The sequence below is a fragment of the Saccharospirillum alexandrii genome (assembly GCF_004000275.1).
GTDB classification, from domain to species: Bacteria; Pseudomonadota; Gammaproteobacteria; order Pseudomonadales; family Natronospirillaceae; genus Saccharospirillum; species Saccharospirillum alexandrii.
The window spans coordinates 170,912-228,582 of record NZ_RCIP01000005.1; the positions used below are offsets into that span (position 1 = coordinate 170,912).

Consider the following 57,671-nt stretch of genomic DNA (forward strand, 5'->3'; position numbering starts at 1 on the left):
TGCTGATGATAGTCTTTCAGCAGGCGGTGAAACGCAGATATCCCTAAACGTCGTAAACACAAGTGATAACGACTCTTTATACGTTGGTCAAACTGTCAACGTTTCATTCAGTTCTCAATGTGCGTCCCTGTCAACACCAACCGCTTTGTTTAGTCCTGCAGAAACGTCTGGACAGGGAACACTCAGTACAACCTATTCTGCGCAAGGCTGCTTGAGTGATGTAATTACTGCGACGGTGACCTTAGGTGGTCAAACTGAGATTGCTACAGGATCAATAACCATTGCTCCAATTGATGTTGGGGTTATCGAAGGCCAGCAGCCCTCACCAAGCACCATTGCGCTTAAAGGTTATGGTACTGATTCCGTTCCTAGCACCACAAAAGTCACTTTTATAGTTAGAAACAAGCAAGGTGATCCGGTTTCTGGTCAGGAAGTATCATTTAGTATTCCCTATAACCTGGCAGGGATTGAGTTGACCAAAGCGGATGGCATAACCAACGGTGATGGTGCTGTAACGGCCGTAGCTCAGGGCGGGTCGATAAACAGTGTGTTTGTTGTTAGAGCTGAAACTGATGTCTTAGATACCGACGGTTCGGTATTGGAAACCATATTTACTGATTCTAAACCGGTTTCAGTAAACTCTGGTCGCCCAAATGCGGCTGGGTTTGGGATGGCAATTGAAGAAAATAACTTCAATCCCTGGGCATGGAATGTCTTTAACACAACGGTAGGTTTCACGGTTAAAGCCAGCGAATACCATAACGGACCTGTTCCAGATGGAACAGTGGTGTCGTTTGTAGCAAGTGGTGGTCAAATTCAGTTGTCAGGAAGTGATATTGCCAGCTGTGAGATGGCTGCGGGTGACTGTTCGGTACAGTGGGAGAGCGGACCTCCATTCCCTGTTAATGGGGTTGCCGTAGTCATGGCTCACACTATAGGTGAAGAAGCATTCGAAGATGCAAACGGCAACAGTGCTTATGATATAGGCGAAAGTTTTAGTGCTTTACCCGAGCCGTTTTTGGATGCAAACCAGAATGGCGTTTATGACGCAGCTTCATCTCCCAGAGAATACTTTGTCGATTTGAACAGCAATGGAAGCTGGGATGACATTGACCCAGTACCAGCGAATCGTAGGTACCGAGGGGCGAGCTGTTCTGATGCCGCAAGAGCACAGGGCCACTGTGCGCAGATGGCTTACTTGTTCGATACATCGAGAGTGGTTTTGTCGTCAGCTGATATTGAGTTTACTCCAGCTACGGTTCCTACCGTTGATGTATCCAATGGACCCCAGACCGTTAGTATTGAGGTAAGCGACGTAAATGGGAACATTCCGCCCAGCGGTACGTCTGCTTCGGTGAGCTGTGAAGGTGATGTTGTGTCCGGACCATTAAAGCCCCAGGATTCTATACCTAATTTGAGCCTCATTGGAGCAGGTTGGACATGGTCGTTTACACTGGAATCGCCAGATGATCCGGCAGATGGAAACAATGGAGACGGTGAAGCAGATACATGCTTCTTAGATGTAGACCGAGCAGATGGTCTGGTTGAAAGCATCGAGATCCCTGTCATTTATTGATTCATTTGAATGACTGAGTAGTCTGCTGACGTTAATGTTGTAGTAAACGTCAGTAGACTTTACTCGATAGTGAAATCATCAGACTTTAGAAATGATAAATATTTGAAAATATGATGAGCTTGGCTATCAGCCGTTTCAATTGCCATTAACCCAAAGTCTTGCATCGAATTTTCGAACTTTATTCTTCTAGACATCCCGCCCAGCGCTCTTACTAAGTGTTCAGGCTCCTTATACGCTGCGAGCCAATCATCGCGCTGCATAAAGTGCAGGGTTCGTTCCAATCTCTCCGGAAGTGTTAACACATTGAATTGCTGAGCAAGTCGATATCGTTGCTGAGTAAATTCAGTCAGTGGTTCATCATGGTAGTCAGACCAATGCTTCGCCAGATGATGATCAATCAACATATCCACAACGACTGGCGTCGTCTTGCGCAGTTTGGGCCGCAAGGCGACTCTCAAAGGTTCGAGTAGGGGAGTGGTATCGGTCAGCTTGTCGATGGCCTGGTGCCGGTCGAAATGAATCAGAAATTCATCTGAAACGGTGTTTGGGTCAGGTCTCCGGGCGAAGTCGGGCCAGAGTGAGCCGATGAGGGCATCGGGAGTTGGGTCTGAAAACAGCCAGTGGCCCAGAAAGTTCACGCGGGCTCCTTCATCAGTGTCTTGAGAGTATGCCTGCCAGTGTATCACCAAAGATGAACGCCTGAATTCGTCAGTGACGGCCGCTATGCGTATAATGCGCCCACTTTTTCTACAGGATCTCACCCCATGGCTGAACTGACTAACGACCGTTTGCTGCGCGCCCTGATGCGTGAACCCACCGACCGCACGCCGGTCTGGATGATGCGCCAGGCCGGGCGTTATTTGCCGGAGTACCGGGCTTCGCGGGCTGAAGCGGGCGATTTCCTCAGCCTGTGCAAGAACGCCGACTTCGCCTGTGAAGTCACCTTGCAGCCGCTGGAGCGGTACCCGCTGGATGCAGCCATCCTGTTTTCCGACATTCTGACCATTCCCGATGCCATGGGCCTCGGGCTCTATTTCGAAACGGGCGAAGGCCCGCGCTTTGAGCGCACCGTGCGTTCAATGGCGGATGTGGAAGCCTTGCACAAGCCCGATATGGCCAGTGATCTGGGCTATGTGATGAATGCCGTCAGCACCATTCGCGGTGCCCTGAACGGCCGGGTGCCGTTGATCGGTTTCTCCGGCAGCCCCTGGACATTGGCGACTTACATGATCGAAGGCGGCAGCTCCAAGGATTTCCGTCACATCAAAGCCATGCTGTACAACGACCCGGATACCCTGCATGCGCTGCTGACCCGCCTGGCCGATTCCGTCACAGACTACCTGAATGCCCAGATCGAAGCCGGGGCACAGGCCGTTCAAATATTCGATACTTGGGGCGGTGTGCTTGGTCACACGGTCTACCCGACTTTCTCGCTGGACTACATGACACGCATCGTGAAAGGCCTGAAACGGACCCATCAGGGCCGCAGAGTGCCGGTAATCCTCTTTACCAAAGGCGGTGGCCAGTGGCTGGAGTCGATGGCCGCGTCTGGCGCCGATGCGCTGGGTCTGGATTGGACGACGTCACTGGCCGATGCCCGGGCACGCGTCGGCGAGCAGGTTGCGTTGCAAGGCAATATGGACCCCTCAGTGCTCTATGCGTCACCGGACGGCATTCGGACCGAAGTCGAGCGCATTCTGGCGGAGTATGGCAAAGGCTCAGGCCATATTTTTAACCTGGGCCACGGCATTCACCAGTTTGTTGATCCTGAGCATGCCGGTGCCTTTGTTGAGGCGGTGGTGGAATTGAGTCCGAAGTATCATCGGTAACTGGTTTGTAGGCATCAAACCCCAGATTGTAAAGTATTGATGTGAGGGAAAGCTGAGTGCCAGGCGTCGGGTTGGCTTATCCGGGGTTGTCCGCAACAGGGATGTTGCGGTCTAGGCCCCACGGATGGGTTAACGCCGACCCCGGAGAAGCCAACCCGATGACTGGTACGTGTTCCTGGCTATTCAGTAAAACGAGCCTCCGACCCTCGGTTGACTACATCGGCTCCAATGTCATGCGCCACTGGGTTGGCCCGGGCATGAACCGGCTTGGGCGTCCTTCGACCCAGTCGCGATGGCCGCGATCGTAGTACGGTGACATCGGGTGGCCACTCTGGCCGACCGGCATGTGAAAGATCCCGTTTTCCTCCTGGCCCGGCGCGACTACCATGCGCTCCGAGGCCCCATTGCTGGTGCGCTGAACCCGTGGCATGTAGGTATCACCATCCATGGGCTCTTCCGGCATGTCGAGCCAGCGAGCCAGCAGTGGCACCGCACCGCTCAGCGGGTGTCGGATCGACAGGGTATTGGCCTTGCCCCAGGTCTGATCGGCCAACGGTTCGCCATCGGCGGTCATAATCGCCAGGGTTTCATCCACCATCGATAGCATGAAATCATCCCAGTCGTCATAGCCCAGTGGCAGGTGTTGCTCTGGTTGTTGCGTCACCAGCGCCCAGACGGGGTATTCCAGAAAGTTGTCCACCCGCTCCGGCCAGAATACATTACTGGCGCTGTCTAGCTGGCGATAGATTGCCCCCACGGTGTGATCAATCGTGCGCTCTCTGAAGCGCTTCACGGCCAGATACCCAACCGAGGTTTTACTGGCCCGCCCTTCCCATTGAGCCACGTATGCAGCCAATTCAGAGCGTTCGGCCGACCCCGGGCTCTCGTCATTTTCAAGCACAGCCAGCAACAATCTCTGCCAGCGTTGCAGGAAGAGCGCACGGTCATCCAGCGCAATGTCCAGAAAATCCTGCTCGGTGAACTGTTCACGGACAAACAGTCCTTTCTCTATTTGTTGCTGGCGCGCGCCGAGGGCGTAATCACTGCGGCCGACCAGGTCCAGCAACTCATCGGACACAATGCGGGCATTGGCGGTCCAGATTCGACCCTCGTCTGGGTTCACAATCTGCGGGAACTCAGATGGGCTTAAATAGCCGTTCCAGCCCAGCTCGCCCGACGACCAGTCGGCGGGTTCAGTCGGCGAAATGCCCGCCTCGGTAAACCCGAAGCGGCGTGGCAGGCGGCCCATAATGGTCCAGGCCTGGTTGCCGCGCACATCCACCACATTCAGGTTTTGCCCGGGAACTCCCGAGGTTGCCGCGACAATCAGTGCATCGTAAACCGTATCGGCGGTTTCCATCTTGGTTAGGTCCAGATTGGCGCCCTCCGGATCATGGGCCACCCAGCGCATGGCCAGCACGTTACCGAAATGATCGGTGCCGATGACCGGCCCCCAGCGCGTTGACTTAACCGCCACGGTGACTGATTCGCCGCCTTTTACCTGAACGATCTCATTGTCGACGGTAAACGGCTGCCAGCCATCCGGCGTCAGATACTCCGATTCTTCTGCGTTGGTTTGCAGAATAATGGTGTCGTGAAAATCGCCATTGGAATTGGTGAAGCCCCAGGCAACATGCTCGTTGGAACCCACAACCATCGCTGGCGCTCCGGGCAAAGTCGCCCCGGTTATGCGGCGGTCTGCCCCCGCGACGGTCCAGCTGGCCCGGTACCAGATATTGGGCACACTCAGGCCCAGGTGCATGTCGTCTGCCACCATGCCCGCCCCATTACCGGTTAGCTCACCGGATACAGACCAGTTATTGGAACCAAGCTCTACAGTGTCCCGGTATTGCCAGGGCGACATATCATCCAGTAAGGCTAACTCCTGCGGGGCCTGTAACTCAGCCAGCGGTTGCTCCGGGAAAAACGGCGACCACTGATAGGCCTCGCCATGCACCGGCGAATCCCACTCGCCGCCGGCCGGGGTCAGGAACGCAAACCAATCGGTCGGCAACAGGTCTTCCATTACCGCCAGAGAGCGCTCACGCTCATTCCATTGCGGCTGAAGATCCAGGTACATGCTGTACAGCGCCAGCATACTGTCGGCTGGTTGCCACTCGCGCGGCTGGGTTTGCAGCAGGCGGTACTCAAAGGGCGGGCTATCGAGCGCGGCAAGGCCCGCGTTGACCCCGGCGGTGTAGGCATTCAAACGCAATAACTCGGGGCGCTTCAGGGCGGCAACCGCTCGTTCGCCCCGCTTTCGAAACTGATGGACACGTATACTCTGGTCGTAGCTCAGTGCCGCTTCACCGACCAGTTCAGACAACTCGCCGGCTGAATTGCGGCGCAACAGATCCATTTGAAAGAAGCGTTCCTGGGCATGCAGCACACCCAGTGCATAGGCACTGTCAGGCCGGTTCTGAGCGTAAATCGTCGGGATACCCTGGGCATCGCGTTCAATCCGGACCCCGGCATTTAACCCGGGCATCGGATGAGTCCCTTCCAGCGGCGCCAGGCTGCCGTTCAACTGCCACCAGAGCCAGGCGATACCGCCTGCCGCCAGGACCAGCAGCAGTAGCAAGGTCCTGAAAATCCATCGAATAGGGCGCGATACGGCCATGCCTGTTTCCTTTTTATGGTTATTTTCTCTGTAATTATGTTGAGTTATCCACCGTACCAAGCGCTGGTTGCCGGGTTTGCTTATCCGGGGGAGTCCGTAGCATGGACTAAAACGCCTGGAGCGTTTTAGCACGAGCATAGCGAGCCCGAAGGGTGAATTCCATGGATGGGATTCATATCCTACGGTCTAGGCCCCACGGATGGGTTCACGCCGACCCCGGATAAGCAAACCCGGTGGCCGGCGCGGATTCCCGCAGCATAGGATAACGCCGCTCGAAGTCAGCTCAGTTTGCCATAGAAACATCAGAGCCCAAAGGCTCTGGCAACAGGTTTTGCTGGCCAGTTGACAGATCTGCTGTTTCCCCTCAAACCCATGCCTGATTGTCATAAGCGGTTGAAATTGCGACACTTGCGCCAGTTTAAACCGACACCGGTCTGATCCTACTGATCCCGGGGTGCCTCCCAGAACCGCGTACCCTGTTAAGGCGAACCCATCGAATGACTGAACAATCCGGCGAATACATCGAGCATCTGTCGCTCAGCCAGTTTAGCGAAAAGGCGTACCTGGACTACTCCATGTACGTCATTCTGGACCGGGCTTTGCCCCACCTGGGTGATGGCCTCAAGCCAGTGCAGCGTCGCATCATCTATGCGATGAGTGAGCTGGGGCTGAAAAGTACGTCCAAATTCAAGAAGTCCGCCCGAACCGTGGGTGACGTGCTGGGTAAATACCACCCGCACGGTGACAGCGCCTGTTATGAAGCCATGGTGCTGATGGCGCAATCGTTCTCTTACCGCTACCCGCTGGTCGATGGTCAGGGCAACTGGGGTGCGCCGGACGACCCGAAATCCTTCGCCGCCATGCGCTATACCGAATCGAGACTGCATGCCCATGCCGGTCTGCTGCTCGACGAACTCGGTCAGGGTACCGTCGACTGGGTGCCCAACTTCGATGGCACCCTGGAAGAGCCCTCAGTGTTGCCGGCACGCTTGCCGCACATCCTGCTCAATGGCACCACCGGTATTGCGGTTGGTATGGCAACGGATATACCGCCGCACAACATCCGCGAAGTCGCCGCTGCGTGCATTCACCTGCTCGACGCCCCGGATGCCTCGCTGGCTGATGTGATGATGCACATCAAGGGGCCCGATTTCCCCACAGGCGGTGAACTGATTACCCCAACGGCCGACCTGCAAAAAATCTACGAAACCGGCCGGGGCACGGTAAAGGTTCGGGCCCGGTATGGCACCGAAGGTGGCGATATCGTCATCACCGAGCTGCCCTATCAGGTCTCCGGATCCAAAATACTGGAGCAGATCGCTCACCAGATGCAGGTCAAGAAACTGCCAATGGTGGTCGACTTGCGCGATGAATCCGACCACGAAAACCCGACGCGTCTGGTGATTGAACCGCGCAGCAATCGGGTCGATGTCGATGCGGTCATGAACCACCTGTTCGCGACCACCGATCTGGAAAAAACCATTCGCATCAACCTGAACATGATTGGGACCGATGGCCGGCCTCAGGTTAAATCCCTGACGCATATTCTGAGCGAATGGCTGACCTTCAGAACCACAACGGTTCGCCGTCGCCTGCAGCACCGGCTCGACAAAGTCATCGCCCGGCTGCACATCCTCGATGGCTTGTTGATCGCTTATCTGAACATCGATGAAGTCATCCACATCATTCGCACCGAGGACGAGCCCAAGCAAGAACTGATGAGCCGGTTCAAGCTGAGCGACGTCCAGGCCGAAGCCATTCTCGAATTGAAATTGCGTCAGCTGGCCAAGCTGGAAGAGTTCAAAATTCGCGGTGAACAGGATGAACTGGCGGCCGAACGCGACAAGATCGAGAAAACCCTCGGCTCGGCAACGCGCATGCGTACCCTGATCAAGAAAGAGATCATGGCCGATGCCGATACCTTCGGCGATGACCGTCGCACACAACGGGTCCAGCGCGAAGAAGCCCAGGCGTTCAGCGAGACCGAAGTATTGCCTTCTGAACCGGTGACCGTCGTGCTGTCTCAAAAAGGTTGGATCCGGGCGGCCAAGGGGCACGACATCGATGGCGTGAACCTCAGCTACAAGGCGGGCGATGCGTTCGCCTTCAGCGCACCGGGCAAGAGCAATCAGCCCACCGTCTTGCTCGACTCGACCGGCCGGTCCTACACCCTGGCAACACATGCCTTGCCGTCCGCGCGGGGGCAGGGTGAGCCCATTTCCGGTCGTGTCAGTCCGCCACCGGGTGCCGAAATGCGTGGCTTGCTGATCAATGAACCGAACCAGCATTACCTGCTGGCGTCTGATGCCGGCTATGGGTTCATTGGCCGCTTTGAAGACATGGTGAGCAAAAACAAGGCGGGCAAGGCAGTATTAAGTCTGCCGAAAAACGCCCGGGTACTGGCCCCGGCGGTCGTGCATCAGCGCGAGACCGACTACCTTGCAGCCGTTAGCAACGAAGGGCGCCTGCTGGTGTTTCCGGTGCGCGACTTGCCTGAGCTGGCCAAAGGCAAGGGTAACAAAATCATCAACATTCCAGCCGCCCGGGCGGCTGAGCATGAAGAATTCATGATCGGCGCCGTGGTTCTGGGCAGCGACAACACCCTGGTCATTCACTCCGGCAAGCGCAAGCTGAAACTCAAGGGCGCTGACCTTGAGCACTATCTGGGTGAGCGCGGGCGTCGGGGCAACAAATTGCCTCGCGGATTCCAGAGTGTTGCCAGTATTGAGGTTGAATAAAGTGGCGGTCCGTGTCGGTTGGTGTATTTTCGTCTAGTCTTCAAAGCACGATATTCGGAGGCACGCGCATGACCATAGACACTCAAATTGCCAATTACTACGAAAAGCTGGTGATCGATGACTTGAAAGGCCGGTTGGAAGCCGATGGCAAATCGGAAAACGAGCTGGCCGACATCGCCTGTGTGGCATTGAACCAGCTACCGGCACGCTATTATCGGTTTTCTGTGGACATGGCGTTTTATCTGTCGGTGCAGGAGCAGCACGCAATGGAAACCGAGGTTGAAAAGGCCGTGACACACGCACTGGCCTTTGTATCCGGGCATCATCGCGATGACGAGTAAAGCCTCCCCACCACCCATTACCGTTGAGTCGATGCAGGCCAGCATTGTTCATCACCTGCATGTTGCTCAAGGTACCTACGAAGAGAAAGCTAGCCCGCAAAGCTGGTGGAAGGCCACCGCCGGGGCTGTTAATGAAGCTGTCATGGCTGGCCTTACCGATACTCAGCGCACCCACTCCACACTGGACACCCGGGCGGTGAATTACCTGTCGATGGAATTTCTGATGGGGCGGTTGCTGTCCAACAATCTCAATAACCTTCAATTGTTTGACATTGCCGACCAGGCACTGGCCAATCTGGGACAGAAACTGTCGGATATTCTGGAAAAAGAGCCGGATATGGCGCTGGGCAATGGTGGCCTGGGCCGGTTAGCAGCGTGTTTTCTGGATTCACTCGCCACCTTAAATTACCCCGCGGTTGGCTATGGCATCCATTATGAGCATGGCTTGTTCGAGCAAAGTTTCAGCCAGGGCCGACAGGTCGAGCGGCCGGATGACTGGCGCGAGTACGGCAACCCCTGGGAAGTGTGCCGACCGGAATCGGTTCAGGAAATCAAACTCTATGGCTTTGTGGAAACCGTGAGCGAAAGCGGGCGCGCTTACAAAGTCTGGCGACCGGCACGGACCGTCAAAGCCGTACCCTGGGATATCCCCATCGTTGGCTACAGCGGCGCCAATGTGAACATTCTCAGGCTCTGGGAGAGCCGGGCAACCGACTTCTTTGACTGGGATGTGTTCAACGCAGGGGGCTATGTAGACGCTCAGGTAGAGCAGGCCCAGGCAGAAACCATTTCCAAGGTGTTGTATCCCAACGACGAAACCGATGCCGGCAAGGAATTGCGCCTGATCCAGCAGTATTTTTTCAGCGCTGCGTCGTTGGCAGACATCATCCGCCGTTATCAGCGAGCCCACGGAGAAGATTGGTCTCAGTTTGCTGAACGGGTGGCCGTGCAACTGAATGATACCCACCCGGCGGTGGCCATTCCCGAACTGATGCGTGTGCTGATGGATGAAAAGCGGCTGGGATGGGATGCCGCCTGGGCCATCTGTCATCCGGTTTTTTCTTACACCAACCATACGCTCCTGCCGGAAGCCCTGGAGACTTGGAGCTTGCCGCTCTTTGCAAAGGTGTTGCCGCGTCATCTGGAGATTATTTTTGAAATCAACCACCGCTTTCTGAGCCAGGAAGTTGAGCGCCAATGGCCCGGTGATGATGGCATGAAGGCCCGACTGTCGATCATTGAAGAAGGGCATCATCGTAAAGTGCGCATGGCTCACCTGTCGGTGGTGGGTTCACATACCGTAAACGGGGTCGCCGAGGTTCACTCGAACCTGGTGAAGTCAGACCTCTTTCCCGAGTTCGATCAGCTCTGGCCCAATAAATTCACCAATGTGACCAATGGTGTAACGCCCCGGCGCTGGCTGAAAGCCAGCAACCCCAGGTTATCCACCCTGATCGACAAACACATTGAGGCTGACTGGCCACGGCATCTGAGCAAGCTCGAGCAATTGACGGAACTGGCAGACGATCACCAGTTCCAAATCGATTTCATGGCGATCAAGCATCAGAACAAAGTTGACCTGGCGGCCGTCGTAAAGCAGCTAACCGGCATCGATATCGACCCGCACGCTCTCTTTGATGTGCAGATAAAGCGCCTGCATGAGTACAAGCGACAGCATCTGAATCTGTTGCATATCCTGACGCTGTACCGGCGTGTGCTGGAGGACCCGAATGCGATAACGGTACCGCGCGTGTTTCTGTTTGGTGCCAAGGCAGCACCCGCCTATGCGCTGGCCAAAGACATTATTTACGGCATTAATTGCGCGGCAGAACGCATCAATAATGACGATCGCATTCAGGGCAAATTAAAAGTGGTGATGCTGCCCAATTACCGGGTCAGTCTGGCCGAGAAGATCATACCGGCCGCTGATTTGTCAGAGCAGATTTCAACCGCGGGTAAAGAAGCCTCGGGCACCGGCAATATGAAACTGGCACTGAACGGTGCCCTGACCATTGGTACCATGGATGGGGCAAACATCGAGATTGCCGAAGAGGCCGGGCGAGAGAATATATTTATTTTTGGGCTGTCGGTAGACGAGGTTCGTCAACTCGACGAACGGGGTTATAACCCCTTTGATTGGTACCGGCAGGACGATGAACTCAAGGCCGTGCTCGACTGGCTGGATAACGGCTATTTAACCCCGGATGACCCTGGCGCCCTGTCGTCCATCAAACACAGTGTGTTGAAAGGGGGTGATCCCTACAAGGTCCTGGCGGACTATCGCAGTTACTGCGATGCCCAGCAGGAGGTTGAAGCGCGCTATCAGAACAAGCAAGCCTGGGCACGAAGCGCCATCATCAATACCGCGACCATGGGCAAGTTCAATTCAGACCGTTCGATTGAAGATTACGTACACCGCATCTGGCATCTGAAGGCGCACCCGCGCAGCCAGGGCTCTGGCTGAACGGGCGTTGGCTTATTTGATGACGTACTGGCCATAGCGAATGGCCTTGGCCAGTTCGCGTGATGATTCCGACGGTGAGATCGGGTTGACCGTCAGTTCGCCTATCTTTTCGTAAAAATAGCCCTGAACGGTACCGGTGGTCGCCATGCCATGGGCAATGCTGGGTAAGAGGGAATCATTGGCCGCTGCCGCAATGAACTCGCTCATGGACACCCGGGCGCAGTCGTCAAAGGCGCTCATGCTCATATCGGTGCGCGGAGGGATGGAGCCTTTGTTCTGATTGAAGGTACGCTGGAATGAATCGTCCATGATGTTGCGAACCAGGTCATTCTGAGCTGTCTGGTCCGCCTGGCTTGCGCCGCGCAAGTCGAAAATGGCAAAGCTGTCAATATTGAACAGGAATTGATTCTGGGTGCCGGGCACCGGCGCACAAACGTAGTCGGTATTGGCGACTTTGCCTTCCGCAGAGAATTCACCCTTGGCCCAGTCACCCATAAATTGAAAGGCGGCTTCGCCGTTGATGACCAGACTGGTGGCCTGGTTCCACTCGCCCAGATCATCTGAGAGAGGCATGTGCTCAAGCAGCCGGTAGTAGCGATCGAATACCGCATCCATGGTGTCGCTGCGCATGGCGCGAAAATCATGCTCGACCAGCGCCGCCTGGTAAAACTCCGGACCGCCGACGGACAAGGCAACGGCTTCAAACAGGGTGGCGTGCTGCCAGTCCTGATGACCCTGGGCGATGACCCGGTAACCGGCCGCTGCAATCAAATCCGCTGCCCGGTCAAATTCCGCCCAGGTCGTCGGAACTGTCACACCCACTGAATCGAGAATGCGTTTATTGGCCCACAGCCAGTTGGTGCGGTGCACGTTCACCGGCACGGCAACGTAGTCGCCATTATATTGCATGGCAGCTGCCACGACCGGTGGCAGGCGCTGATCCCACTGCTGTTCGTCCGCCAGATCGTTAATGTTGCTCAGAAAGCCAAGCCGGGCCCAGCGTTGAATATCCAGCCCCTTAATTTGGGCTGCTGTGGGAGGATTTCCGCGCAGTACTCTGTCTTGCAGGGTGGCCATGGCATTGCCACCGCCCCCGCCCTGCACCACGAAATCATCCCAGGTGTGGCCGTCTTCCTGCATGGCCTGCTGAAGAACTTGAACAGAACGGGCTTCGCCACCGCTGGTCCAATAGTGCAATACTTCAACAGAACCTGCCTGTGACAAGCCAGGCAGCAGACATAGCATGGCGCTGAACGCCATCGTGCGTGTGGATCGGGTCATTGCGTTCTCCAGCGTGTTCTGTGTTTTTATCGTTGTTGGCGCTATCGGCTAGCGAAGGATACCGTAACAAGACCTAGACATAACGTAACAAACCGTATCAAAAGGTTTGTCATCGTAGATAGGATGTCGATCACAAACCCGCTTGTCACCGATTATTTGTTACACTTTGCGCCTCATTTAACGGCGAAGAGATACATGTCCCAGATTCTGCGTATTGCAACCCGAAAGAGCCCGCTGGCCCTGTGGCAAGCGGAGTACGTTCGTTCTGCCCTGACACAGTTGCACCCGGAACTTCAGGTTGAGCTGGTGCAAATGGCCACCAAAGGCGACAAGATGCTGGATGTTCCGCTGGCCAAAGTGGGCGGAAAAGGCCTGTTTATCAAGGAACTGGAAGTTGCCATTGCTGACGGTGACGCCGACATCGCGGTGCATTCAATGAAGGATGTGCCCATGGAGATGCCCGAGGGCTTTGAACTGGCCGTGATCTGCGAGCGTGAAGACCCAACGGACGCCTTTGTTTCCAATCAGTTTGCTCACGTGAACGACCTGCCGGAAGCGGCCATCGTCGGCACCTCCTCATTGCGTCGGCAAGCGCAATTGCTGGCGGCACGGCCGGATCTGCAGATTCGCTTCCTGCGCGGCAACGTCGGCACCCGCCTGGGCAAACTGGATGCCGGTGAATACGATGCCATCATTCTGGCATCGGCAGGGTTGCGCCGGTTAAAGCTAGAAGACCGTATTCGCCACACGCTCGATACCAATTTGTGCCTGCCCGCGGTCGGGCAGGGTGCTGTCGGCATCGAGATCCGGGCGGGTGACGAAGCAACCCGCAATCTGCTGGCCCCCCTGATGCATCCGCAAACCCACATCCGGGTGACCGCCGAACGCGCCATGAACCGTCGCCTGGAGGGCGGCTGCCAGGTACCCATCGCCGGTTTTTCCCTATTGGAAGGCGATACGCTGAGCATGGAGGCCCGTGTGGGTGAAGTAAATGGCGAACGCTTGCTGAAAGCCCGGGGCGAGGTGCTACTGGGGGGGACTGAGGCCGAGCAACTGGCGCAGGCCTCGGCGCTGGGGCTCGATTTGGCCGAGCAGCTGTTGGACCAGGGGGCCGGCGCCATTCTGGCCAAACTGTCTGACTGATGCGCCTGTTGCTGGCCAAGGCCAGGCCCGACTGGGCTCGCTGGCAGTCACAGCTGGCACCCTATGCCGACTTGATGTTACACGACCCCTGGCGGTTGACGCTGCACCCGGAAACTGCCGAGCGCCGGTCGCTGTGGCTCAATCTCGACGAATATCAGGGGGTCATCTGTGTCAGCCCCACGGCAGCCAGCCAACTGACGGCAGCGCTCGATCGCTATTGGCCGCAACCCCCGCTCGGAGTTGATTGGCTGTGCAATGGCCCGGCCACGGCCAGGGTATTGAGCCAGGGCGGGCTGGTGCCGCAGTTCCCGGCCTCTGGCCACACCGCGGAAGAGGTCCTCTCCTTGCCCTCAACTCAGGCGGTATCCCAGCGCAAGTGGCTCGTGGTGAAGGGAGCGGGTGGGCGTGAACTCTATCCTCAGGTGCTGCAGGAGCGGGGTGCAGAGGTGCAGTCCATAGAGGTCTATGAACGTGCACTGGACCCGGCGGTACTGGAAGACATGACCCGCCTGAGCGGCCAGGCAGATGCCGTTCTGGTCAGCTCCCAGCTGTTGGGCGATGCCCTGTGGGGCGGCCAGAACAGTAACTGGCGCAGTTGGCAGGGCACCTGGTTACTGACCTCCCCGCGCTTGATGGCCTGGGCGCGGGAGCGGGGTATTGCCCACTGCCTGCTGGCACCAGGCGCTTCGCCGGAGGCGGTAGCGCAATGTCTTTCCGGACAGGGCGTGACGGCACGGCCCGGTTCACCTTACACTGATACTCATTAATGGAACCCGGAGCGCGGGCCTTGCCCGCCGCCCTGTGACAGCAAAGGCCGCACTGCCCATGAATAAAGACACCGAGTCTGGCAAGACACCAACACCGGATACCGACAAGCCCGTAGTAGAACAGGCGGAGCCTGCGCAAGGCACGCCGGTTGCAGACGCGAAGACCGACAAGCCGGCATCCGCTGCATCTGAGACCCCAGCCGACCGTCCAGAAGCCGGGGCGTCCAATGCCTCGCCTGAAGCGCCCGCGCCGGAGAAGCCCGAGCCCAGGCCTGCGCCAAAAGCCAAACCTTCTGGCAATGCCGGTGTGCCTCCGCGTCGCCGACGAGGCGCTGCCGGCGGCGGCTCGGGCCGATCGAATCGCTTGCTGGTCTCTCTGCTGGTTCTGGTATTGATGGTCGCTGGCCTGGCGTGGCTGGTGTATTGGGGCTGGCAGCAATACCGGGTACTGCAGCAAGAAACCGACACCGTCGCCAGTTCACTGAGCGAGTTGCGCCAGCAGGTGTCGAGCTTGAGTGTTCGCCTTGAATCTTCGGAAGGTGAGCGTGAACGGCTGGCTCAACAGGTTCAGCAAGAGCAGCAGGCGCTCGAGGCGATGCTGATCGAAACCGCTCAGCGGCTCAGCCGGCGTCAGGATCTGGAGGCCGATCGCTGGCCGCTGGAGGAAGCACTGACTCTGCTGCGCCTGGCCGAACGGCGCCTGCTACTCGATGGTGACGCCACCATCGCCATCAGTTTGCTCAACGCGGCCGACCAAGTGTTGGGCGGGCTAACCGAAGCGGCCGTGTTGCCAGTACGCCGCCAGATTGCGTCAGACCGCCTTGCCTTGCAGTCGGTGGGCAGTGTCGACTTGAGCGGCACCTACTTTCGGCTTGAAGCCGTCAACGAACGCATTGCGAGTCGTCAGTGGTCTCCGGCCGAACGACTTGAACCGCAGGAGCAAAGCAATGAGACACCGCTGAGCTGGCAAACCTTCCGTGACAGCCTGAGCAGCCTGGTCACGGTCAGTCGACTGGACGTGCCCTATCAGGCGCCGCCGTTATTGTCTGAGTTTGCCCAGTGGCAGCAGCATAGCCTGCTGCTGACCGAGCAGGTGCAGTTGGCTCTGCTGGCACGCAATCAGCCGCTCTACAATGAAGCTCTGGCCCAATTGCAAAGCCGCGTCGCGGCCATGTCGGCTGAGCTGGAGCTCGGTGCCATAGAGACGGAACTGGAGGCCCTGCAAGGCCTGACCCTGACGCCAGACTTTCCCGACATCCACGCCAGTGTTGAAGCGCTGGAGCAATACATGACCCGGGTTGAGGAAGAGTCGACCGAATCGGCTGACAATGGGGAGGATGACGCATGAGCCGCCTGCTGCTGAAAGTCCTGTTGTGGCTGGTGCTGATTCTGGCTGCTGGCTTGCTGGCCCACTTTATGGTGCGTCATCCCGGTTATGTGATGATCGCCTGGGGTCAGTGGATGGTCGAGATCACCCTGTGGAGCGCCGTTGGCCTGTTCCTCGTTCTACTGTTGGTCAGCTGGCTGGCCATAAAGTTGCTACGCGGCGTTAACCCGGTGCGACTGGTCCGCCAATACCGCGACCGGCGCGACCGTAAAACCGCCCGGGTCGCAACCGGCCAGGCGGTCAATGCCTGGCTGGAAGGAGACCACCAGGCAGCACTGACGGCATTACACAAAGTGGTCAGCGCCGGTGGCTCGGAGCGTTTGCCCAGAGTTCTGACGCTGATACCAGGGCAAGACAGTGGCGACTGGCCCGCCCGGGTCAGTCAGTTTAAGCAGACCGACCCGGATCTCGCACTGGTGGCTGACGCCCTGACGGCCGAACGCCTGGTGCAGTCGGGTGATTCAGCCGCCTTACTGGCACTGTGGCAGCAACAGCCGGGGCTGCAGCGGGTGCGCTCCTTGCAGCCGGATTACTGGCGCGCGCTGATGGATCAGGGACAGGCCGAGGTTGCACTGCAGGCCGTGAACAAGGCACCCAATCTGAACCCGTCCGATCGCGAGCGGTGGCAACAACAAGTCGCCTTGCAACTGATTGAACAGGGGTGTAAGACCTCCGTGGACGCTCTGGCACCGTTAAAGACACTGCCTAAACCCATACGGCAGAAAGCCGAGATAGTGGCCGCGGAATGCCGCTGCCTGCTGGTGCATGGCCAGGCTGAAAATGCCTTCAAACAGCTGTCCAAAGCGCTGGAAAAGGCGCCCGCCCCAGTGCTGCTGCGCTGCCTGCTGGACACTCGGTTGCCTGAAACCCGGGTGCTGCCGCTGGCCGAGCAACTTGAAAAACGCCACGGTACCAATCCGGCCCTGATGCTGACACTCGGTCAACTGTGCGAAGCACAAGCCTTGTGGGGCAAAGCGGAAGATTATCTGGTCGAAGCCTGGCGGACTGATCCGAATCGCGATTCCGGCCTGGCTCTGGCCCGTTTTTTTGAACATCGCCAGCAAACCGATCGCGCCCTTGCGCAGTATCGCGAGCTGGCCAACCTGGGAGACTAGTACTTGGCCGATACCTTAACTCTGACACCGACGGGCGACCGTCGAACCCAATACGCCGAGCTGTTGCCGCAACTTCAGGGCCTGGTTCAGGGCGAGCCTGATCGCACGGCCAATCTGGCCAATCTGGCTGCCGCCCTGCGCCAAACCTTCGGTTTCTTCTGGGTCGGTTTTTACCTGGTGAAAGACGATCAGCTCGTGCTGGGGCCTTTTCAGGGCGACATCGCCTGCACCCGCATTGAGCACGGACAGGGTGTATGTGGCGCGGCCTGGGCTGAAGCTACCAGCCAGTGGGTGCCGGATGTCGATGCCTTTCCAGGTCACATTGCCTGCAGCAGTCTGTCCCGCTCCGAGGTAGTCGTGCCGATATTGGTGGACGATGATGTCGTGGCGGTACTGGATGTGGACAGCGATCAACTCGATGCCTTTACCGAAGCTGATATTGAAGGTTTGCAGTCGGTTGCCTTGTTATGTGCGCAGTTTTGGACTGAAACCCACTGACGTTAGTTGCCTCTAAAGTCGTCAATGTAACACCTTTGTTACATTGACGAGCCTGCTTGTAGCGGGCTCGTGTTACTTTCCCGCCGACCCCGAACTTTTTTTATCCTGAACATTCGGGCGTTTCTATCGTGTGCCTTTATGGATGTCACCTCTGGTAACAGGGGTAACACGCCTCATGGCCAGGCCGCTGTTAGGTTTTGTTACGCTAGGTTGCTGTTAGAGACGTTACTCGGTCAACCGGGCTGACTAGAGTAAGGCTGTGGCAATCGTAACGTGCAAGCCGATCAACGATCGTTGCCGTGCGAGTTCACAGCTTTGTTCATTGATTCATCATTGAATTCGGGTAACCCCGATGGTTGACAGGGCTCCAGCCGAGACCTGCGCAACGATGGAATCATCAAAACTGAAGACAGTAAGACCAAAACAACAAACAGAAGGACTGAGACCATGATGTTCAAAAAATCTCTGATCGCGATGGCAATGGGCGGCACACTGGCCGTTTCAGCCCAGGCCGGCGAAGTTGAAGTATTGCACTGGTGGACTTCCGGTGGCGAAGCGCGCTCTATCGCGGTTCTGAAAGAAATGGTTGAAGACGCAGGTCACACCTGGACTGACTTCGCGGTTGCCGGTGGTGGTGGTGAAAACGCCTATACCGTACTGCGTTCGCGCGCCGTGTCGGGCAACCCGCCAGCGGCTGCACAGATCAAGGGTCTGGAAATTCAGGAATGGGGCGATCTCGGCTTCCTGGCCAGCCTTGATGACGTTGCAGACGAAAACAACTGGGACTCCGTTCTGCCTTCTGTTGTCGCCGACGTCATGAAGCACGATGGCGATTACGTCGCAGCACCGGTTAACGTTCACCGCGTCAACTGGATGTGGGCCAACCCGGCCGTATTCGCCGATGCCGGCGTTGACATCCCAACTAACCTGGACGAACTGTGGGCCGCGGCCGAAGAGTTGCAGGCCGCCGGTGTAACGCCTATTGCCCACGGCGGTCAGCCATGGCAGGACGCGACAACCTTCGAAAGCATCGTACTGGCTGTTGGCGGCGCTGACTTCTTCAACGACGTCTTCGTTGAAATGGACCAGGCTGCACTCGAATCAGACACCATGGTTGAAGCCTTCGAAGAGTTCCGCAAGGTGAACGACTACATCGACCGTGGCGCGCCGGGCCGTGACTGGAACGTGGCTACCTCCATGGTTATCCGTGGCGAAGCGGCCATGCAGTTTATGGGCGACTGGGCGAAAGGTGAATTCACCGCCGCCAACATGACCCCGGGTGAAGATTACATCTGTGCGCCGTTCCCGGGTACCGCCGATGCCTTTACTTTCAACATCGACTCACTGGCCATGTTCAAGCAGCGCACCGCCGCTAACGCAGAAGCCCAGTTGAAGATGGCTGAATTGGTATTGTCACCGAGCTTTCAGGAAACTTTTAACCTGAACAAGGGTTCCATCCCGGCTCGTACCGACCTCGACATGGGCAAGTTTGACGATTGCGCTCTGGCTTCTATGGAAACCTTCAAGAGCACCGCAGCGTCTGGCGAAGGCCTGGTGCCATCCATGGCCCACGGCATGTCCACGACCTCAACCATTCAGGGCGCTATCTACGACACCGTCACCGAGTTCTTTAACTCTGACATGAGTGCCGAAGACGGAGCGACTCGTCTGGCTCGCGCAGTACGCGCTGCCCAATAATGGCACGGCCTGGTCAGGACGGCGTTCCAGCCGTGCTGACCGACCTTTGGCCCGCGCCTCCGGGTAAGCGGGCCGATTCTGGCAAAACTCGAAATCACAGATACAGTTAATCTGCCTGACCCTCACTTTCTCCGGGAACAATAACGCCACAAGAGGCCCCGGGTTGGTTGGTGGTGCCTGTCTTACAGGGTATCAGGTGGCATTGAAACGCAAACAGGCATCGAGGGAATCTCTTAATGGCCCAGTCTCACTGCTGAGCTATTCAGAGTCTCCTTACTGAACGGACGGAAAACCTATGTCGGTATCACGCAAGAAGGGCATTGACTACTGGTTGCCGAAACTCGTTGTTTCGCCAACTCTGGTTATTGCGCTGGTGTTCTTTTATGGCTTTGTGCTGTGGACCACCTTTATTTCCTTTACCAACTCCAGCTTCCTGCCCAGTTACGACCTGGTGGGGTTTGATCAGTATGTGCGGTTGTTCATGAACCCGCGCTGGTTGAACGCCATGGGTAATCTGGTGGTCTTTGGTGTGTTGTTCATTGGTATCTGCATGGTGGTCGGTCTGGTTATGGCCATCCTGCTGGATCAGAACATTCGGGCTGAAGGCGCGATACGCACCATTTACCTCTACCCCATGGCTTTGTCATTCATCGTCACCGGTACGGTCTGGAAGTGGTTGCTGAACCCCACGGTGGGTATTGAGCGCTTCGTGATCAGTATGGGGTGGGAGAGCTTCGTATTCGACTGGATCATTGATCCGGATATGGCGATCTATACCGTGGTCATTGCCGGTGTCTGGCAAGCCAGCGGGTTTGTGATGGCGATTTTCCTGGCCGGTTTGCGCGGCATCGACACCTCTATTATTAAAGCCGCCCAGCTCGATGGTGCCAATCTGTTCGCGGTGTACACGCGCATCATCATTCCTTCAATGCGACCGGTCTTTTTCTCGGCCTTTATCATGCTGGCGCACATCGCGATCAAGAGCTTCGACCTGGTGATCGCACTGACCGGCGGTGGTCCCGGCAACGCAACCGATGTGCCTGCGATTTTCATGTACCAGTTCTCCTTCCAGCGCGGTCAGCTTGGTATTGGTGCGGCTTCGGCGGTGATCATGCTGATGACGGTGCTGGCCATACTGGTCCCCTATTTGTATTCCGAACTGAGGACTCCGAAAAATGGCTAAGTCAAAGAATCCGAGTTACGCCAACATCAATGGTCGGGCAGTCCTCTATGGCGTGCTGATTATTGTTGCGGCTTATTATCTGCTACCGCTGATCCTGATGATTATGACGTCCTTCCGGTCGATGGATGAGATTCGGCTGGGACAGTTGATTGAGTGGCCCAAGTCATTCTCACTCGATGCCTGGTCCATGGCCTGGAGTGAAGTGCAAATTGGCGCGCGCGAAGAACGCGGGTTGCGGCCTTACTTTATCAATTCAATTCTGATGGTGATTCCATCGGTTGCGATTTCGACCATTCTGGGCGCCTTGAATGGTTATGTGCTGAGCTTCTGGAAATTCCGGGGAAGCGAGCTGTTTTTTGCAGCACTGCTGATCGGCTGTTTCCTGCCTTTTCAGGCGATTCTGTTGCCACAATCGCAGCTACTCGGCTGGCTGGGTTTATCCGGCAGTCTGGTGGGGCTGATTCTGACGCACGTCGTTTACGGGGTAAGCTTTACTACGCTGTTTTTCCGCAACTACTACGTCAATTTGCCGCACGAACTGGTCAAGGCGGCCAAGCTGGACGGTGCCGGATTCTGGGTCATTTTCTTCCGCATCATCCTGCCGTTATCGGCACCGATTCTGGTGGTCACAGTGATCTGGCAGTTTACTCAGATCTGGAACGACTTCCTGTTCGGGGTGGTGTTCTCCGATCCAAGTACCCAACCAGTGACGGTGGGCCTCAACAACATGGTGAACAGCTCCACGGGCGAGAAACAATATAACGTGGATATGGCCGGTGCCATCATCGCGGCACTGCCGACCATTGTGGTCTATGTGGTTGCCGGTAAATATTTTGTACGCGGTCTGACGGCCGGTTCTGTAAAAGGTTAACGGGAGTTCTGAACATGGCTGAGCTGAAAATTGACAACGTCTACAAAAGTTTTGGTGAAGAGCACATCCTTAAAGGCATCAGCCTGGATGTAACGGATGGTGAGTTCATCATTCTGGTCGGGCCATCCGGCTGCGGTAAATCCACCCTGTTGAACTGCATCGCCGGTCTGGAGGATGTCACCACCGGTGACATTCTGCTGGGCGACACCAACGTAACCTACGAAGCCCCGAAAGACCGTGACATTGCCATGGTGTTTCAGAGTTACGCGCTGTATCCGAACATGAACGTGCGCAAGAACATCGCCTTCGGCCTGGAAATTCGTAAGATGCCCAAAGCTGAAATCGCTGAAGAAGTGGCACGGGTTGCCAAGCTGTTGCAGATCGAGCCGCTGCTTGACCGCAAGCCGTCTCAGTTGTCCGGTGGTCAGCGCCAGCGAGTGGCGATGGGCCGGGCACTGGCACGCCGCCCCAAGATCTATCTGTTTGACGAACCACTGTCGAACCTGGATGCCAAATTGCGCGTGGAAATGCGCACCGAAATGAAAAAGCTGCACCAACGCCTGGGCACCACCATTGTGTATGTGACCCACGATCAGATCGAGGCGATGACGCTGGCCGACCGCATTGCGGTTATGAAAGGCGGTATCGTGCAGCAGTTCGGTACGCCGCAGGAAGTGTACGATGACCCGGCCAACATGTTTGTGGCCGGTTTCATGGGCTCACCGTCGATGAACTTCCTGCGCTGTGAAGTGACCAAACAGGAGAAAGACTACGCCGTCCAGATCGAATCTCAGGGTACGATCTTCCAGTTGCCGGTCGACCCGAAGCAGGCCGACCTGAGTAGCTATGTGGGCAAGACTGTGGTGCTGGGCATTCGCCCCGAGCAAATTACCCACGTGATGCCGCATCTGGTGGCCGAACAGTACATCACTCAGGTACCGGTGAAGATCGAAGTCACCGAGCCAACCGGTGCCGACACCCTGATTCTCGCCCGGATTAACGACCAGGAATGTGAGTGCCGGGTACACCCCCAGGAGGCCGGTAAAGTCGGTGAATCGATGGACTTGTTGTTCAATATGAGCAAAGCGGTGTTTTTTGACGAACAGACCGAGGCCCGGCTGTAAATCACGACGATCTATTCATGGTGAGTTCTCTTTGCGCAGCCTCCGGGCTGCGTTTTTTGTGATGCACTTCTCGTTTTCCGCCTTTGCGCCGCCTGCCTTATCGTCTTTCTTCCCGGAAAGAATGAAAACTGTCCTTCCAGTTCGTCAAATCTGCGCATACTGACTAAACTGCCAGTAATCAGATCATAAAAGCCTGTCACCCATGCCTTTGAAGGGAAAAAACGCACATTCCAGGGTCGGAAATGACTCGGCCCGACGCCTTGCAGATCCCTCCACCTGGTTGAAACATGCACCACTGGTGCTGTACGAGGCGGAATCGCGGGGTGAGCAAAAAGACCTCTGGGCGCTGAATTATGTGTGCGAGTCGATCGAACAACTGACGGGTTACCCGCCAGACGACTTTCTGGGAGAGAACCCCAGGCGTTATTTGTATCAGATGATTCACCCCAGCGACCGTCGGCGAGTGGGTGCCGAATACGACCGGTGTCGGGCCATGCTGTCGCCCATCTTCATGACCTATCGGATCAAACACCGGGAGCAGGGTTACATCTGGGTTGAAGAGCGTACCAATTTTATTCGGCAGGATAGTGAACACATTGTCTGCCTGGGGTCTTTGGTGGATACCCACGCCCCGGTACGCATCGAAAAGCAAAACGCTCGGCTCGACAAAGTGCTGGCCCGGCTGAATGCCGACGTTGCCGTTGCTACCGGGCAGGATTTCATAGAGCACTTGTGCCGGCGTCTGGCTCTGTTGCTCGAATGCCGGCAAGTGAGCCTGTTTCAGGTTAACGACGACCAGCATCTGGATTGCCTGGTTTCGATTCTGGACGGTCTGATGCAGCCCAGCTACAGCATGCGTCTAACAGACAGTCTACTAGCCCCGCTCGCCAGCCAGTCACACCTGGTGAAAAGCCTTACCGCGGCAGACCGCCAGCACTGGCCGACTCTCGATACCATGGTTCATCTCGAAGCCTTCCGGCTCGACAACCGGCGCGGACGCTGGGTGGGCATACTGGCCATCGACCATGATGAACCGCTGGTGGTTGATTCAGCGCTGTTCCGGGTGCTCGAACTCTATACCGAGCGGGCGGTGACCGAAATTGAACGTCTCGGGCTCGAGGGGCGGTTGCAGGAAAGTGAAGCGCGTTACCGGGCATTTTTCGAGACCGCCGTTCAGGCGTCAATGGTCGTCGACTTGCAAGGCCGGGTGATCAACATCAACCGGGCGGCCGCGAGTCTGTTCGGGGTGCGCGATGAACCGGATGTGCTGCAGTTGCCTTCCATCCTGCCGGATCACCAGCCCGAGGGCTATGAGAGCTGGCCCGCCTTTCTGGCGTTTATCGAACAGGCCAGCGATGCGAAAGCCCGGCAAAGCCAGTGGCAATTGCAAACCCTCGGCGGGTCAGTTCGTACCATGGTGGTGCATTCTTTCAGAGTCAGCGGCAACCTGACCGAAGGGGTGATGCTCTCCTTCGATGACATCAGCGACCGGTTAAGCGCTGAAGTGTCGCTGCGCGAACAGCACCAGTTAATGAATCGGCGGCAGCAGCGCCTGCGGGGGCTGGTTGATGTTGCCACGCGGCTGGAGCGCCAGAGCAGCGTTCGCGATTTTCTGGTGTCCAGTTGCACGGCTCTGACTCAGAAGGTTGGCCTGTCCCAGGTTGCCTGCTACCAGCCGGACAGCGAATTCTGGTATGCCAGCAGCCTCAAGCCAGAACAACGCACCCACTTCCAGGAGCACAGTGAGCCCCTGCAGCAAGCGCTCGCCACTCGTCACATCAGTTGGGGCTCAGACACCAGCCAGTGGTTTTACGTCCCGCTGGTGGTGGATAACCAGGCCGTCGCGGGTCTGGCCATTCTCGGTGATGACCTGATTCTGAACGACCTCGACTTTCTGTCGATGCTGGCTCAAACCCTGAATCTGTCGTTCGATAACCTGATGCAGCGCAAGAATTTGCGCAGCCAGGCCATGCACGACAGCCTGACCGGGCTGGGAAACCGCTCCCAGCTACACCAGTGGATCAGCCAGACGCTTGGACAACAGCCGGATCAGAGCGCAAGCCTGTTATTGTTCGACCTGAACCGCTTCAAGGAGATTAACGATACCCTGGGCCACCATTTTGGCGACCGCTTGTTGTGTGAAATCGGGCCGCGCATTCAACGCATGTTGGAATGGCGCACCAGCCACAACATCGCCCGGCTCGGTGGCGATGAATTTGCGGTCTTGCTGCCCGATGTCAGCCAGCAGGAAGCCCTGGCCGTCGCCGAACGCATGGCCCTGTGTTTGCGTGAGCCCTACCAGATCGACGCCATGCAACTGCAGGTTGAGGCCAGTATCGGCCTGACGCATTACCCCGATCAGGGTCAGGATGGCCACGAACTGCTGCGTTGTGCCGATGTGGCCATGTACGCGGCCAAAGCCAACAACGAATCGGTGGTGGTGTTCGATGCCCATCTTGATGCCCACACCCCCCAGCGCATCGCAGTATTGTCCGAACTGGAGGTGGCGATTGGCGAGGGCCAATTGTGGGTGGCCTACCAGCCAATCATCAGTGCGGCCACCGGCGGCGTCGCCGGCTTTGAAGGGCTGGTTCGCTGGCAGCATCCGGAGCTGGGTGCTCTGTCACCGGCCGAATTCATACCGCTGGCGGAAATGGGGCAGGGCATTCGGCTGATTACCCGCTTTGTACTGGAACAATGCATGGCGCAAATTGTTCACTGGCGTCGCCACCACCCGGACCGCTATGTGGCCGTAAACCTATCGGCGCGCGTATTGCTCGACCAGGCATTGCCAGGGCAAATCGAGCAGTTGCTGGCAAAGTACAAACTGCCGGGCTCGGCGCTGGTGCTGGAGTTGACCGAAAGCACCCTGCTGTCGGATCCGGTGCGGGCGATCACCATCATCAACCAACTGGCTGGCCTGGGCGTTGGGGTTGAAGTGGATGACTTCGGCACCGGTTATTCTTCGCTGGCGTATTTGAAGTCACTGCCGATTCAGGCACTGAAAATCGACAAGAGCTTCATCGATGATTTGCTGGTGGACTCGCAAGACAGAGTCATCGTTGAGTCGACCATTACCATGGCGCATAACCTGGGTCTGAAAACCGTCGGGGAAGGGGTAGAGAACGAGGCCACCTTTCACGAACTGGTGCGCCTGGGCATTGATTCATTGCAGGGGTACTATTTTGCCAGACCATTGGCCGCGGCTGATATGACCGAATGGCTGGACGACTATCACCGCTCGCTGGAGTGGTGATCGTCGTCCTTCGTTATTATCGGCTGGCCAGCAGAACACCGGCCCGTGCGGCCGCTGCTCGAACCTGATTGGGTGCGGTGCCACCCAGGTGATCGCGAGCTGCAACCGAGCCTTCCAGCGTCAGCACATCGAACACGTCGGCGGTGATGGTGTCGCTGAACGGGGTCAGCTCATCGAGCGTCATTTCACTCAGGTCTTTGCCCTGGGCCAGGCCGTAGGCCACGCTCTTGCCAACCACCTCGTGCGCATCGCGAAACGCCATGCCTTTCTTCACCAGATAATCCGCCAGGTCTGTCGCCGTACTGTACCCACGCAGCGCCGCTGCTTTCATGACCGCGGGCTTGGCCTCAATGTAAGGCACCATGTCGGCGAAGGCACGCAGACTGCCCGCCAGGGTATCGATGGTGTCGAACAGCGGCTCCTTGTCTTCCTGGTTGTCTTTGTTGTAGGCCAGCGGCTGGCTTTTCATCAGCGTCAGCAGACTCATCAGGTGGCCATACACCCGGCCGGTCTTACCACGCACCAGTTCCGGTACATCGGGGTTCTTCTTCTGCGGCATGATGCTGGAACCTGTGCAGAAGCGGTCTGGCAGGTTGATGAAATCGAACTGGGCCGAGGCCCACAACACCAGCTCTTCCGACATGCGCGACAGGTGCATCATCGTCAGCGACGCCCAATGGGTGAATTCGATGGCAAAGTCACGGTCCGAGACCGAATCGAGCGAGTTCTCGGAAGCGCGGTCGAAGCCCAGCAACTCGGCAGTACGCTCACGGTTAATCGGAAAGGTGGTACCCGCCAGCGCTGCGGCACCGAGCGGCAGTATGTTTACCCGTTTGCGGCAATCCTGCAGGCGCTCGAAATCCCGTTGCAGCATTTCATTCCAGGCCAGCAGGTGATGACCAAAGGTGACCGGCTGAGCCGTTTGCAAGTGGGTAAAGCCGGGCATGATGGTATCGGCCTCGTTCGTGGCCAGGGTGACCAGGCCGCGCTGCAACCGGGTCAGTTCGGTGCTCAGGCCGTCGATGGCTTCGCGCAGGTACAGCCGAATATCGGTGGCGACCTGGTCATTCCGGCTGCGACCGGTGTGCAGCTTTTTGCCAACCGGCCCAATCTTGGCGGTCAGGGCCGATTCGACGTTCATGTGCACGTCTTCAAGCGTCACCGACCAGACCTGCTGACCGGATTCGATGTCGGCCTGGACGGCCTTAAGGCCATTCACGATCTGTTCACATTCGTCAGCAGTCAGCACTCCGACTTCAGACAGCATGGTCGCATGGGCAACGGAACCCTGAATGTCATGTCGGTACAGACGCTGATCGAATTGAATGGAGGCGGTAAATTCGGCCACAAACGCATCGGTTGCTTCGGCAAAACGGCCACCCCAGGCGGCATTGGTGCTTTGAGCGTGGTCATCAGACATGATTACAGGGTTCCTTGGGCACAGTGAAGGGGCATTATATCGGCTTGACCGGCGTTGGCTATGGGTATTGGGGTCCGGTCGCTTGATCCCCGGACAAGCACGGGGGACACTGAGCCCTTGTCTCACGCAGATTAACAGGCAGGTCGCGTTCTTGAAGCCAGTGAAAAACCCCTCTCTCAACGCCAATCAGCCCTCTCTGGTGCTGCCCGATTTGTGCACCGCCACCTCGGTTTTTTTTCTGGTGCTGGTATCGGAGTTGCTGGTGCTGGTGTGGGTGCTGCTGCAGTCGGGCATCGACTGGATTCAACTGGGTGCCATGAGCCTGACCGTGCAGTGGATCGTATTGCCTTCGGCGGCCCTGTTGTGCCGGTTGCGCCGCTGGCTGGCCCGCAGCCCGCTGTGGCTGGGCTGGCTGGTCGCGTTCTCGACAGTGTCGGGGGTCGGTTTTGTGGTCAGCGTGGTTGGCAGTGTGGTGGTGTTTGGGGGCTGGGCTGCAATAGACCCGGTGATGGTACTGCGCCACACCGCAGCGACGGCCATTATTGCGGCCTTGTTGCTGCGCTATTTTCAACTGCAACAGGCGGTGGTGGATCGCTCCCGGGCGGAGCTTTCGGCACGCATTGAAGCGTTGCAAAACCGCATTCGGCCGCATTTTTTGTTTAATAGTCTGAACACCATTGCGGAATTGATTGCGACCCGCCCCGAGGCGGCCGAACAAGCGATCGAAGATTTGTCCGGGCTGTTTCGGGCCAGCCTGAAAGAAGCGACCACGTTCTGGAGCCTCAGCGACGAGCTGGCGCTGGTCGATGGTTATCTTTCTCTGGAGCAATGGCGCCTGGGTGACCGCTTGACCGTGGTATGGCAGACGCCGCGGCCGACGGCGCGGTGGTCGGTTCCGGTGCTGATCCTGCAGCCACTGATTGAGAACGCCATTGTGCACGGCATAGCCCCGAGCGTTAACGGTGGGCAGTTACTGATTCGCTGCCGGGAGAAAAACCGCCAACTGATTATTGAGATTGAGAACCCGCTGGTCAGGTCGCCGGCGGCGCCGGAACCCACCGCTGAACAGGGGGCGGAGCGACGCCGAACCCCCCGGGGAAATCAGGTTGCGCTGGAAAACATTCGCCATCGTCTGGCAACCTTATATGGGGATGCCGCCAAACTCTATGCGGCGGCCGATGAGCGAACCTATCGGGTTCGTTTAACCTTGCCCGCCACCTTGCTGGTGCGCGGGAACACGCACCGTAACAACAGGAGCAACCCTTGAAAGTCATGGTCGTAGACGATGAGCCACTGGCCCGGGAGCGCCTGCTCAGACTATTGCAGTCGGAAGACAGCGTGACGCAGTGCGTCACCGCCGCCAATGGTCAGGAGGCCTTGCGCCGGCAAATGGATGACCCGGCCGATCTGGTGCTGCTCGACATTCGCATGCCCGGACTCAGTGGGCTGGAGTTGGCGGCTGAATGGTCGCAGCAGCCGAACCCGCCGGCCATCGTCTTCTGTACCGCTTACGATGATTACGCCCTGGAAGCGTTTCAGGTTCAGGCCGTCTCCTATTTGATGAAGCCGGTAAAGTCGGCCGACCTGCATCAGGTGCTGGCCCAGGCCAGCCAATTGAACCGGGCACAACTGACCGCTCTGAGCGGAGCGGATATCGGCCCGGTGATCGCGTTGCAAACCGGTCGCGGTAAAGAGCGCATCCCGCTGAACGATGTGTTTTGTTTCCGCGCCGACCAGAAATACGTTGTCGCCCAGTGCCGACAAGGCGAGCGGCTATGCGATTACAGCCTGAAACAGCTTGAAGAACGCTTTCCCGAACACCTGGTGCGGGTGCATCGGACCACCCTGGTTCCCAAAAGCCGGCTGGAAAAGCTGTCGCGGGATGCCCAGGGCGGTATTTGGCTGAATGTACGCGGGTTGGACGAACCGGTTACCGTCAGCCGACGTTTTGCTCGTGAATTACGACCGCTGTTCAATGATTCAACGGACTGGTCGGATTCATAGCGGACGAGGCTGACCAAATAGGTAGCGTGTTGTGCGATTTTGTTTGCGAAACACCCAAATAGGTTTTATAAAAGAACGGTGTGTGATTTTGGGAGTCGTTGCCAATAGGCCTCATTCCGTGATGCCTTAACGTCGGCAACGCCTGCCAATCCGTACGAAAAGGGGATCAAGGTGAGTGATAATAACAAGTCGGGCAAGTTGATGCCGGAACAGACAGAGGCTGAACGTCAGTTGGCCGACCGGGAAGCGCTGCGGTCGCAAATGGCCAGTGAAGTGGAAGCCTTTTTGAAAGCAGGCGGTAAGGTCGAGCAAGTCGAGCGCGGGAAGCGAGCCGACCCGCCGCGCAAGCCCGAGAGCCAGTATGGCAGTCGCCCGATTTGACAGGGCTATTCCGGAATCGATAACCGGTTGAGCCTTGCCATCAGCGACCGATTGTATGAACAGACGCTGTGGTTGAGCGCATGTGGCTGTAAATCCTGGTCTGGAAGACTCATGCACCACTACGAGGGTGGACAGCAATGTCTTTTCGGTGCTCCCACGGCGATACGATCGATACCAGTGAACACAGTGTTTCAAAAAAAACATCAATGAAATCGAATTACCAAAACTGCTCCAGACGCCAGGTAATCTTGTAACTTAACAACATTTGGCTGGCTGCGCCTGACAAAACCCTGCCTCGTCCTGACACCCGAAAACCGGGTTGATTGCCCGATTATTGATCATTCTTTCCATCGAATCCTGCATCAATGCTCAATCAATGCGCACAAAGCCCCAGTTCGTGCGCTAGAGCGGCGCAATGGCTGAGGGCGACGACGGGCATATCAAAAACTGACCGGATGGGTTGGATGTCGTTTTCTTTCAGTAGACTACGGCATCGCGTCGCTTGTCAGAAAATTATTGACGAAATATCGTTTCTTGCCAGTGCCGGTGGGCAGTACACTCCCTGCAACTATCAACACATATCAACTATAACGATCCGCTGGACAATCCCCCTATTAAGGAGATAACCGCTAATGGCCGCTTTTTCCCCTCACGCTCACGTGGACTTGAGCACCCCGCTGTTGCTGGAGTTTGCTGTCCGCCGCGAAGAAGGTGAGTTTGCCAATAACGGGGCCTTTGTTGCCCGAACCGGTGAGCGCACCGGCCGCTCTCCGAAAGACCGCTTTATCGTCAAAGAAGCTGGCAGCCAGGATGACATCGAATGGGGGGCGGTCAACCGCGCCTTTGATTCAGCCCGATTTGATGCCCTATGGCAACGCGTCAGCGACCACCTGGCCGATCGTGAGCATTTCGTCGGTCATCTGGAAGTCGGTTCAGCCGCACAACACAGTGTGCCAATCAGAGTAACCACCGAACTGGCCTGGCATCAGGTGTTTGCCCGCAACCTCTTTATTGTGGCTGACGAGTGGAACGCACAGAATAAAGACAGCTGGCAGGTCTTGAACGTCCCCAGTTTTGTCTGCAATCCCGAGCGTGATGGCACGGCCAGCGACTCTGCCTGCATCATCAATTTCGAGCAGCGCAAGGTGCTGATTGCCGGGTTGTATTACGCCGGTGAAATGAAAAAAGCCATGTTCTCGGTGCAAAACTTTTTGTTGCCAGCTCAGGACGTGCTGCCAATGCATTGCTCGGCCAACGTCGGTGACGATGGCAAGACCACTCTGTTCTTTGGTTTGTCCGGCACCGGAAAGACCACGCTCAGCGCCGACCCGGAGCGCTTTCTGATCGGCGACGATGAACACGGCTGGGGCCCGGGAGTGGTGTTCAATATTGAAGGTGGCTGCTATGCCAAGTGCATCGACCTGACCGAGAAAAATGAACCGCTGATCTGGAAAGCGATTCGCTTCGGTACCATTCTGGAAAACGTGGTGCTCGACGATCAGCGCGCGCCGGATTACACCGACGACAGCCTGACCCAGAACTCCCGCGCTGCCTACCCGCTGGAACACATTGAAAAACGCCAGTTGAGCAACCAGGGTGATGAACCCAATGCCGTGGTGTTCCTGACGTGTGATTTGAATGGTGTATTGCCGCCCGTGTCCAAATTGAGCAAGGAAGCGGCTGCCTACCACTTCCTCAGTGGCTACACGGCGCTGGTCGGTTCAACCGAAATGGGGGCAGGCAAGGGCATCAAGACCACCTTCTCCACTTGCTTTGGTGCGCCTTTCTTCCCACGCCCGGCCGGTGTTTACGCCGAGCTGCTGATGAAGCGGGTCGAGTCGGCCGGAACCGATGTCTACCTGGTCAACACAGGCTGGACCGGTGGCGCCTACGGCGAAGGCAAGCGGTTCAGCATTCCGGTCACCCGGGCGGTGATCACGGCGATCACCAATGGGGAACTGGCCAATGTTGAAACCCGACATATCGATGGCCTGAACCTCGATGTTCCTGTGGCTGTCCCCGGTGTGGATGATGAACTGCTGGTTCCGCGAAATACCTGGGCTGACCCGGCCGCATACGATGCCAAGGCCGCTGCGCTGATTGAAGAGTTCAATCAGAACTTTGCAAAGTATGACGTCTCAGACGCCATTAAAGCCGCAGGCCCCCAGGGCTGATTCCCCGCAGTATCCTTTCCCCTGAGACTCCCCGGGCCTGCAGAAGGCCGGGGTGTCTGTCTTTTCAGGCATCGCGCCAAACACCCTGATTGTAATCCGGGTTACATCGATTGTGTCTGAACGGTCTCGGTCGTGCGTATTACAGTAGACATCCACTGGAAAAATCCTGATTGTGGGCCGATACTGTAGGTCGTTGCTGTTTATGTGATATAATAGGATAAATGTCTGGGCGTCGATGCCCGTTCACCGATGATAGTCCCGGTAACCGAGCTGGGCTAAAGAAGAGTTTAGTGCATGGCCGTTCTAGAGCGAAATCTTAGTCTCTCCCAACGCATGACCCAGGAATTGGGCCGGTCGATTGTGTGCGGTGAGTTTAACGCCAATGAAAGCTTGCCCAGCGAAGCGGTGCTGTGTGAAAGCTTTGGTGTCAGCCGCACAGCGGTGCGTGAAGCGGTAAAAATGCTGTCGGCCAAAGGCCTGATCTCCAGCCGCCAGCGTCAGGGTATTCGCATCCTGCCGGAAGAAGAATGGAATATTCTGGATTCCGATCTGTTGCGCTGGTCGCTTGAAAGTAACCCTTCGATGCGTGTGCTGAAAGAATTCCTGCAAATGCGCATCGCCATCGAACCAGCCGCTGCAGCGCTGGCGGCCCAAAACGCTCGTCCGGAGCGGCTCGCGACGATCCGTGAAGCGCTGGAGCGGATGGACCAGGCTAAATCCGGCGGCCCGGAGCAGGCACTCGAAGCCGATATCGATTTTCACATCAGCATTCTCTATGCCAGCGAAAACCGGTTTTTCATTCGCATGCGTGACTTCACCCGCACGGCACTGAACGTCAGCATCCGCCATACCAACGTGATCAAAAGCAACCCGGGCGGCGTGGTGCATGATCACTCACTGGTTTACGACGCCATAGCAGAGGGCGATGCAGAGCTGGCCAAGCAACGCATGTTTCTGCTGATCGACGAAGCCCTCACCTTTATTGAGCAAGAGCTGGAGAAGTCGGTTAACTGATCTCAGTGACAACTGGCTATCTTCAGCTAATTCTTTTGCCGATTTTATTCCGTTAATTTCGCCTCACGCATGGCCAGCGCGCGCCCTTCTCCTGCAGTCGTCTCATTTCCAGGTGTCTTTTACCAAAGCGTCCCGACTGGCGCTCAGACGGGGTTGTTGACAGCAACTATCAGACACTCTATCGTTTCATTATGGTATTATAATACAAATAAAAGTTGAATCCTTCGTTCTGCTGCGACTGACAGAGCCCAGAGAATAAAATAAAAAAAGGTAACCAAGATGAGACTGATCCAGTTTTTGACGTCCGAAAACAAGCCTGCCCTCGGTCGGGTATGTTCCAATTCTGAAGTTCAGGTAGTGGGTGCGGTGTCCACGCTTTATGAATTGGCGCAACGCGCCCTGGCTGAATCCACCCAATTGGTCGAGCTGGTTGAACAACTGGCCACCGACGAACGTGTCGATTATGACCAGTTGGAGAGCGAACAACGGTTGCTTGCGCCCTTCGCCCATCCAGACCCCGCGCATTTGTTTGTCACAGGTACAGGCCTCACCCATCTGGGCAGCGCCGACACCCGCGCCAACATGCACGCCAAAACCAGCGGCAAGGCCGAGTCTGAACTGACGGACAGCATGAAAATGTTTCAGCAAGGCGTTCAGGGCGGCAAGCCGGAAGACGGAAAAGTCGGCGCCCAGCCCGAATGGTTCTACAAGGGTAACGGCAACATCGTTGCAGCACCGGGCAAGGCCCTTCAGTCTCCGGACTTCGGGCTTGATGCCGGCGAGGAACCGGAAATCGCCGGATGCTATATCAACGATGAGAAAGGCCAGCCATGGCGTATTGGCTTTGCCCTTGGCAACGAATTCTCCGATCACAAAACCGAACGCCAAAACTACTTGTTGCTGGCGCACTCCAAACTCAGACCCTGCTCCGTTGGCCCGGAAATTCTGATCGGTGACTTGCCCGCTGAAGTGCGTGGGCAGTCACGCATCGTGCGTAACGGCGAAGTGATTTGGGAAAAGCCTTTCCTCAGTGGCGAAAGTAACATGAGCCACAGCCTTGCCAACCTGGAACACCACCACTTCAAATACAGCCTGTTTCGTCAGCCGGGTGATGCCCATGTGCATTTCTATGGCACGGCCACATTAAGCTTTGCCGATGGCATTGAAACCCGTGAGGGCGACGTATTCGAAATATCGGCTGAAGGGTTTGGCCGGGCGCTGCGCAACCCCATCGCCATTGCCGAGCCGACTGGTGAGCCGGTGAAAGTACTGTAAGGCGGCCATAAAAAAAGCCCCCGATTGCGGGGGCGAAGGTCGAGGTCTGGTGACAGTGGACCGCATCGGCTACCGGGTATGCCCTTGTGGGGTCGGCGTTAATCCATCCATGGAGCCTAGGCCGCAGCATCCTTGCTGCGGACTACCCCACAAGGGCACACCCGGCACCCGCTGCTAGTCTCGTTAGCGAACTCCGAACCTTGAGTCACTTAGCTTGAGGCTTGGGTATACGTGCTTCATCTGGCGTGCATTCCGCTAGGCCTCGATAAGGTGTTGCATACGCCAGTACATGTCCGGCCATGGGTTCGGCTTTTCGCTGTTGTTCTGTCATGTCTTCCGTAGCGGAAGTAACGAACAGAACATCCAGGTTGGGTCCTCCAAAGGCGACACAGGTTGGTTGAGAGACCGGTAAATCGTGCAGGGCGGTTAGCTCACCTTCAGGACTGAACCGGGCTATACCACTGCCGCCAAAGAGCGCGCACATTAAATGGCCGCTGGCATCAATGGCAGCGCCGTCCGGCTTGCCGCGTGGTACCTCGGCGAACAGCTTCGCACCACTGAGGCCGCCGCATTCCGGGGCGAAATCGAAAGTTCGAATCTGGCCGGTCGGGGTATCAGCGTGGTACATGCGTTTGCCATCCGGGCTCCAGCATAGTGCGTTGGGGATGGTCAGATCGTGAAGTACTGAGTGAACACCCGCTTCGTCCAGCCGGTACAGCGTGCCGGTCGGTTTTCGATCGCCGTGATCCTGCATGGTGCCCGACCAGAAACGACCCTGGCGGTCGACACGGCCATCGTTAAACCGGTTCCCCGGTTTTCCGGTTTCCGGTTGGGCGATCCAGCTCAGGTCGCCGGTTTCGGGTTGATACAGCGCAAAGCCAGTCGCAAAGCTGGCCAGCAAGCGAACGGGGTCGGTTGAGAGAATGCCAAAGGATGTCAGCCGGTCCGGCGTTCGCCACTGATCCAGAGTCCGGCTTTGCCAGTCGAAACGATAGAGACGGCTGTTGTGAATGTCGGTCCACCACAGGCTGTTGCTTTGGGCGTGCCATTGCACGCCCTCACCCAGGGTGTTGGCAACATCAATCGAGATCAGAAGCTCAAGCGAGTCTGTCATATCGGTTGCCTCCTAGATCTGGCCGTCCTGCCATTCACCGTTAACCAGGCGTCTCAGCCCCCAGGGGTTGTCGTTACGCAGTGCGGGCGGCAACAAGTCTTGTGGGCTGTTTTGATAGCAAACCGGGCGAACAAAGCGGTCGATGGCGGCGGTACCGACTGACGTAAAACGGCTGTCGGTCGCTGCGGGGAAAGGGCCGCCATGCATCATGGCATCGGTCACTTCCACACCGGTCGGAAAGTTGTTGAACACAACCCGGCCGACTCGCTGCTCCAGCAATCGGACCAGTTCTTTAGCATCGGCCAGTTCCGCTTCGGTGCCGTGCAGCGTTCCGGTCAGCTGTCCGGACAGGCTATTGATGACCTGGCTGAGTTCGTCGGTGTCGCGGCACTCAACCACCAGAGAGCAGGGGCCGAACACTTCTTCCTGCAACGCCGGGTTGGTGATGAAATCCCCGGCATTGACCGCGTACAGATAAGCCTGGCCACAAAACCCGGCGTCAGTTTCCTGGGCTTTACCGGTAGAGACCTGACGGACGCCGGGTTGGTCGGACAAATGAGCAGCACCCGAGGCATACCCTTCGGCGACGGCCTGGTTCAGCATCACACCGGCCGGTTTGTCGGCCAGTGCTGCCCCGGTTGCTTCCATGAAGGTGTTCAGTTCAGGGCCCTTTAGTCCGAGAACCAGGCCAGGGTTTACGCAGAACTGGCCGGTGCCCAGCGTCAGTGAACCGACAAACCCTTCAGCGATCTCTGCGGCCGATGTTTTGAGTACCTCGGGCAAAACCACAAGCGGGTTGATACTGCCCATCTCTCCGAAAAACGGAATCGGGTCCGGGCGGTTGCTGGCCAGTTTATACAGAGCCATGCCACCGCGGGTCGAGCCGGTAAAGCCGACGGCTTTTACTTCGGGTGCGGTCACCAGGTTGACGCCGATTTCATTGCGATTGCCCGCTAGAAAACTGATAACACCGGCTGGCATATCGCATTGCTTCGCAGCACGGGCCAGTGCCTGGGCAACCAATTCACCGCTGCCCGGATGCGAGTTGTGGCTTTTCACGATCACCGGGCAACCCGCCGCCAGTGCCGACGCGGTGTCGCCGCCAGCGGCCGAGAAGGCCAGAGGGAAGTTGGATGAACCGAACACGACAACCGGGCCTATTGGGTGCTTGCAAAACCGAATGTCAGGACGCGGCATGGGCTGGCGGTCGGGCAGGGCGGTGTCGATACGGGCATCGAGGTAATCGCCTTTAACAAGGTGTTTGGCGAACATTCGTAACTGGCCGCAGGTACGGCCGCGCTCACCTTCGGCGCGGGCACGAGGGTAGCCGGTTTCAGCGGATACGCGATCAAGCAGTTCGTCGCCCAGCGCCATGATTTCTTCGGCACAGGTTTCCAGAAAGCGACTGCGCTCCCCGGGGCTGGTTGCTGCAAAAACAGGCGCTGCCGCAGCGGCCGCTGCCGTTGTTGCTCTGAGCTGTTCTTCGCTGGCGAAGCTCAGCTCCGGAGCAAGCTTTTCACCCGTAGCCGGGTTGATGGCATGGTAGCTTCCGCTGGTGCCGGTTTGCCATTGTCCGCCGATCAGTTGTTTGCCTGTAACGCTCATGCGAATCACCTTTTAATTTTGTATTGAATGTCGGGGCGGCTGAGAGAGCCTGTGAACAGCCTCTAAATCCAGCCGCCGTCCACGATGAAGTCCTGTGCTGTGCACATATAGCTGTCGTCCGAAGCCAGAAACAGCGCCATGGCGCAAATGTGCTCCGGCATCAGCGAGCCTTTAATGCATTGGCTCTGGTCAATCACCTTTTTGGTGTCATCATTGACCCAGTTGTTGAGCTGGCGTTCGGTCATTACCCAGCCCGGGGTCAGGGTGTTTACCCGAATCCGGTCTGGCCCCATGTCGCGTGCCAGGCCCCGGGTTAGGCCCAGCACAGCGGCCTTGGAGGTGGTATAGCCGGTCATGTTGCCCTGGCATTCATGCCAGCTCATAGAACCGAAATTGATGATGGAGCCGCCGCCCAATCCTTTCATGTGGTCATACACGGCCTGGGCTGCAAAAAACTGCGGTCGCAAATTGATGTTGATGCGTTCGTTCCAGTAGTCGGGTGTGACCTCGCGAAAGTCGTGCCGGGTATCCTGAGCGGCATTGTTGACCAGCACGCCAATGGGGCCAAACCGTTCGCGCACCTCGCTGATGATCGCCCTCAGGCGCTCGACATCGACCAGGTCGCAGGGGTAGAAGTGGGCGCTTTCGTGGCCAAGCCCACCGTTAACCCGGTCGGCCAGCTCGCGGGATTCCTCCTCCAAAATATCGACAAACACCACGGTCGCTTGCTGGTGGCAAAAGGCTTCAACGAGGCTGGCGCCAATGCCGGAACCACCGCCGGTAATGAAGACCACCTTGCCCGCCAGGCTGGGGTATGTATTGCTCAGGTTCATAGTGTCTCCCGTTAAACCGGATCAGTGTGAGTGGCGCGGTACGGCGGCGCCGCGGCAGCCCACCAGAAAATCGAAGTCGCAGCCTTCGTCGGCTTGCAATACCCGGTCGCGATACAGTTCCTGATAGCCGCCGGTTCGGGCGATCACCTGGTCTGATTTCAGGGCGGCCAGTCGGCTGTTCAGCTCGGCATCGGACACTTCCAGTTCGAGCACGCCGTTTTCGGCATCGAGCCGGATCATGTCGCCATCCTGCACCGCGGCCAATGGACCCATGTCCATGGCTTCGGGTGCAACGTGCAATACCACGGTGCCGAAGGCAGTGCCGCTCATGCGTGCATCGGAAATGCGGACCATGTCGGTGATGCCTTTTTTCAGCAACTTCGGGGGCAGCCCCATATTGCCGACTTCCGCCATGCCCGGGTAGCCTTTTGGCCCGCAGTTTTTCAGCACCATGACGCAGGTTTCATCGATGTCCAGATCCGGGTCGTCGATGCGCGCCTTGTAGTGATCAATGTTCTCAAACACCACAGCCCGGCCGCGATGGTTCATCAAGGTTGGCGTAGCAGCGGAGGGTTTCAAAACAGCGCCACGCGGTGCCAGGTTGCCACGCAATACGCAAATGCCGCCGTTGCTGACCAGAGGTTTATCGAACGGCAAAATCACGTCGTCGTTATGACAGGGTGCTTCGCGGTTGTTCTCCCACAGCGTTTTGCCGTTCACGGTCAGTGCATCCCGGTTCAGCAGATCGCGCTCGCCGAGGCGGCGCAATACCGCAGGCAGGCCTCCGGCGTAATAGAATTCTTCCATCAGATACTGGCCGGAAGGCTGCAGGTTGACCATGGTGGGTACTCCCCGGCCATGATTCCAGTCTTCCAGACTCAGATCCACACCAATGCGACCGGCAATGGCCTTGAGATGAATCACCGCATTGGTGGAGCCGCCGATGGCCGCGTTGGTGCGAATGGCGTTGATGAAGGCATCCCGGGTTAGAACTTTCGACAGCCGCAGGTCTTCATGCACCATTTCCACGGCGCGCATGCCAGACATGTGTGCCAGCACATAGCGGCGCGAATCCACAGCGGGAATGGCCGCATTGTGCGGCAGGCTGGTGCCGAGTGATTCCGCCATGCAGGCCATGGTAGAGGCGGTTCCCATGGTGTTGCAGGTACCGGCCGAGCGGGACATGCCGGCTTCGGCATCGAGAAATTCATGCAGGCTGATCTTGCCTGCCTTGTACTCTTCATGCAGGCGCCAGACCAGGGTGCCGGAGCCCACGTCCTTGCCCTGGTGCTTGCCGTTCAACATCGGGCCGCCGGTGACGACAATGGTCGGCAGGTCGCAACTGGCGGCGCCCATCAACAGCGCCGGGGTGGTTTTGTCACACCCGACCAGCAGTACGACGCCATCGATCGGGTTGCCGCGAATCGCCTCTTCGGTGTCCATGGACGCCAGGTTACGGGTCAGCATGGCGGTAGGGCGCAGATTGGACTCGCCGTTGGAAAACACCGGGAATTCGACCGGAATGCCGCCCGCCTCGCGGATGCCGTTTTTAACGCGCTCGGCGATGGTGCGAAAGTGGGCGTTGCAGGGTGTCAGCTCCGACCAGGTGTTGCAGATGCCGATGACCGGCTTGCCTTCAAAGTGGTGGTCGGGAATGCCCTGGTTTTTCATCCAGCTGCGGTACATGAAGCCGTTCTTGTCGCGTGTTCCGAACCACTCTGCAGAGCGCAGCCGGGTTCCGCCCGTATCGCTGTTTTTCTTGTCATTATCGTTACGACGAGTCATCAGGAAACCTTATTTGTAATACATTAATATAATAGTCCAATTAACCGGGTTCACTGTCAACCCGTGTCACTCGCGAATAGCCCTGAAGGGCCGGCTAGCCAGCCTTGTTCTTGTTGTAAACATCGAAAATAACCGCCGCGAGCAGAACCAGACCTTTAATCACCTGCTGCCAGTCGATACCGACACCCATGATCGACATACCGTTGTTCATCACCCCCATGATCAGAGCGCCGATGACAGCGCCGATGATCTTGCCCGAGCCGCCACGCATCGAAGCGCCACCGATAAACACCGCAGCAATAACGTCGAGCTCGAAAGCCAGCCCTGCCTTGGGAGTGGCCATGTTCAGCCGGGCGGCAAACACCATGCCGGCCAGCGCCGCGAGCATGCCCATATTGGCGAAAGTCAGAAAGGTGAGGCGTTGGGTGTTAATGCCCGAGAGCATGGCCGCTTTTTCGTTACCACCGATGGCGTAAATCCGGCGACCAAAGGTCGTGCGCTGGGTCACAAAGGTATAAACGGAAATCAGCAGCGCCATCAGAATCAACACATTGGGCGCCCCTTTATAGGTAGACAGCAAATAGGTGATGTACAGAATGGCCAGGATAATCAGGGCGTTGCGTGCCACGAAAAACAGCACCGGTTCCAGTGTTGAACCGTAGCTTGCCTGTTTCTGGCGAGTGCGAAGATTGAAGTAGACCAGTAAGGTCGCTGTCGCCGTACCCAGCAGCATTGACGTCACATGGAAGTCACTGGAGGGAAACAGGTCGGGCAGAAAGCCGGTGCTCAGCTTCTGAAACTGATCCGGGAAGGGCCCAACCGATTGCCCGTTCAGCAGCCACAACGTCAGCCCTTTGAATACCAGCATGCCGGCCAGGGTGACGATAAACGCCGGAATGCGGTAATAGGCGACCCAATAACCCTGGGCCGCACCGATCAGGGTGCCGACCATCAGGCAGACGATAAAGGTCACCGGGTAGCTGATGTCGTAATTGACCATCATCACCGCCGCCAGGGCGCCGATAAACCCGAGTACAGACCCTACCGACAGGTCGATATGACCACAGACAATCACCATCAGCATGCCCAGCGCCATGATGATGATGTAGCTGTTCTGCAGAAAGAGATTGGTCAGGTTGATCGGCTTCATCAGAATGCCGTCGGTCAGAAATTGAAACAGCCCCATAATGACGACCAGGGCAATAAGAATGCCGTATTCGCGCAGATGGGTTTTGAAAAAACCGCCCATGGAAGCGGTGCTGTGTTGGGGTTTATCGACGGAGGTAGCTTGTGTCGACATGTTAGTGTCTCCCGGATTGAATGATCATGGTCATGATCGCTTCTTGCGAAGCGTCTGCCTTTGGCATCTCGCCCACCAGCTCACCTTCGTTCATAACGTATATCCGGTCGCTGATGCCGAGCAGTTCCGGCATTTCCGATGAGATGACGATGATGGCTTTTTGTTGCGCAGCCAGTTCGTTGATGATGTTGTAGATTTCGTATTTGGCCCCGACATCAATGCCCCGCGTCGGCTCATCGAGAATCAGCACGTCGGGGTCGGTGAATAACCACTTCGACAGCACCACTTTTTGCTGGTTGCCGCCAGAAAGGTTGACGGTTTTCTGATTCACATCGGGGCTTTTGATGTTGATCTTTCGCCGGTAGTCTTCAGCGACGGCCTGTTCATGGTTGTCGTCCATAATGAAGCCATTGCTAACGCCGCCCAGGTTGGCCATTGAGATGTTGCGCGAGATGGTATCGTCTAGCACCAGGCCATAGGTTTTGCGATCTTCCGTTGCGTATGCCAGGCCGCAGTTAACCGCCTTTTGCACGGTGCCCAGGTCGACTTCTTTCCCGTGCAGGCAGGCTTGTCCGGATATTTTCTGGCCATAGGTTCGGCCGAAAATGCTCATGGCCAATTCGGTGCGGCCAGAGCCCATCAACCCGGCAATGCCGACGATTTCTCCGGCCCGAACCTCAAGGCTGACGTTCCGAATCATCTGCCGGTCGGCATGCTGCGGGTGATAAACGTTCCAGTTGCGAATGGTGAAGATCACCTCGCCGATGTCGGGCGTTCGCGGCGGAAAACGGTCCGACAGATCGCGGCCGACCATATCGGCGACGATGCGGTTTTCACTGATCGGCTCTTGCGAACAATCGAGTCGGCTGACGGCTGCACCATCGCGAATTACCGTGACGGTATCGGCTACTTTTCGAATCTCATTGAGCTTGTGGGAAATCAGAATGGAGGTAATGCCGTTGCGTTTGAACTCGAGCAATAAGTCGAGCAGGGCATCACTTTCTTTTTCGTTCAGACTCGCGGTGGGTTCATCCAGTATCAGCAGTTTTACGTCTTTCGACAGCGCCTTGGCGATCTCCACCAACTGCTGTTTACCCACCCCGATGTTGCCCACCAGCGTGCCGGGTGGTTCGGTGAGGCCCACTTTGGCCAGCAGGCCTTCGGTTTGTGAAAAGGTTCTTGGCCAGTCAATAATACCGTTGGCGGTTTGTTCGTTGCCGAGATAAATGTTCTCGGCAATCGACAGCAGCGGCACCAGGGCCAGCTCCTGGTGAATAATAATGATGCCGAGCGATTCGCTGTCGGAAATGTTTTTAAACTCGCGCTTTTCGCCCTGAAACAGAATGTCGCCGTCGTAAGTACCGTGCGGATACACTCCGCTTACGACTTTCATCAGCGTCGATTTACCGGCGCCGTTCTCGCCAACCAAGGCGTGAATCTCGCCATCCCTGACCTGAATGCTGACGTCGTCCAACGCCTTCACACCCGGAAAGGTCTTGGTGATGTGGCGCATTTCGAGGATGGTATCCACAGAGTGCCCTCGTCGTAACTGCGTTAATCGAAAACAGACGCGCCCGCAGTGACCCGACACGAAAGGCCAGGTCACTGCGGCAAGGCTCACGCCTTGCCAGGGGCGTCGTTGGTCGGGGACGCCCGCTTAGCGAATGTCGTCCATGTCGTAGTAACCGCTGTCGATCAGAACGCTTTCCCAGTTGGAAGCATCCACACTGACGGGTTTCAGCAGGTAGGAAGGCACCACTTTAATGCCGTTGTCGTAGGTTGAAGTGTCGTTGATTTCCGGATCGCTGCCCTCGAACAGGGAGTCGACCATACCAACGGTCACGCGGGCCAGTTCGCGGGTGTCTTTGAACACCGTCATGGTTTGCTCACCAGCAAGAATGGATTTAACCGACGGGACTTCAGCATCCTGTCCGGTAATGACCGGCATGGGCAGATCATCAGAACCGTAACCCACGCCTTTCAGCGAAGAGATGATGCCGATGCTCAGGCCATCGTACGGCGACAGCACCGCATCGACTTCTTCATCGGAGTAGTAGGCACTCAGCAGGTTATCCATACGGGCCTGGGCGACCGAACCATCCCAGCGCAGGGTAGAGACGGTGTCCATACCGGTCTGGCCGCTTTGCACGACGAGTTGGCCGTTATCAATGTAAGGCTGCAGAACCGACATGGCGCCGTTGTAGAAGAAGTAAGCGTTGTTATCGTCTGGTGAACCACCAAACAGTTCGATGTTGAAGGGGCCATCGCCGTTTTCCAGACCCAGGGCTTGTTCGATGTAGCCCGCTTGCAGCACACCGACCTGGAAGTTATCGAAGGTGGCGTAGTAATCGACATGTTCGGAGCCCCGAATCAGACGGTCGTAGGCGACTACTTCAATGCCCATGCTGGCGGCCTGGTCGAGCGCAGACGACAACGTGGTGCCATCAATAGAGGCAATAACCAAAACGTCCACACCTTTGACGATCATGTTTTCGATCTGTGACAGCTGGGTAGGAATATCGTCTTCGGCGTATTGCAGTTCAGTGTCGTAACCGGCTTCTTCAAACTGCGCCACCATGCTTTCACCATCGGAAATCCAGCGAGCCGACGACTTGGTGGGCATGGAGATGCCAACCGTTTCAGCAATGGCGATGCCAGAGAAGGCAATTGAACAGGACATGACTGCGGCCGCGAGCGCGGTGGTAGGGTTTTTCATCGTTGTCTCCCTAGGCAATGGGGATTAAGCCGGTTGAGTACCGGTCTGTTCCTCAGCGCCTGGTTTATTGTTGTTTGAGTAAGCTAATCCGATTGGTATGAGCCGTCTGTTTGCTGAAACCGCTCGCAGACAAGGTGCTTACCAATCACCAGCTAGCTTGATATGTAATATAATATAATAAGATGAAAGGCGCAAACCACAGAGTCAGATCCGTTCGCCCTGAACCGGCACGAGCGTGCCTGGCTGCATCTTGCCTTTCCCGGGCCGCAACGCCACACTCCCGCCATGAACGAATTCGAGCTCATAGAGCATTATTTTCGCGGCTGGCGCGGCGCCCATCCGGACCTGATACTGGGGCAGGGCGATGATTGCCTGATCTGGCACCCGCGCCGACCAACGGTGATGTCGATTGATACCGCCGTCGCCGGCCGGCACTTTCCCGAAACGGCTACCGGCGCCCAGGCCGCCCAGCGAGCCTTTCTGCCCGCGCTCAGCGACCTGGCCGCCATGGGCGCCGAACCGGCGTTCTTTACGCTTGCCCTCACCTTGCCCAGCCCAATTGACCACACCTGGCTCGAAGCATTCGCCGGTCGTTTGCGTGAACTCAGCGAGCACTATGGCCTGGTGCTGGCCGGGGGCGATACCACCTCGGGCCCGGCCCGGGTGATCAGCTTGCAAATGCACGGCCTGGTTGATGCACCGCTGCGGCGCAATGGCGTACAACCGAACGACGACCTCTGGGTATCGGGCTTCCCCGGGCGAGCTGCGGCCGCCTTACCGGCAGTGCTCAACCCGGCCTGGGCTTCGGCGCCCGCCGACTGGCTGGCGGCCTACTGGGCACCCGAACCTCGCCTTGAGCTGGGCCAACGGTTAATCGGCCTGGCCAGCGCAGCCATCGATGTCTCGGATGGCCTGGCCGCCGACTGCGGGCACCTGGCCAAAGCCAGTGGCCTGACCCTGGTGATCGATACCGACACACTGCCGCAAGCCCCCAGTTTCCGGGGCTACCCCGAAGAAGAGGTGTTGTCGTGGATACTGAGCGGGGGCGACGACTACGAACTGGCCTTTACCGCCGCCCCCGGTCAGCGCAACGCCATTGCGGCGCTGGCTGCAACACTCAATGTGCCGCTGACCCGCATCGGCCAGGCACAGACAGGCGACGGCCAGGCGCTGATTCGGCATAATGGCGAGGCTCACGCCCTGAGTGAGACAGGCTTTCAACACTTCTGACCCGACCGCTTTTCAACAGGATGTAACGGATGATTGAACCGAGTGCCCGCCGCTGGCATAACCACTGGACGCATTTTCTAGCCTTCGGCCTGGGCAGTGGCGCCGCGCCCAAAGCGCCCGGCACCTTCGGCACCCTGGCGGCCATTCCCCTGTTCCTGCTGCTCTCCCTGTTGCCGCTCTGGCTCTATCTGGTTGTGGTGGTGGCGTCATTTGTTCTGGGCTGTTACCTCTGCGATCGGGTATCCCGAGACATGGGAGTGCACGACCACGGCGGCATCGTCTGGGATGAGTTCGTCGGCTTCTGGATCACCATGATCGCCGTGCCGGTCAGCCTATGGACGGTCGTGCTGGGGTTCATCCTGTTCCGGATATTCGACATCATCAAACCCTGGCCCATCGGCTGGCTAGACCGGCGCGTTGAAGGCGGGCTGGGCATCATGATAGACGACGTCATTGCAGGTATTTTTGCAGGCGTGATTCTGCATGTACTTGTGTGGGTGGTTTTGTAGCTCAGCCACTAGCTCAAGTCTCGGAATTCGCGGTTGGCTTCGGTGCCAGGAGTCCGCACCGGCTACCAGGTAGGTCCATCGGGGGTCGGCGTTAACCCATCCATGGGGCCTGGACCGCAGGGTATGAATCCCATCCATGGGATTCACCCTTCGGGCTCGCTGCGCACATGCTAAAACGCTCCTGGCGTTTTAGTCCTTGCTGCGGACCACCCTCAATAGGCCTACCTGGCATCCAGTGCTAACCCTGTGCCAACGAACTCCGAAACTTAAGTTATGTTTTGAGAATTGCCACACGAGACCAGCGTTGGATGCCGGTAGTGCCTCGAAGGGGGAGTCCGCAACATGGATGTTGCGGCCTAGGCTCCATGGACGGATTCACGCCGACCCCTTCGAGGTACTACCGGTGTCCGACGCGGACCAAAGCCACCTACTGGATCAAGGCACCCAAGCCAAGCTCGCGGATATGGTCGTTGATCATGTCGCGCAGGTCTTGCTCGGTGCGGTAGTTTTGGGCGCGGTCGAGCAGGCTGACGCAGTCGCTGATGTGCAGATAGCGGATCAGCCACTTGATGCGGGGCAGGTGGAAGGCCGAGAGGCTCAGGGTGCGAACGCCCATCCCCAGCAGAAGTACCACCGCGACTGGGTCGGTCGCCATTTCCCCGCAGATACTCACTGGCAAATTCAGCCGCTTGCACTCTCGCACCAGGCCGCGCAAAGCGCTGATCACCGCCGGGTGCAGGTGGCTGTAGAGTGAGGCTACCTTGGGGTTGTTGCGATCGACCGCCAGCAAATACTGGGTGAGGTCGTTGGAGCCGATCGAGACGAAATCGATGGTGTCGCGCAGGCGTGGCAGCAGCCAGAGCACCGCAGGTACTTCCACCATAATGCCGACCGGCGGTTTGCTGACCGGGTAGCCTTCTTCCTTCAACTGAGCGACGGCCTCATCGACAATGGCGTGGAACCGCTCCAGCTCGTCTTCGCGACTGAGCATTGGAATCATCAGTTGCAGGTTGTCGTTATCGACGTTCGCGATCAGCATGGCGCGAATCTGGTCGAGGAGAATGTTGCGGTAATCGAGCGTGAAGCGCACACCGCGCCAGCCCAAAAAGGGGTTCTGCTCCTTGATCGGGAAATAGGGCAGGGCCTTGTCGCCACCGATGTCGAGGGTACGCATCACCACCGGTTTGGGCGAATAGGCACTGAGTACGCCCCGGTAAATTCGCACCTGCTCTTCCTCGGTCGGGAAGGTATTGTGCGCCATGAACGGAATTTCCGAGCGATACAGGCCGATGCCTTCGGCGCCCCGTTCCAGGCCCGGCGTAATGTCAGCCAGCAGACCGGTGTTGGTGTACAACCGAACCCGCTGCCCGTCTTTGCTTTCTGCCGGCAGGCTCTTCAAATGCGACAAGTCCGCCTGCAGGGCTTTTTCCTGGCGCGCCATGCGTTGGAATTCGTTCAGCAACGCCACCGGCGGGTGGCCGATGACCAGGCCACGATAGCCATCGATGATGATTTCGGTTTTATCGAGGCTGCTCAGGTCTTCATCGCCAATGCCCACTACGGCAGGAATACCCAGCGCATTGGCCAGCACCGCCGTGTGTGACAGTGCCGACCCTTCCAGGCTGACAATGCCTACCAGCTTATCGTGATCGATGCGGGTAAAGTGCGAGATGTTGATCTCGCGGCCCACCAGAATCACCGGGTTTTCCGGCTGCATGCGCTCATTGAGTTCTTCGTGCAAATGCCGGTAAACCCGCACCCCCAGCACCCGCAAATCTTCCGCCCGGGCTTTCAGGTAGGGGTCGTCCATGGCTTCGAATACCGCGATCTGGCTGAGCATGGCCCGTTTTAATGCCGTGCTGGCGCTGACGCCCAGCTGAATTTCATCGGCAATGGCCTGTTTCAGTTCCGGGCTTTGCAGCAACAATTTATAGACGTCGAGCAGCGAATTCAGCGTGTCGTTGCTGTTGCTGCCAAGTTGGTCCAGGCCGGTGTCGAGTTCATCCCGGGTGTCGGCCATGGCTTCGGCGATTCGTTTCTGTTCGTAGTCAATGCTGGTGCCATCGCGCTCGGGAATGTCGTCGAGGCGCACATCGTCTTTCACCAGCCAGGCGGTCGCAATCTGAATGCCGGGGGCGCCTTTAATGCCCTGAAAGCGCAGTACCGGAACGTGGTCGTCCGTCACCAGCGGGCGAGTGGCTTTTTTCAGGTTGCCGGCAAGGCTGCCCGCCATGTGCGCGGCCATGGTGATCAGAAAGGCTTCTTCTTCCTCAGTAAAGCGCCGGGTCTCCTGCACCTGCACCACCAGCACGCCGAGCGTCTGGCCGAGGTGGATGATGGGCACGCCCAGAAAGCCCTGAAAATCTTCTTCACCGGTCTGTTCGAAATAGCGAAAGCGCGGGTGGTGTTCGGCGTTATCGAGGTTCAGCGGGTGCTGGCGCTGGGCAATGGTGCCCACCAGGCCCTGCCCGGGCGCCATGCGCGTGGTGCCGATGGACTCTTCCGACAAACCCAGCGTGGCTGTTAACACCAGTTCACCCTGCTCATCCATCACATAGAGGCTGCACACGTCCACCTTCAGGGCCGTGCGAATGCGATCCACGATCAGGCGCATCAGCGATGCGCTGTCCGGCGCCTGGGCGGCGGAGATCAGGATGCGTTTGGCAGTAATCAGCGGGTTGAGCATGGATGTCCTGTGGCCAAGCGTTCAATCGGAAAGTGAGTCATAGCGCTATTGTCGCTGGTTTTTGGGTTGAGCACCACTGGTCCTTGGTGGCACCCGGGTGTGGCCGACTGATCATTTCATACACTTTGATGAACAGGATCAGTCGCGTCACAACAGGCACAGGAGCTAAGGTTTAATCACCTGATTAATGACGCCCCACGAGGAGTTCAAAAATGCAATCAACCCGCCTGGCTAACTGGCTGGAACGCTACACCGACTGGGTTATGCGCCACCCCTGGCCGGTGCTGGCCAGCCTGTTGCTGTTTATGGTGGCGCTTGGCAGTCAGTTGCCGCATTTGCAAATCGATACCGATCTTGAGCACTTTATCGATGAAAGCAAACCCGCGCGCCAGGCCTATAACGCCGTTAAGGAAACCTACGGCCGCAACGACGTTATCGTGGTCGGTATTGAAGCGGCCGATGTACTCAGTGATGAGAGCCTGGCCCGGCTGGCCGACCTTCACCGGCGCATTGAACAGCAAGTGCCCTGGGTGCGGCGGGTCGACAGCTTGTTGAATGCGCCTTATCAGGAAGGCACGGCCGATAGCCTGACTGTCGATGATCTGGTGCCAGAACCGGTGGGCACATTGAGCCGGGCCACCCTTGAAGACCGCATTGCCGCGACGCCCGCGCTGGAAGGGCTGGTGGTTAACGCCGACCGCACCTTCACCACCCTGGTGATTGAACCCTATACCTACGACTTCGACCCCCAGGCGGTAACCGATGACGCGGCCGCATTCGACGATGCCTTTGGTGACGCCTTTGCGACGCCCCCGACTGCAGAAACACCCGCGCCCGCAGGAGAAGGCGATACCTTTCTGCCCATCGAGAAAATGTTTGAGCTGATTACCGCGCTCGAAGCCGAAATGGCCGCCACCGACGGGCTGGATGCCGTGCTGGCCGGTATGCCGGTGATTAACCAGCAACTCGAAGCCACCATGAAAAGCGAGATGCAGACCTTCATCGGCCTTACCATCGCGCTAATCATTACCGTGCTGATTGCGTTCTTCCGGCGTGTTTCAGCGGTGGTGATTCCGCTGTCAGCGGTGCTGCTGGCCATTCTGGCAACCTTTGCCAGCTTGTCGCTGGCTGGCCAGACGGTGCAGATGCCGCTGATTCTGGTGCCGTCTTTTCTGCTCGCCATTACCGTGGGCGATGCCATTCATGTGCTGACGCATTTTTTCCGGGCCTACAACACCGGGCAAGACCGGCACGCCGCCATGCGCCTGGCGATACGCCGCACGGCCCTGCCCATGCTGCTGACTTCGCTGACCACGGCGGCCGGGCTTGCGACACTGGCCAGTGGTGATCTGATCCCCATCGCCAACCTCGGCCTCTTTGCGGCGCTGGGGGTTATGCTGGCCTTTGCACTGACGGTGTTGCTAATGCCGGCGTTGATGTCGCTCTGGCCATTGTCGGCACCACGAACGGTAAAAGCTTCCGTATCTGAGCAAGCCAACGGACACGGCCCGGTGCGAGCGGTTCTGCGCTGGTTCGCAGGCCTGAGCTTGCGCCGGGGTGCCTGGCTGGCGGGGGTGTGGCTGTTGGCGGTGACAATTGCGTTAACACTGGCGGTGCAACTGCGGTTCTCGTTCGACCCCCTGAACTGGATGCCGGCATCGCTACCGATCCGCGCCGCGACCGACACCATCGATGCGAAGTTGAGCGGCACCATTAATATGGATGTCATCATCGACACTGGCGAAGAAAACGGCCTTAAAAACCCGCAAATGCTGCAGCGGCTCGATGAAGTGCTGGCGCAACTGCAGGCAGGCCAACCCGGCGGCGTCAGCATCGGGCACGTCAATTCCCTGCTCGACATCGTTAAAGGCACCCACCAGGCCCTGAACAGTGGCGATGCCGAGTATTACGCCATTCCCGATTCGGCCAGTTTGCTCGCCGAACAACTGGTGCTGTTCGAGAACAGCGGTGCCGATGAACTGAGCCGCCTGGTCAGCCCCGATTACCGCGAAATGAAGATCACGCTGATCATGCCCTGGGCCGACATTCTGCAATACCAGGGCTTTATTGTCGTAACTGAACAAACCCTCAGTCAGGCGCTGACGCCTTGGGCCGACGTGCGAGTGGCGGGCTTGCTGCCGCTGCTCAGCGATACGCTTGATGAAGTCATCACCACCACCGCCTGGAGTTACGGCCTGGCCGCCATTGCCATCACGCTGATGATGATGGCCCTGCTGCGCTCGGTGGGTTTGGGCGCGGTGGCCATGCTGCCCAACCTGGCGCCCATTCTGGTGGTGATGGGCCTGATGAAAGTGCTCGGCATTCCGTTGGATTTGTTCACCATGCTGGTGGCGACCGTGGCCATTGGCATTACCGTCGATAACACGGTGCACTTTGCCCACCACTTCCGCACCGCCTTTGCTGAAACCGGCGATGCAGAACAAGCCGTCGACATCGCCTTTGACAATGCAGGCCCCGCCTTGCTGACCACGGCCGTGGTATTAACCGTGGGGTTTTACGTGTTTTTGTTCAGCGATGTATCGAGCATTTTCCATTTTGGGTTGCTCAGCGGAACTGCTTTTTTACTCGCCGCGTTATCAAATTTCACGCTGACACCGGTGCTGCTGCGCTGGTATGCCCCTCGCCTGAAACAGGAGACTAACTGATGAGACTCTTTACCCAAGCACACCCGAACCTGATCGCGGGCATCGCGATTCTTATTGCCATGCTGGTGCTTGTCTGCAACACCGCCCAGGCTGAAACCGGCCGCGAGATTATGGAGCAGGTCGACGCCCAACCGTCGCCCGAGTTGATGGCGGCCGATATGGCGATGACCCTCATCGACCGCAACGGCAACCAGCGCGTGCGCCGCCTGCGTTCGCTCAGCCGAACCTTTGACGACAGCGAACGCAGCCTTCTGTTTTTTCTGGAACCTTCCGACGTGCGCGGCACCGGTTTTCTGGTGCACGATTACGACGACCCGCAACGCAACGACGACCAGTGGCTCTTCCTGCCCAGCATGAATAAATCGAAGCGCATTGCCGGCAGCGACCAGAGCAGCAGCTTCATGGGGTCCGATTTATCCTATGCCGATATGTCATCGCGCAATCTCGATGAATGGACCTACGAACTGCTGGATGAAGAGCAGGTAGGGGAGGAACCCGTTTGGCGGGTACGTGCAACTGCCGCCAGCCAGAGTGTGGTCGACCGCACCGGCTATACCGAATCGGTCGTGTATGTTCAGCAAAGCAATCATCAGGTCATCCGCGCCATACACACGCTTGAGCACGCCAATGAACGCAAGCTGATGAACCTGCCCGAGTGGGAACAACGCGATGGCTTCTGGTTGCCGCTGGTGATGCAGGTGGTCAGCCAGGAAGGTGGCCAAACGGTACACCGCACTCAACTGACGTTCAGCAACATCAACCTGAACCCCGAGGTTTCTGCGTCTGAATTCACCGTTCAGCGCCTGGAGCAGGGCCTATGAAACCCAGCGTTTGGCTGCCCGTTCTGGCCGCTCTGTGCGCCCGCGTTGCAGCAGAAGATGACCCCTTCGGCGATGCCTTCGACAGCGGCTTCAGCGAGGTTGAAACCGCCGCTCCGGCCTCAAACAGCGAGCTGTATATCGCCAACCGCCTGATCCACCGGGGCCAGTGGGCCACGGCGCACAACGCCCCGGCACCGGGCGCGACCGATCATCGTGGGCTGGCGAGCCTGGTAACGGCCTGGAACCCCCGGCTGGAATGGCGGCCCTCCGAGCGGTTAAACATGCTGGTGGATGCCGAACTGAGCCAGGATTGGGTGTTCGAACTGAGATCAGATGCAGACTGGAAAACCCCCTACCGCGACCAGCGCGAGACCCAATTTGCACTCAATGAGGCCAGGCTCGCCCACACAACGCCAGGCTGGGTACTCACCAGCGGCCGGCAGGTGCTGACCTGGGGCTTCAACGACGTGTTGTCGATACTGGAGCCGGTGAACCCGCCACAACTTTCACAACCCGGCTTGTACGATGCCGATGAAGCCCGGCTCTCGCGCTGGCTGACCGAGGCCCGCTATTACCTGGGCGACTGGACCCTGCAGGGGGTTATCGCCCACGAAAACCGCACGGCGGAACTGCCGGTGTATGGCAGCGACTATTACCCGGCCACGGCCGAAACCGATGACCAAACCCCAGACCAGGGCTGGGAAGACCCGGGCGCTCACTCAGGTGGCATTCGCCTGAGCGGCTTGTGGCGCAATGCAGATATCGCAGCCTTTATCTGGCACGGTTACAACCCTTCGGGCCATCTGGAATTCAGGCCTGGCGGCATCGAACGCCACTACGAACGCCTGACTACCCTCGGTGCCGGGCTAAGCCTGCCTGTGGGGCCGACCATTCTGAAAGCCGAGCTGGCCGCCGAAGACGGCCTGGCCTGGGCGCCGGTTAGCGGCAACCTGCCGCAAACGCAAGACCCGGTGCGCACCACCGAGCGGTTGGGCTGGGCCCTGGGCGGTGACCTGACGCTGCCCGCGAACAGCCGGCTGGTGCTGGAACTCAGCACAAGGTATCTTCCGGACTATCAGCCCGGTATGGCGGCCACTCTGGATGATGAGTTCAACCACCGCTGGGCCGTTGGCGTTGAACACAGCACCGCGCGGGAGCGGCTGACGCTGACCACGGCCATTCTTGGCTTTGGCCTGACCGACAACAACGGACAAGCCATTCGACTAGGCGCCGACTGGACCATCAACGACCAGTGGCGCTCCGAACTGGGCTGGGTAAGCTATCGCAGCGGCGACGCACCCGCTCTACAAGCCGCCGAAGGCAACGACCGACTGTTCTGGCAAGTGGAGTGGCTGTTTTAGTTCAAAGTGTAGTGTTTGCTACTAACTAAGTATCAGGTGCCGGGTGTGGCTATCCGGGGAAGTCCGCAGCATGGATGCTGCGGTCTAGGCCCCATGGACGGGTTCACGCCGACCCCGGATAGCCACACCCGGTGGCTGATACGAACTCCTGGCGAAACAATATGACTAGCCCCCGTATTTCGAGGTGCAAGCCCGTGACCAGTCAGTTGCCAAAAAATGGAAACGTTATGCAGGAACCACAACTCAGCCCGGAATCAGACACCGCTCACCACCGGCTACTGGAAGCCGGCAGGCACCTGTTTTTGCATCAGGATTATCAGCGGGTATCGATTCGGCGCATCGCCGAGCGGGCAGGCGTTAACTCAGCGATGATTGCCTATTATTTTGGTGATAAAAGCGGACTGTACCGCGCGGTATTGCTCAGCTACCTGAACCCGGTAAAAGCGCATGTACTGGAGAACATAAAACGTTTTCCCGAGATGTCGTTTGGGGATTTGTTTCGCTATTTTTACCGTTATGCACCCCGCGAGCTGATTCACATGGTGGTGAAACATGCCCTGTTCGCCCCAGACGAACAACGCCAATGGCTGATCGATACCATATTGCGACCCCTGGTACGCCAGGTGGAGCAACAATTTGACGAGGCCTTACCTAAAGGCCGTATACACCGGCCCGAGCAGGCCAGACTAGTGCTGCAAAGCCTGCTGATTGCCCCGTTGTTGCTGCAGCCGGTGCTCGAATCGGTCAGCCGTAAACCGATGGACGATGCCTATTTCGATGAACTGGGCGACTTCATCGGCACCTTGCTCGACCGGGCGTTCCGACCAACCGAGCAGGACGAGTGATCGATCAGTGCAGCGCCCCTTCACTACCACCAGCCAGGAAACCGCCTTACACTGAGGAAAATACAACCGGAGTTTCCTGTCATGCCAGACATCACCGTATCCCTCACCCGAACCGGCACCACCGCCAGCGAAGCCCACATTCGCGATCACCATATTGTTATGGACCGCCCCACCGAAAAAGGCGGTGAAAACGCCGGCCCCATGGGCGGCGAAGCCCTGCTGGCGGCGCTCGGCGGGTGTTTCATGTCTAACCTGGTGGCCGCTGCCCAGGCGCGGGACGTTGAGCTCGGCGACATTGACGTCAGCATCACCGGCACCCTGGCCGGCACGCCCCCGGTGTATGAAAGCATCGTGATGACGGTAACCGGCGCAGCCGGCGTCGAAAGCCTGCCCAAGCTGGTGACCATGGCCGAGCGCGGCTGCATTGTGGCGAATACTCTGAAAGCAGGGCTGACCCTTACGGTAGAGACCCGCCAAAGCTAAACCTTCGAACGGGTTTCTGGCGCGAAATGACTCGCCAGGCGTCAGAAGCCCGTTGTAACGGCCCCTCAGCGACACCAAAGCACACCATATTTGAGACCTCAAACAACGTTTGGTCTGTTATAAAAAGGGATAATGATCCGTTAACAGACTAAAGGGAGCTGGTGTGTGTCCAGTCAAACCAGGAAGAGCATAAGCCCGTTGCGGGCCTTTTTTTTGATCACACTAATCAGTGGTGTATTGGCGGGCTGTAATAGCAATAGCGAGAATTTCAGCGATTCTGACGACTCGAACGCCGACTCCCAAACCACTGACCCGAATTCAACCACCGACGGTGACACCACCGATGACCCGTCGGACGACGCACCCGAAACCTCAGACGCTCTCCCGCCGCAGCTAGCCGACCAGACGCTGGTGCTTCAATACCAAACCAGTATAGCGGGCAGCATCGCCTTCAGCGGAAGCGACGACCCAGACAGCGACCCGCAACTGAGCATCATCACCGACCCGGCCCGGGGCACACTTGAGTTGGTGGACCCAGCCACCGGTCAATTCGAATACGAGCCGGTTGATTCCGACGCCTGGGCAGGCGACAGCTTCACCGTGCAGGTAGACGACGTGGGGCTTCAATCTCAGGTGCGCACCATAACGCTCGAATTTACCGATGATACCGTGCCAACTCTGACCCTCATGCCTGGGAATGCCGCCGAGAATGTCAGCGAAGAAACCCGCTTAAGCGCCCTTTCGGATGTTCCGATCGACCCGGCTACCCTCAGTTACACAGACAACGGCATCTGCGACGGCAGCGTACAAATCAGCAGCGATAACTTCGCCAGCTGCCACGGCATAGCCAGCCACAGCATTGAAGAGGGGAATCGCCTCGAATTCATACTGGCTACATCGCTGGAACCCGATACCGAATACAGTTGGCGTATAACAGACGCAGTTGCTTCCGTTTTCGGCATCCCAATAGAAGAAGACGCCTCAACCTTCAAGACCGTTCCACAGGCGTTGTTCATCTCTGAAGTGGGTGCTTCCCCCAATGTGAACATCATGCGCTGGTTCGAACTCTATAACGCCGGTTCTACTCCCTTGAACCTGGCCGATTATGAACTGCGCAGCCCAGGTGTCGATGTTGTGAACGGTTGGGCCACTGAGGCGAGCCGTACCTTTGCGTTCCCCAATGTGCAAATTGCACCGGGCCAGTACCTGGTGGTGCGGGCGCAAAGCAGTTATTCGAATTCAGAGGCAGAAGACACCGCCCAGGTTATCCACCTCGACGACGAACAATGGCGCCCCCATTGGTACGGCAACGGGTTTCTGGAAATTAACCGCCTGAGCGATGGCGCAACCATCGACTACGTCAGCTTCGGGTCTGCCCCCACCCCCAGCGAGGCAGACGCCTGGACGGGCAGTTCCGTGGCAGCCCTACCCACCGCAAACGACAGCTTTGGCCAAAGCATCGGCCGCGATGCCTTCCTGACCGACACCGACTCGGCCGCTGACTGGTCGCCCTACAGCTGGGCGACAGTCGGCGGGCCTAACGACGTATGCGGCACGGAAGACCTCGACGAAGACGGCATTCCCGATTGCAACGAACAACCCGGCAGTACTTTCGCCGGCATGCCACTCTACGAGTGGGGCGCCCGTGCCGGCAGGGCCGATATCTTTTTGGAAGTCGATTACGTCGACTCGACCGACGACGGTAACCTGCCATTCGACGAAGGGGTGCAACCCCGCCGCGAAGCCCTGCAGAAAGTCATCGATGCCTTTGCCGCAAAAAACATTGCCGTGCACATAGACGCGGGCGACCTGTACGATAACAGCCCAGGGCTAAACCCGGCCAATTTCGACCTGGGCGGCGGGCAGGAAGTACCCTACGCACTGAGCATCGACTTCAGCCCTACGGGCAGCCAGGCGAGCTTCTTCGACTACAAAGCTTCCTATTTCGACTACAAACGGCTGCCGATCTTTCATTTCGTACTGTTCAGTACCTCGCGTAACGAAGATGGGTCTAACGGTTCATCCGGTATTGCCGAAGTGGTTGGTAACGACCTCATTGTCTCGCTGGGAAGCTGGGGCCTCGACAGCACCACCCCCGCCAGAACCAACGCGCTGATTAACTACCAGGCCAGCACCCTGATGCACGAGCTGGGGCATAACCTTGGCCTGCTCCACGGTGGCGATGAAAATGTGAACGCCAAACCCAACTACCTGAGCATTATGAATTACCTGTACCAGCTGAATGGCCTACCGGAGATTGGCAACAACGAAGGCGACCGGTATTTTAGCGACTACAGGCCTGCCGGCGGTTGTGAAGGCCCGTTAGTCGATGGCCCCTACGGTGACCCCGCAAACTTCCGGATGGACTTTTCCGATGGCAGCCCCGTCGAGCTAGACCCGGCTAACCTGGATGAAACCCTGGGCCTTGGCCGCGTTGGTTCAGACCCGGTCGACTTTAACTGCAACGGCGACGTCACCGAGACGAACGTGAACGCCTCTACCATCTTCAGCGATATTCTGGCCACCGGCGCAACGACCATGACCGACCACGACGACTGGGGTAGCCTGGTGATCGATTTTGGGGGCTACAACGAATGGAACAACTACGGTGCCAGCCTGCAAAGAACCACCAGCCAGCGCCAGACCAACGCCATTCTCAGATTTGTGGGGCCAGACAACACCGACCGCCGCCCCTACATAGCCGAGCCAAGCCCGCCGGCTGCACTGTTCGAACGAATCCGCTCCCACAAGGTGGCACCATGAAGCCGGCTCTAATGCTGGGCGGTGCCCTAGTGTGCGCCACCCTGGCCGCGGCCGAACCCTGGCCTGCGGCCAACATCAGCCTAACCACCGGCCCCACTGAAACCGGCGTAGCCATCTCCATCAGCAAGGAAGGCCTGCACCTGGGCCAGACCAGCCTGGAGCCCTGGCCCTTCAACGCCCCTGGCTGCACAAACTGCACCCTCACTCTGGAGCGCGACTTCAGCCCGGTAGGGCCAGACCGAACCCTGCAACTGACCGCCCCGGACGCAGCCAGCCCCACCTGGTTCTTCGCAGAACGCCTGCGGCTACCCGCCAGGCTGCCCGGCAACGCCACACTGAGAGCCAAGCCCGGCAGCCCCGGGCAAATAAGCCTGGAAGCAGAGGGCGAACAGGCAACGCTGACCCCAGGAGAGGCCATTTGGCTGAACAACTGCCATTACCACCTGATCTGGCACAGCCAGCCAGAAACGCCCGCTAACCCAGGCACTGAACCGGCGCCAGCCCAGACAACTGGCGGCGTAGCACCCGTGCCCCAGCAAACTGTCATCGCGGAAGACCCCACCCGCCTGATTCAAATACAGGGCCAGTGTAGCTAGCCAAAGCACCGCCCGGGGTTCCAGTAAAACCCCAAGAGAATCAATAGCCTGGGTAGACTTGGCGCCTCTGGACGGTATAATGCGGGCTCTGTTCGAACACACCGCCCGGTGCGTTCAGCGGGGCCCTTAGCTCAGTTGGTTAGAGCATCCGACTCATAATCGGCAGGTCCTGGGTTCAAGTCCCGGAGGGCCCACCACC

Annotated in this window: 42 protein-coding genes and 1 tRNA gene (1 of these 43 cut by a window edge); 31 read left to right on the forward strand and 12 right to left on the reverse strand. The window is 57.7% G+C overall.

From position 1 onward, the window contains the following. Positions 1–1,576, forward strand: partial view of a hypothetical protein gene (locus EP166_RS18475; RefSeq protein ID WP_127559836.1) — the 3' portion only. The gene continues 218 nt to the left of window position 1, outside the view; 1,576 of the gene's 1,794 nt are visible here — the last part of the coding sequence; the start codon falls outside the window, past its left edge; it ends in the stop codon at positions 1,574–1,576. A 59-nt stretch (positions 1,577–1,635) separates the two neighbouring features. On the opposite strand, the gene EP166_RS18480 is transcribed toward EP166_RS18475, so the two are convergent. Further along, entirely contained in the window at positions 1,636–2,214 is a 579-nt protein-coding gene (locus tag EP166_RS18480) for an acyl carrier protein phosphodiesterase (protein ID WP_127559838.1), read from the reverse strand. Between the two features lie 126 nt (positions 2,215–2,340). Between EP166_RS18480 and hemE the strand changes: the two genes are divergently transcribed. Next, a complete protein-coding gene (gene hemE, locus EP166_RS18485; protein ID WP_127559840.1) occupies positions 2,341–3,405 on the forward strand; it encodes a uroporphyrinogen decarboxylase in 1,065 nt (354 codons plus the stop codon). A gap of 214 nt (positions 3,406–3,619) precedes the next feature. Here the strand turns inward: hemE and EP166_RS18490 are convergent, their stop codons facing one another. After that, complete coding sequence (locus EP166_RS18490) at positions 3,620–6,025, reverse strand: penicillin acylase family protein (RefSeq protein ID WP_127559842.1); 2,406 nt, start codon at positions 6,023–6,025, stop codon at positions 3,620–3,622. Positions 6,026–6,522: 497 nt separating this feature from the next. Between EP166_RS18490 and parC the strand changes: the two genes are divergently transcribed. The 3 genes from parC (at position 6,523) to EP166_RS18505 (ending at position 11,568) form a co-directional block, all read left to right on the forward strand. Continuing rightward, complete coding sequence (parC, locus tag EP166_RS18495; protein WP_127559844.1) at positions 6,523–8,763, forward strand: DNA topoisomerase IV subunit A; 2,241 nt, start codon at positions 6,523–6,525, stop codon at positions 8,761–8,763. Between the two features lie 68 nt (positions 8,764–8,831). Continuing rightward, positions 8,832–9,104: a late competence development ComFB family protein gene (locus EP166_RS18500; protein WP_127559846.1), complete on the forward strand. Its 273-nt coding sequence runs from the start codon at positions 8,832–8,834 to the stop codon at positions 9,102–9,104. Then, positions 9,094–11,568: a glycogen/starch/alpha-glucan phosphorylase gene (locus tag EP166_RS18505; protein ID WP_127559848.1), complete on the forward strand. Its 2,475-nt coding sequence runs from the start codon at positions 9,094–9,096 to the stop codon at positions 11,566–11,568. The genes EP166_RS18500 and EP166_RS18505 overlap by 11 nt, the downstream gene beginning before the upstream one ends. Positions 11,569–11,580: 12 nt before the next feature. On the opposite strand, the gene EP166_RS18510 is transcribed toward EP166_RS18505, so the two are convergent. Continuing rightward, on the reverse strand, positions 11,581–12,849 hold the full coding sequence (locus EP166_RS18510; protein WP_246026345.1) for an ABC transporter substrate-binding protein: 1,269 nt from the start codon (positions 12,847–12,849) through the stop codon (positions 11,581–11,583). Between the two features lie 195 nt (positions 12,850–13,044). Between EP166_RS18510 and hemC the strand changes: the two genes are divergently transcribed. The 10 genes from hemC to EP166_RS18560 all read left to right on the forward strand — a co-directional run bounded on the left by hemC (position 13,045) and on the right by EP166_RS18560 (position 25,891). After that, on the forward strand, positions 13,045–13,992 hold the full coding sequence (gene hemC, locus EP166_RS18515) for a hydroxymethylbilane synthase (RefSeq protein ID WP_127559850.1): 948 nt from the start codon (positions 13,045–13,047) through the stop codon (positions 13,990–13,992). Further along, positions 13,992–14,759 (forward strand): uroporphyrinogen-III synthase, encoded by a 768-nt coding sequence (locus EP166_RS18520; RefSeq protein ID WP_127559852.1) that lies wholly within the window; start codon positions 13,992–13,994, stop codon positions 14,757–14,759. Before hemC ends, EP166_RS18520 begins: the two co-directional genes overlap by 1 nt. Positions 14,760–14,817: 58 nt before the next feature. Beyond that, positions 14,818–16,107 (forward strand): uroporphyrinogen-III C-methyltransferase, encoded by a 1,290-nt coding sequence (locus EP166_RS18525; RefSeq protein WP_127559854.1) that lies wholly within the window; start codon positions 14,818–14,820, stop codon positions 16,105–16,107. Further along, the gene (locus EP166_RS18530) at positions 16,104–17,261 is read left to right on the forward strand and encodes a heme biosynthesis HemY N-terminal domain-containing protein (protein WP_127559856.1); all 1,158 of its coding nucleotides are present in this window, start codon (positions 16,104–16,106) and stop codon (positions 17,259–17,261) included. Before EP166_RS18525 ends, EP166_RS18530 begins: the two co-directional genes overlap by 4 nt. Positions 17,262–17,264: 3 nt before the next feature. Further along, on the forward strand, positions 17,265–17,759 hold the full coding sequence (locus EP166_RS18535) for a GAF domain-containing protein (RefSeq protein WP_127559857.1): 495 nt from the start codon (positions 17,265–17,267) through the stop codon (positions 17,757–17,759). A 450-nt stretch (positions 17,760–18,209) separates the two neighbouring features. After that, on the forward strand, positions 18,210–19,457 hold the full coding sequence (locus EP166_RS18540) for an ABC transporter substrate-binding protein (protein WP_220432641.1): 1,248 nt from the start codon (positions 18,210–18,212) through the stop codon (positions 19,455–19,457). A 295-nt stretch (positions 19,458–19,752) separates the two neighbouring features. Then, a complete protein-coding gene (locus tag EP166_RS18545; protein ID WP_127559860.1) occupies positions 19,753–20,640 on the forward strand; it encodes a carbohydrate ABC transporter permease in 888 nt (295 codons plus the stop codon). Beyond that, positions 20,633–21,511, forward strand: a complete 879-nt coding sequence (locus tag EP166_RS18550; RefSeq protein ID WP_127559862.1) for a carbohydrate ABC transporter permease — start codon at positions 20,633–20,635, stop codon at positions 21,509–21,511. Before EP166_RS18545 ends, EP166_RS18550 begins: the two co-directional genes overlap by 8 nt. Before the next feature lie 14 nt (positions 21,512–21,525). Continuing rightward, positions 21,526–22,635, forward strand: a complete 1,110-nt coding sequence (locus tag EP166_RS18555) for an ABC transporter ATP-binding protein (RefSeq protein WP_127559864.1) — start codon at positions 21,526–21,528, stop codon at positions 22,633–22,635. Between the two features lie 280 nt (positions 22,636–22,915). Continuing rightward, positions 22,916–25,891, forward strand: coding sequence for a bifunctional diguanylate cyclase/phosphodiesterase (locus EP166_RS18560; RefSeq protein WP_164744009.1), 2,976 nt, complete (start codon positions 22,916–22,918; stop codon positions 25,889–25,891). A gap of 16 nt (positions 25,892–25,907) precedes the next feature. Here the strand turns inward: EP166_RS18560 and argH are convergent, their stop codons facing one another. Further along, positions 25,908–27,311 carry an argininosuccinate lyase gene (gene argH, locus EP166_RS18565; RefSeq protein ID WP_127559868.1) on the reverse strand — a complete coding sequence of 468 codons (1,404 nt, stop codon included), beginning with the start codon at positions 27,309–27,311 and terminating at the stop codon, positions 25,908–25,910. A 160-nt stretch (positions 27,312–27,471) separates the two neighbouring features. On the opposite strand from argH, the gene EP166_RS18570 reads away from it, so the two are divergent. The 6 genes from EP166_RS18570 (at position 27,472) to araD1 (ending at position 34,159) form a co-directional block, all read left to right on the forward strand. Next, positions 27,472–28,578: a sensor histidine kinase gene (locus EP166_RS18570; protein ID WP_246026349.1), complete on the forward strand. Its 1,107-nt coding sequence runs from the start codon at positions 27,472–27,474 to the stop codon at positions 28,576–28,578. A gap of 5 nt (positions 28,579–28,583) precedes the next feature. Beyond that, positions 28,584–29,315 carry a LytR/AlgR family response regulator transcription factor gene (locus EP166_RS18575; RefSeq protein WP_246026350.1) on the forward strand — a complete coding sequence of 244 codons (732 nt, stop codon included), beginning with the start codon at positions 28,584–28,586 and terminating at the stop codon, positions 29,313–29,315. 171 nt (positions 29,316–29,486) lie between these two features. Further along, positions 29,487–29,696: a hypothetical protein gene (locus EP166_RS18580; RefSeq protein ID WP_220432634.1), complete on the forward strand. Its 210-nt coding sequence runs from the start codon at positions 29,487–29,489 to the stop codon at positions 29,694–29,696. Between the two features lie 632 nt (positions 29,697–30,328). Beyond that, positions 30,329–31,870: a phosphoenolpyruvate carboxykinase gene (locus EP166_RS18585; protein ID WP_127559874.1), complete on the forward strand. Its 1,542-nt coding sequence runs from the start codon at positions 30,329–30,331 to the stop codon at positions 31,868–31,870. Positions 31,871–32,164: 294 nt separating this feature from the next. Next, positions 32,165–32,884, forward strand: a complete 720-nt coding sequence (locus EP166_RS18590; protein WP_127559876.1) for a FadR/GntR family transcriptional regulator — start codon at positions 32,165–32,167, stop codon at positions 32,882–32,884. Between the two features lie 279 nt (positions 32,885–33,163). Next, complete coding sequence (araD1, locus tag EP166_RS18595) at positions 33,164–34,159, forward strand: AraD1 family protein (protein ID WP_127559878.1); 996 nt, start codon at positions 33,164–33,166, stop codon at positions 34,157–34,159. A 205-nt stretch (positions 34,160–34,364) separates the two neighbouring features. Here the strand turns inward: araD1 and EP166_RS18600 are convergent, their stop codons facing one another. The 7 genes from EP166_RS18600 to chvE all read right to left on the reverse strand — a co-directional run bounded on the left by EP166_RS18600 (position 34,365) and on the right by chvE (position 43,512). Then, positions 34,365–35,273 (reverse strand): SMP-30/gluconolactonase/LRE family protein, encoded by a 909-nt coding sequence (locus EP166_RS18600; RefSeq protein WP_127559880.1) that lies wholly within the window; start codon positions 35,271–35,273, stop codon positions 34,365–34,367. 12 nt (positions 35,274–35,285) lie between these two features. Next, a complete protein-coding gene (locus EP166_RS18605; RefSeq protein WP_127559882.1) occupies positions 35,286–36,878 on the reverse strand; it encodes an aldehyde dehydrogenase (NADP(+)) in 1,593 nt (530 codons plus the stop codon). Between the two features lie 62 nt (positions 36,879–36,940). Continuing rightward, positions 36,941–37,711, reverse strand: a complete 771-nt coding sequence (locus tag EP166_RS18610; protein ID WP_127559884.1) for an SDR family NAD(P)-dependent oxidoreductase — start codon at positions 37,709–37,711, stop codon at positions 36,941–36,943. Between the two features lie 21 nt (positions 37,712–37,732). Next, positions 37,733–39,496 (reverse strand): IlvD/Edd family dehydratase, encoded by a 1,764-nt coding sequence (locus EP166_RS18615; protein WP_127559886.1) that lies wholly within the window; start codon positions 39,494–39,496, stop codon positions 37,733–37,735. Between the two features lie 94 nt (positions 39,497–39,590). Then, on the reverse strand, positions 39,591–40,796 hold the full coding sequence (gene mmsB, locus EP166_RS18620) for a multiple monosaccharide ABC transporter permease (protein WP_127559888.1): 1,206 nt from the start codon (positions 40,794–40,796) through the stop codon (positions 39,591–39,593). Position 40,797: 1 nt separating this feature from the next. After that, positions 40,798–42,327, reverse strand: coding sequence for a multiple monosaccharide ABC transporter ATP-binding protein (gene mmsA, locus EP166_RS18625; protein WP_281276813.1), 1,530 nt, complete (start codon positions 42,325–42,327; stop codon positions 40,798–40,800). A 126-nt stretch (positions 42,328–42,453) separates the two neighbouring features. Further along, on the reverse strand, positions 42,454–43,512 hold the full coding sequence (gene chvE, locus EP166_RS18630) for a multiple monosaccharide ABC transporter substrate-binding protein (protein ID WP_127559889.1): 1,059 nt from the start codon (positions 43,510–43,512) through the stop codon (positions 42,454–42,456). 285 nt (positions 43,513–43,797) lie between these two features. Between chvE and thiL the strand changes: the two genes are divergently transcribed. Together thiL and EP166_RS18640 are read left to right on the forward strand one after the other, a co-directional pair. Then, positions 43,798–44,742 (forward strand): thiamine-phosphate kinase, encoded by a 945-nt coding sequence (gene thiL, locus EP166_RS18635; RefSeq protein WP_127559891.1) that lies wholly within the window; start codon positions 43,798–43,800, stop codon positions 44,740–44,742. 29 nt (positions 44,743–44,771) lie between these two features. Beyond that, positions 44,772–45,251 (forward strand): phosphatidylglycerophosphatase A family protein, encoded by a 480-nt coding sequence (locus EP166_RS18640; protein ID WP_127559893.1) that lies wholly within the window; start codon positions 44,772–44,774, stop codon positions 45,249–45,251. A gap of 427 nt (positions 45,252–45,678) precedes the next feature. On the opposite strand, the gene ptsP is transcribed toward EP166_RS18640, so the two are convergent. Then, entirely contained in the window at positions 45,679–47,937 is a 2,259-nt protein-coding gene (gene ptsP, locus EP166_RS18645; RefSeq protein WP_127559895.1) for a phosphoenolpyruvate--protein phosphotransferase, read from the reverse strand. Positions 47,938–48,149: 212 nt separating this feature from the next. On the opposite strand from ptsP, the gene EP166_RS18650 reads away from it, so the two are divergent. The 8 genes from EP166_RS18650 (at position 48,150) to EP166_RS18685 (ending at position 57,669) form a co-directional block, all read left to right on the forward strand. After that, positions 48,150–50,603, forward strand: a complete 2,454-nt coding sequence (locus tag EP166_RS18650) for an efflux RND transporter permease subunit (RefSeq protein WP_127559897.1) — start codon at positions 48,150–48,152, stop codon at positions 50,601–50,603. Further along, positions 50,603–51,424: an outer membrane lipoprotein-sorting protein gene (locus EP166_RS18655; RefSeq protein WP_127559899.1), complete on the forward strand. Its 822-nt coding sequence runs from the start codon at positions 50,603–50,605 to the stop codon at positions 51,422–51,424. The genes EP166_RS18650 and EP166_RS18655 overlap by 1 nt, the downstream gene beginning before the upstream one ends. Then, a complete protein-coding gene (locus EP166_RS18660; protein WP_127559901.1) occupies positions 51,421–52,785 on the forward strand; it encodes a hypothetical protein in 1,365 nt (454 codons plus the stop codon). The genes EP166_RS18655 and EP166_RS18660 overlap by 4 nt, the downstream gene beginning before the upstream one ends. A gap of 227 nt (positions 52,786–53,012) precedes the next feature. Continuing rightward, entirely contained in the window at positions 53,013–53,630 is a 618-nt protein-coding gene (locus EP166_RS18665; RefSeq protein ID WP_164744011.1) for a TetR/AcrR family transcriptional regulator, read from the forward strand. Positions 53,631–53,711: 81 nt separating this feature from the next. Then, positions 53,712–54,113 (forward strand): OsmC family protein, encoded by a 402-nt coding sequence (locus EP166_RS18670; RefSeq protein ID WP_127559911.1) that lies wholly within the window; start codon positions 53,712–53,714, stop codon positions 54,111–54,113. A gap of 213 nt (positions 54,114–54,326) precedes the next feature. Then, positions 54,327–56,876 carry a lamin tail domain-containing protein gene (locus EP166_RS18675; RefSeq protein ID WP_127559913.1) on the forward strand — a complete coding sequence of 850 codons (2,550 nt, stop codon included), beginning with the start codon at positions 54,327–54,329 and terminating at the stop codon, positions 56,874–56,876. Continuing rightward, positions 56,873–57,472 (forward strand): hypothetical protein, encoded by a 600-nt coding sequence (locus tag EP166_RS18680; protein WP_127559915.1) that lies wholly within the window; start codon positions 56,873–56,875, stop codon positions 57,470–57,472. The genes EP166_RS18675 and EP166_RS18680 overlap by 4 nt, the downstream gene beginning before the upstream one ends. 120 nt (positions 57,473–57,592) lie before the next feature. Beyond that, positions 57,593–57,669: transfer RNA gene (locus EP166_RS18685), tRNA-Ile, on the forward strand. Positions 57,670–57,671: the final 2 nt, after the last annotated feature.

Excerpts from the sequence above, each read along its gene's own strand:
- hemE (WP_127559840.1), top strand. The coding sequence starts at position 2,341 with ATGGCTGAACTGACTAACGACCGTTTGCTGCGCGCCCTGATGCGTGAA.
- EP166_RS18490 (WP_127559842.1), bottom strand. The coding sequence starts at position 6,025 with ATGGCCGTATCGCGCCCTATTCGATGGATTTTCAGGACCTTGCTACTG.
- parC (WP_127559844.1), top strand. The coding sequence starts at position 6,523 with ATGACTGAACAATCCGGCGAATACATCGAGCATCTGTCGCTCAGCCAG.
- EP166_RS18500 (WP_127559846.1), top strand. The coding sequence starts at position 8,832 with ATGACCATAGACACTCAAATTGCCAATTACTACGAAAAGCTGGTGATC.
- EP166_RS18505 (WP_127559848.1), top strand. The coding sequence starts at position 9,094 with ATGACGAGTAAAGCCTCCCCACCACCCATTACCGTTGAGTCGATGCAG.
- EP166_RS18510 (WP_246026345.1), bottom strand. The coding sequence starts at position 12,849 with ATGACCCGATCCACACGCACGATGGCGTTCAGCGCCATGCTATGTCTG.
- hemC (WP_127559850.1), top strand. The coding sequence starts at position 13,045 with ATGTCCCAGATTCTGCGTATTGCAACCCGAAAGAGCCCGCTGGCCCTG.
- EP166_RS18520 (WP_127559852.1), top strand. The coding sequence starts at position 13,992 with ATGCGCCTGTTGCTGGCCAAGGCCAGGCCCGACTGGGCTCGCTGGCAG.
- EP166_RS18525 (WP_127559854.1), top strand. The coding sequence starts at position 14,818 with ATGAATAAAGACACCGAGTCTGGCAAGACACCAACACCGGATACCGAC.
- EP166_RS18530 (WP_127559856.1), top strand. The coding sequence starts at position 16,104 with ATGAGCCGCCTGCTGCTGAAAGTCCTGTTGTGGCTGGTGCTGATTCTG.
- EP166_RS18540 (WP_220432641.1), top strand. The coding sequence starts at position 18,210 with ATGTTCAAAAAATCTCTGATCGCGATGGCAATGGGCGGCACACTGGCC.
- EP166_RS18545 (WP_127559860.1), top strand. The coding sequence starts at position 19,753 with ATGTCGGTATCACGCAAGAAGGGCATTGACTACTGGTTGCCGAAACTC.
- EP166_RS18550 (WP_127559862.1), top strand. The coding sequence starts at position 20,633 with ATGGCTAAGTCAAAGAATCCGAGTTACGCCAACATCAATGGTCGGGCA.
- EP166_RS18555 (WP_127559864.1), top strand. The coding sequence starts at position 21,526 with ATGGCTGAGCTGAAAATTGACAACGTCTACAAAAGTTTTGGTGAAGAG.
- argH (WP_127559868.1), bottom strand. The coding sequence starts at position 27,311 with ATGTCTGATGACCACGCTCAAAGCACCAATGCCGCCTGGGGTGGCCGT.
- EP166_RS18575 (WP_246026350.1), top strand. The coding sequence starts at position 28,584 with ATGGTCGTAGACGATGAGCCACTGGCCCGGGAGCGCCTGCTCAGACTA.
- EP166_RS18585 (WP_127559874.1), top strand. The coding sequence starts at position 30,329 with ATGGCCGCTTTTTCCCCTCACGCTCACGTGGACTTGAGCACCCCGCTG.
- EP166_RS18590 (WP_127559876.1), top strand. The coding sequence starts at position 32,165 with ATGGCCGTTCTAGAGCGAAATCTTAGTCTCTCCCAACGCATGACCCAG.
- araD1 (WP_127559878.1), top strand. The coding sequence starts at position 33,164 with ATGAGACTGATCCAGTTTTTGACGTCCGAAAACAAGCCTGCCCTCGGT.
- EP166_RS18600 (WP_127559880.1), bottom strand. The coding sequence starts at position 35,273 with ATGACAGACTCGCTTGAGCTTCTGATCTCGATTGATGTTGCCAACACC.
- EP166_RS18605 (WP_127559882.1), bottom strand. The coding sequence starts at position 36,878 with ATGAGCGTTACAGGCAAACAACTGATCGGCGGACAATGGCAAACCGGC.
- EP166_RS18610 (WP_127559884.1), bottom strand. The coding sequence starts at position 37,711 with ATGAACCTGAGCAATACATACCCCAGCCTGGCGGGCAAGGTGGTCTTC.
- EP166_RS18615 (WP_127559886.1), bottom strand. The coding sequence starts at position 39,496 with ATGACTCGTCGTAACGATAATGACAAGAAAAACAGCGATACGGGCGGA.
- mmsB (WP_127559888.1), bottom strand. The coding sequence starts at position 40,796 with ATGTCGACACAAGCTACCTCCGTCGATAAACCCCAACACAGCACCGCT.
- chvE (WP_127559889.1), bottom strand. The coding sequence starts at position 43,512 with ATGAAAAACCCTACCACCGCGCTCGCGGCCGCAGTCATGTCCTGTTCA.
- thiL (WP_127559891.1), top strand. The coding sequence starts at position 43,798 with ATGAACGAATTCGAGCTCATAGAGCATTATTTTCGCGGCTGGCGCGGC.
- EP166_RS18640 (WP_127559893.1), top strand. The coding sequence starts at position 44,772 with ATGATTGAACCGAGTGCCCGCCGCTGGCATAACCACTGGACGCATTTT.
- ptsP (WP_127559895.1), bottom strand. The coding sequence starts at position 47,937 with ATGCTCAACCCGCTGATTACTGCCAAACGCATCCTGATCTCCGCCGCC.
- EP166_RS18650 (WP_127559897.1), top strand. The coding sequence starts at position 48,150 with ATGCAATCAACCCGCCTGGCTAACTGGCTGGAACGCTACACCGACTGG.
- EP166_RS18655 (WP_127559899.1), top strand. The coding sequence starts at position 50,603 with ATGAGACTCTTTACCCAAGCACACCCGAACCTGATCGCGGGCATCGCG.
- EP166_RS18660 (WP_127559901.1), top strand. The coding sequence starts at position 51,421 with ATGAAACCCAGCGTTTGGCTGCCCGTTCTGGCCGCTCTGTGCGCCCGC.
- EP166_RS18665 (WP_164744011.1), top strand. The coding sequence starts at position 53,013 with ATGCAGGAACCACAACTCAGCCCGGAATCAGACACCGCTCACCACCGG.
- EP166_RS18670 (WP_127559911.1), top strand. The coding sequence starts at position 53,712 with ATGCCAGACATCACCGTATCCCTCACCCGAACCGGCACCACCGCCAGC.
- EP166_RS18680 (WP_127559915.1), top strand. The coding sequence starts at position 56,873 with ATGAAGCCGGCTCTAATGCTGGGCGGTGCCCTAGTGTGCGCCACCCTG.